The organism is Franconibacter helveticus LMG 23732, assembly GCF_000463115.2.
GTDB lineage: Bacteria > Pseudomonadota > Gammaproteobacteria > Enterobacterales > Enterobacteriaceae > Franconibacter > Franconibacter helveticus.
Genome location: NZ_AWFX01000011.1, coordinates 228,824 through 286,494 on the forward strand (window position 1 = coordinate 228,824; position 57,671 = coordinate 286,494).

Sequence of the window (57,671 nt, forward strand, 5' to 3'; positions counted from 1 at the left end):
AAGGGGCGTTACCAGGAGGAAATGCCTGTTTTATCGAGCGTGGCAAGAACGTCCGCCAGCGGAACGTTGTCCGGGAAACGCAGCGAAGGGGCAATCTCGCTCAACGGCAGCAGCATAAAAGCGCGGTTCTTCATGTCGTAATGAGGAACGGTCAGGCGCGGCGTATTTATGACTTCATTGCCAAACAGCATGATGTCGAGATCGAGCGTGCGTGGCCCCCAGCGTTCGGCTTTGCGCTCGCGGCCCTGTTCAAGCTCAATGCGCTGCGTATGGTCGAGCAGCGTTTCAGGGGCGAGGGTGGTTTCCAGCGCTACGGCGGCGTTCAGGTAGTCCGGCTGGTCCTGCGGACCGAGCGGGGGAGTGCGGTAAAAAGAAGAGTGCGTCAGCAACCGGGTCTGAGGTATGGCGGCCAGCGCGGCTATCGCCGCGTTGACCTGATCGAGCGGCGACGCCAGGTTGCTGCCTATCGCAATATAAGCGACGGTCATGCATTGCCTTCGCGGCGCGGCGCGCGACGGCGGGGACGGCGGTTGCGGCGGCGCGCTTCCGGCTCATCGCCCAAATCGTTAAGCATATCTTTTTGCAGCGGCGGCGCGGCGGACTGGAACTCGCCCCACCAGCGGGAGAGACGTTGCAGTTCGGCATTGCTTTCCGCTTCGGCGCGCAGCGCCAGCAGATCGTAAGCGGCGCGGAATTTCGGATGCTCCATCAGCTTCCACGCGCGTTTGCCCTGGCGGCGCGACAGACGCAGCTGCAATTGCCAGATATCGCGAACCAGCGTGGTGATGCGTTTTGGAATGGCGAGCGAGCGGCAGGCTTCGTCCAGCACGTCGTTCATCGCCAGCGCGAAGGCGTCATAGTAGGCAAGCCCGCTCTCCTGGGCGATTTTTTGCGCCGTTTCGAGCTGCGGATACCAGAACATCGCGGCGAACAAAAATGCCGGGTTAACGCGCATATCGTTATGAATGCGGTTATCGGTGTTCTTCAGCACCTGAGCGATGATGCGCTCCATCGGGCTGTCGCCCTGCTCGGTAAAGAAGCGATTGATAACCGGGAAGAGCGGCTGGAACAGGTTATATTCGCAAAGCAGCTTGTAGGTGTCGAACCCATAGCCCGCCTGAAGCAGCTTCAGCGACTCTTCGAACAGACGCGCTGGCGGCACATCGTTTAACAGCGTGGCGAGGCGCGGGATAGGTTCGGCGGTTTCAGCGCTGATGCGCATATTGAGCTTGGCGGCGAAGCGCACCGCGCGCAGCATGCGCACCGGGTCTTCGCGATAGCGCGTCTCCGGGTCGCCAATCAGGCGAATAACGCCTTCCTGTAAGTCGCGCAGGCCGCCTACATAATCGCGCACCGTGAAATCGGCCACGCTGTAATAAAGGCTGTTGATGGTGAAATCACGGCGCTGGGCGTCTTCTTCAATCGAGCCGAAGATATTATCGCGCAGCAGCATGCCGTTCTGGCCGCGCTGAGAAATAGCGCGGTCGCTCTGGCTCTCTTCGTGATGGCCGCGGAAGGTGGCGACTTCAATGATTTCCGGCCCGAACATAACGTGGGCGAGGCGGAAACGGCGTCCTACCAGCCGGCAGTTACGAAACAGTTTACGTACCTGATCGGGCGTGGCGTTGGTCGTGACGTCAAAATCTTTTGGTTTTTTGCCAAGCAGCAGATCGCGCACGCCGCCGCCGACGAGGTAGGCTTCATAGCCTGCCTTATTCAGACGGTAGAGCACCTTGAGGGCATTTTCACTGATATCTTTGCGGGAAATAGCGTGCTGTTCACGCGGGATAGTCGTCATGGCTGGTTGCACGGCGGCCTCTTCAACCACGCTCTCCTCGCGGTTTAACACCTTGCGGCAAAAATTAGCGACTCGGGTAAAAATAGTACACCTCGTAGTGAGACTCTGGACAAAAAACAGCGGCTAATATAGCTCAGTGCGGCGCGTTTGAGAATGCCGGATTCACCGCCGCCGCCGCAGGGACCGTCGACAGCGTCCAGTTTCGCACCGCTTCGCTAAGCAAAGCCTCAAGACTGAGCGTCTCCATGCCTTGCGTGACCGGTTGATTCAGGAAACGTAACGCCGCCAGCAAAACCGGACGCGGGTCGCCATGGCTCAGCGCTGGCGCATGGTTTTGCTTCGACAATTTATTGCCCTGGTCGTTAAGCGCCAGCGGCAGATGCACATAGTCCGGCACCGGCCAGCCAAACTGTTGATAGAGCGAAATTTGCCGCACCGTGGGTTCGATAAGATCGGCGCCCCGTACGATTTCCGTTACGCCCTGGAAATGATCGTCCACCACCACCGCCAGGTTATAGGCAAAAAGCCCGTCGCGGCGATGAATAATAAAATCTTCCCGCGCCAGCGCCGCGTTAGCGGTGATACGCCCTCGCAGACGGTCGTCAAATGCCAGCACCGGGTGATGCTGTATCAGGCGCGTGGCGGCATTTTCCGGGCCGTGATGCAGCGTACGGCAGTGGCCGTCATAAATGCCGCCGATGTGCTGAATGCGGCTGCGGGGGCAGGTGCAGTAATAGCTAAGCCCCCGTTCGCGCAAAAACGCCAGCGCTTCGCGATAAGCCTCATGGCGCGCCGACTGGTAAAGCACGTCGCCGTCCCAGTGCAGGCCGTAATGTTCCAGCTGGCGCAAAATTGTCTGCGCGGCGCCGGGCACTTCGCGGGGCGGATCGATATCTTCAATGCGCACCAGCCAGCGACCCTGCTGCGAGCGGGCTTGCAGGTAGCTGCCAAGCGCGGCGATAAGCGAGCCAAAATGGAGTTCGCCGGAAGGCGAAGGGGCGAAACGGCCGATATAGGGTTGCGCAGACATGATTTACATAAGACAGAAAAAAACAAGGCGGGAGAGTCTCCCGCCAGTGATCAGTTCAGATAACCGTAAGCTGTTAGCCAGCCATCTGTTTTTCGCGGATTTCCGCCAGCGTTTTGCAGTCGATGCACAGATCGGCTGTCGGACGCGCTTCCAGGCGACGAATGCCGATTTCCACACCGCAGGATTCGCAGTAACCGAAATCTTCGTCTTCCACTTTTTTCAGGGTTTTTTCGATCTTTTTGATCAGCTTGCGCTCGCGGTCACGGTTGCGCAGTTCGAGGCTGAATTCCTCTTCCTGAGCGGCTCTGTCTACCGGATCAGGGAAGTTAGCAGCTTCGTCCTGCATATGCGTAACGGTGCGATCGACTTCATCCCTGAGTTGATTACGCCACGCTTCAAGAATCTGCTTGAAGTGCGTCAGCTGGGCTTCGTTCATATACTCTTCGCCCGGTTTCTCTTGATACGGCTCCACCCCAGCGATGGCGAGAATACTCAGGGACGATGTTTTACGGTTTTGCCCTTCTTGCATGTTGCTTCTCCTTAACACGCACTATCGATCCCCTTGTCGGGGGAAAAATCAGGCCGCTATAAATAGCAGAAGCTTTTCCGGATAGCAATTATCTAAACGTTACACTTGACAACCCTGTGAGGAAAAGCGTATTCGCATACGCGACCCGAACAGTTAAACGACATTTTTTATCAAAAGTTTATAAGTTAACCGCTAACGGCGACGTTAACGTCATCGCGGCTGCCGAAAGCGAAGCCTTCCACGCCATAATCTCCACCCCCTTGCGCTGCGCTTCTTCCAGAAGCCCGGCGTAATGAGGGTCGATATGGCGCGCGGGAGCGACCTGATCGATGGCCGAGTGCAGCACGGCAAATAACAAAACGGCGCGTTCGCCGCCAGCCGCCACGCTCATAAGCTCCCGTAAATGCTTCTGTCCCCGTACCGTTACCGCGTCAGGAAAGTAGCCCGATCCCGGTTCCGATAGCGTTACGGATTTCACCTCAATATAGCAGTTAACCCTGTAATCCGCCTGCAACATAAAGTCGATGCGGCTGCGCTCCGCGCCATACTTTACCTCGCTCTGAAGCGAGGTATACCCGGCCAGTTCCGGCAGCCGGTTTTCCGCCAGCGCTTCCTTCACCAGCGCGTTGGCCCGTAGAGTATTAACGCAGATAAGCGAACCGGTTTGGGTTTCGGTCAATTCCCATGTATGTGGATATTTTCTCGTCAGGTTCGACGAAGTGGAGTACCACACGGTGTCGCCAGGCGTGGCGCAGCCGGTCATCGCGCCGGTATTAGGGCAATGCAGCGTCAGCGTTTCGCCTTGCGGCGTCACCACATCCGCCAGAAAACGTTTGTAACGCTTAATCAGCGTGGCGGATTGCAGGGCAGGGGTAAATTCCATGTCGCTTCCTTTATTTAAGCTGCCAGCGATCGACTGGCCTGTAACGCGTACGTCCCTGGTCAAACAGCGACTCATACAGCACGAAGTCTTCGACAGGAAATTCCCAGCCAAAGCCCGGCGGCGGCAGCGCAACCCGGGGCTGAGCGTTACGCAGTAATGTGACATGCGGATGAAAGGGCTGTGGCGACTGCGCGCAACCGCTGCGCGCGGCCTGGGCGCGCAGCAGGTTGGCCAGTTGCAGCAACCCGCGCGGCGCCTGGCGCGGGCCAAGCCAGACGACCCGCGAGCGCGGCCAGTGGCCAGCGTCGTCGAGGCAAAGCGTAAAACCCGGCTGCGTGATACGGCTCGCCTGCGCGGCCAGTATCCGCTGCTTCTCCTCGCTCACCTCGCCCAGGAATGCGAGGGTGATATGCAGATTAGCAGCCGCTATCGGGCGGCCCGCTTCGTAAGGAAACTGTTCGGCGCGCCAGCGCACAATGCGTTGCTGAACGGCTTTGGGAAGCTCCAGCGCGAAAAACAGGCGTTTTGACTGTGGCATAGCGTGACTCGGTGAATGAAGAGGCGAGATGCTACAATGCTCTCCTCATTATGTTAACCCGCTGGAGCCTTTTGTGTCGTCATTGCCGGTCGCCGCCGTATTGCCTGAACTTCTTACCGCCCTGCAACACGCCCCGCAGACCCTGCTTATCGCGCCTACCGGCGCCGGAAAATCGACCTGGCTGCCGCTGCAAATACTGCAACAGGGCGAGTTATCCGGGCGCATTCTGCTGCTGGAGCCGCGCAGGCTGGCGGCGCGCAACGTGGCGCAGCGGCTCGCCGAACTCCTTGGCGAAGCCTGCGGCGAAACGGTGGGCTATCGCATGCGCGCGGAAACCTGTGTAGGGCCGAATACCCGTCTGGAAGTGGTGACGGAAGGCATTCTTACCCGGCTTATTCAGCGCGACCCGGAGCTTTCGGGCATTTCGCTGGTGATCCTGGACGAATTTCATGAGCGAAGCCTCCAGGCGGATCTCGCGCTGGCGCTGCTGCTGGATGTGCAGCAAGGGCTGCGCGACGATCTTAAGCTGCTGATTATGTCGGCGACGCTGGATAATGAGCGGCTGCAAACGTTATTGCCGCAAGCGCCGGTGGTGGTTTCACAAGGGCGCGCCTTTCCGGTCGAGCGCCGTTACCATGGGCTCAGCGCCCATCAGCGTTTTGACGACGCGGTGGCGCAGGCGGTCAGCGGCTTGCTGCGCGAGGAGCCAGGTTCGCTGTTGCTCTTTCTGCCAGGCGTCGGCGAAATTCAGCGGGTGCAGGAGCAGCTTGCCGAACGCGTGGCCTCCGACGTCATGCTTTGCCCGCTTTACGGCGCGCTCTCCCTTAGCGAACAGCGTAAAGCGATACTGCCGGCGCCGTCGGGGTTTCGCAAAGTGGTGCTGGCGACCAATATCGCCGAAACCAGCCTGACGATTGAAGGCATCCGGCTGGTGGTGGACAGCGCCCAGGAGCGCGTGGCGCGCTTCGACGCCCGCACCGGCTTAACCCGCCTGGTGACGCAGCGAGTCAGCCAGGCTTCCATGACCCAACGCGCAGGCCGCGCCGGACGACTGGAGCCCGGCATCTGCCTGCATCTTGTCGGCAAGGAACAGGCGGAACGCGCGGCGGCGCAAGCAGAGCCGGAGATCCTGCAAAGCGATCTCAGCGGCCTGCTGCTGGAGCTGCTGCAATGGGGCTGTCGGGATATCGGCGAGCTTAGCTGGCTTGACAAGCCGCCCGCCGTTAACCTTCAGGCGGCGCGGGCGCTGTTAAGCCAGCTCGGCGCGCTGGAAAACGGCACGCTGACGGCGCGCGGGCGGCAGATGGCGCAGCTCGGCAACGATCCGCGTCTTGCCGCGATGCTGGTTGCCGCCAACAATGCTGACGAACAGGCCACCGCCGCCCGCCTGGCGGCGCTGCTGGAGGAGCCGCCGCGCGGCCGCGAGAGCGACCTGCGCAGCGCCTTTTCCCGCAGCCAGGGCAACTGGCAGGCGCGAAGCGGCCAATTGCTCAAGCGACTAAAATCCTCTGGCGGCAGAAGCGATATTTCGCTTGCCGCCGGGCTGCTGGCGCAGGCGTTTGGCGATCGTATCGCCAGGCGTCGCGGTCTGGACGGGCGTTATCAGCTTGCCAACGGCATGGGCGCGATGCTGGATCAGGATGACGCGCTTTCCCACTACGAATGGCTTATCGCGCCGCTGTTATTGCAGGGCAGCAACACGCCGGACGCGCGTATTTTACTGGCGCTGCCGCTGGATCTTGATGCGCTTATCGCGGACTATCCGCACCTGTTGCAGCAGAGCGACTCCGTAGAGTGGGACGAAGCCCAGGGCACGCTGAAGGCGTTTCGCCGCTGGCGGCTTGGGCAACTGGTGGTGAAAACGCAGCCGCTGTCGAAGCCTTCCGAAGAGGAGCTTCACCGGGCAATGCTTAACGGGATTCGCGAAAAAGGACTTTCGGTGCTTAACTGGACGCCGGAAGCCGAACAGCTTCGCCTGCGCCTGGCCTGCGCCGCCCGCTGGCTGCCGGAGCATCCGTGGCCTGCGGTCGATGACGAGGCGCTGCTGGCGACGCTTGAGAAATGGCTGCTGCCAGAGTTAAACGGCGTGCATTCGTTGCGGGCGCTGAAAAACCTGAACCTTGCGGCGGCGCTGAACCATCTGCTGGAGTGGTCATTGCGCCAACGGCTGGATAGTGCATTGCCAACTCATTACACTGTGCCGACCGGAAGCCGGATAGCCATTCGTTACGATGCCGACAATCCGCCCGCGCTGGCGGTGCGGATGCAGGAAATGTTTGGCGAAGCCGCAACGCCGGTGATAGCGGAAGGGCGCGTGCCGCTGACGCTGGAGCTGCTTTCGCCCGCCCAGCGGCCGTTGCAAATCACCCGCGATCTGGCCGCCTTCTGGCGCGGCGCGTACCGGGAAGTACAAAAAGAGATGAAGGGACGCTACCCGAAACATGTCTGGCCGGACGATCCGGCTAACGCGCAACCCACGCGCCGCACGAAAAAATATTCGTAGCGCAGCGGGGCGTCGCCTTTGAATTGAGAGCTTTCTTCTTTCGCACGGGTGCGGAAGAAACAAGAATCAGGCCCTTGCGCCTGAATTATCTGCGGAGAAAAAGCATGGCGGGGAATGACCGCGAACCTATCGGACGCAAGGGCAGACCAGCGCGTCCGGTAAAAGAGAAAGTGAGCCGTCGTCGGCTCAGGGAAGAGGAGTATGACGACGAATATGAGGATGAAGAGCCAGCGCCGAGAAAGGCGAAGGGCAGAGGCAACGGCGGCGGCGGCAATGGACGCAAGCCAGCCAAAAAACGCCGCTGGCTGTGGCTGTTGGTAAAGCTGTTCCTCGTTCTGGTGGTGGTGATGGTCGCCTATGGCGTCTACCTCGACCAGAAGATCCGCAGCCGCATCGACGGTAAAGTCTGGCAGCTGCCAGCCGCCGTTTACGGCCGCATGGTCAACCTTGAGCCCGATTCGCTCTACAGCAAGCAAGAGATGATCAAACTGCTGGAAGCCACGCAGTATCGCCAGGTGACGAAAATGACCCGTCCCGGCGAGTTTACCGTGCAGGCTAACAGCATTGAGATGATCCGCCGCCCGTTCGACTTCCCGGACAGCAAAGAGGGGCAGGTGCGCGCGCGCCTGACCTTTAGCGGCGATCGCCTGGAGTCTATCGAGAACATGGACAGCGGCCGCCAGTTCGGCTTCTTCCGCCTCGACCCGCGGCTTATCACCATGCTCTCTTCGCCGAATGGCGAGCAGCGCCTGTTTGTGCCGCGTACCGGCTTCCCGGATCTGCTGGTGGATACGCTTATCGCCACCGAGGACCGGCATTTTTACGAGCACGACGGCATTAGCGTTTACTCCATCGGTCGCGCGGTAGTGGCGAACCTGACGGCGGGGCGGGCAGTGCAGGGCGGCAGTACGCTGACCCAGCAGCTGGTGAAAAACCTCTTCCTGACCAACAAGCGCACCCTGTGGCGTAAGGCTAACGAGGCTTACATGGCGCTCATCATGGATGCGCGCTACAGCAAAGACCGCATCCTGGAGCTTTATCTGAACGAGGTTTATCTCGGCCAGAGCGGCGACGACCAGATCCGCGGCTTCCCGCTGGCGAGCCTTTACTATTTTGGTCGCCCGGTGGAAGAGCTGAGTCTTGATCAGCAGGCCTTGCTGGTGGGGATGGTGAAAGGGGCTTCCCTCTATAACCCATGGCGTAATCCGAAGCTTGCGCTGGAGCGTCGTAACCTCGTGCTGCGTCTGTTGCAGGAGCAGCAGGTCATCGACCAGGAGCTGTATGACATGCTGAGCGCGCGTCCGCTGGGCGTGCAGCCGCGCGGCGGGGTGATTTCGCCGCAGCCTGCGTTCATGCAGATGGTGCGCCAGGAACTGCAAAGCAAGCTGGGCGATAAAGTTAAAGATCTCTCCGGCGTGAAGATCTTCACCACCTTTGACTCGGTTGCCCAGGACGCGGCGGAAAAAGCGGTAACGGAAGGCATTCCAGCGCTGATTAAACAGCGCAAGCTGAAAGATCTCGAAACCGCGATGGTGGTGGTGGATAAAACCACCGGCGAAGTGCGCGCCATGGTGGGCGGAGCGAACCCGCAGTTTGCGGGCTATAACCGCGCCATGCAGGCGCGCCGCTCGATCGGCTCGCTGGCGAAACCGGCGACTTACCTTACCGCGTTAAGCCAGCCGAACCAGTATCGCCTTAATACCTGGATTGCCGACGCGCCGATTTCGCTGCGCCAGCCGAACGGCCAGGTCTGGTCGCCGCAGAACGATGACCACCGCTACAGCGGTCAGGTGATGCTGGTAGATGCGCTGGCCCGTTCCATGAACGTGCCGACGGTTAACCTTGGCATGGCGCTGGGGCTGCCAGCCGTTACCGAGACCTGGACGAAGCTTGGCGTGCCGAAAGAGCAGCTGCATCCGGTACCGGCGATGCTGCTTGGCGCGCTTAACCTGACGCCGGTGGAAGTGGCGCAGGCGTTCCAGACCATCGCCAGCGGCGGCAACCGCGCCTCGCTGTCGGTGCTCCGCTCGGTTATCGCTGAAGACGGCACGGCGTTGTTCCAGAGCTTCCCGCAGGCGGAGCGCGCAGTGCCTGCCCAGGCCGCTTACCTGACGCTCTACACCATGCAGCAGGTAGTGCAGCGCGGCACGGGCCGGGCGCTGGCGGCAAAATTCCCGAAACTGCATCTGGCAGGGAAAACCGGCACTACCAACAACAACGTCGACACCTGGTTTGCAGGCATCGACGGGCGTGAAGTGGTGATCACCTGGGTGGGCCGCGATAATAACCAGCCGACCAAACTCTACGGCGCCAGCGGCGCGATGGCGATTTACCAGCGCTACCTGAGCAACCAGTCGCCGGTGCCGCTGGAGCTGACGCAGCCGGAAGATATTGTCGATATGGGCGTGGATGACATGGGCTACTTCCAGTGCGGCGGCGGTGTCCGCACGCTGCCGGTATGGACCACCAACCCGGATTCGCTTTGCCAGCTGAGCGCGCCGCCGCCTGCGGAAAACCCGTTTGAGCAGTCGGCGCCGACGCAGCCGCAACAGCAGCAGCCTCAGCAACAGCAGGCGCCGCAGCAGCAAGAGAAAAGCGACGGCGTCGCGGGCTGGATCAAGGACATGTTCGGCAGTAACTAACGTTTCGCGCTGACGCGTTCAGCGGCGTGAACAGCCAACGCGGCGTAAGAGGGAAACCTGTTACGCCGCGTTTTTTTATCTTCCTTATTACGCCCGGATAACCCTTCTTTAGCGACCCTTTAACGCCTTACTCTTTCGCTGGTTAATTACTATTCCCTTAGCGATCTGCGGGCCGTCTGGCGCTTGCTATATAAACAGCGTTTCGCATATTATCTTGCGTTCATAATAATAATTCTCGTTTACGTTATCATTCGTTACTTTCACTCAGAGAAAATATAATGGCGCGTTCTAACACCATTCAGCCCACCCATGCCCGGCTGCGCAAGCTGGCCGTGCTGATTGCCGCGGCAACTGGCAGCATTGCCGTTTCCGCCACCGCAGCCGAAACGGCGAAAAAAGAAGATACGATCACCGTCAGCGCCGCCGCGCCGCAGGAAAGCGCATGGGGTCCGGCGCCGACTATCGCCGCCAAACGCACCGCGACAGCGACAAAAACCGATACGCCGATTGAAAAGACGCCGCAGTCTGTTTCAGTGGTGACCAGCGAAGAGATGGAAATTCGCCAGCCTGCTTCGGTAAAAGAAGCGCTGGGCTATACGCCAGGCGTGGTCGTCAGCAATCGCGGCGCCTCTAATACCTATGACTTTGTCAGCATCCGCGGCTTTACTTCTGTGGGTCTGAGCCAGAACAACTATCTGGACGGCCTGAAGCTTCAGGGTAACTTTTATAACGACGCGGTTGTCGACCCTTACTTCCTGGAGCGCGTTGAGCTGATGCGCGGCCCGGTTTCCGTGCTTTACGGTAAGAGTAACCCCGGCGGCATTATTTCGATGGTCAGCAAACGCCCAACCACCGAGCCGCTGCACGAAATTCAATTCCAGGTCGGCACCGACAACCTGTATCAAACCGGTTTTGATTTCAGCGATTCGCTGGATGATAACGGCGAGTTTTCATACCGTCTGACCGGCCTTGCGCATTCAAGCGATGAGCAGCAGAAAGGGGCGGAGCGTCAGCGTTACGCGATTGCGCCATCCTTTACCTGGCGTCCGGACGACAAAACCAACTTCACCTTCCTTTCCTACTTCCAGAACGAGCCGGAAACCGGCTATTACGGCTGGTTGCCGAAAGAGGGCACCGTACAGCGGTTGCCGAACGGTAAACGTATCGGCAGCGACTTCAACGAAGGCGCAAGCAATAACACCTATTCCCGCAACGAGAAGATGGTGGGCTACAGCTTCGAGCACGGCTTTAACGACACGTTCACCGTGCGTCAGAACCTGCGCTTTGTCGAAATGAAAACCGCGCAGAAAAGCGTTTATGGTACGGGCATTTGCACCACGAATACCTTCAACGCCCCTTGCCAGGATGTTCCTGCTGGCGAACGCGATCACTACTTAGGTCGCGGCACGGTTGTGGATAATGAGCGCTTGCAGAATTTCAGCGTAGACACGCAGCTGCAAAGCAAATTTGCGACGGGCGAAGTGGACCACACTTTACTGACTGGTGTGGACTTCATGCGTATGCGTAACGATATCAACGCGACGTTTGGTACCGCGCCTGTTGTGGATCTTTATAATCCGCAGACGCTGGAAAACTTCGCTTTTGATGATGCCGTGCCGTATCAGCTTAACGAAACCAAACAGACCGGTATTTATGTTCAGGATCAGGCTGAGTGGGACAAGTGGGTCTTTACGCTGGGCGGCCGTTACGACTGGTCTCAGCAGGGCACGACGGTACGCGCCGACGGCGGTTCTATCGAACGTAACGATCATCAGTTCACCTGGCGCGGCGGCGTAAACTACCTGTTCGATAATGGCATTACGCCTTACGTCAGCTACAGCCAGTCCTTCGAGCCTAACGCGTTTGATCTCTACAGCGAGCCGCGCATGGCGTTCGCGCCCTCAAAAGGCGAGCAATATGAAGCGGGCGTTAAGTATGTGCCGAAAGATATGCCGATCGTCATCACCGGCGCGGTTTATCAGTTGACCAAAACCAATACGCTGACCACAAGCCCAGACGACGCAACGTTGCAGGTGCCGTCAGGCGAAGTACGCTCCCGCAGCGTTGAGCTGGAAGCCAAAGCCGCCGTTAACGCCAATATCAACCTCACGGCTTCTTATACCTATATCGACGCGGAATACACCAAAGACACTAACCTCAAAGGCAATGCCGTTGAGCAGGTGCCGCGCAATATGGGGTCTTTGTGGGGCGATTACACCTTCAACGACGGCCCGCTCTCCGGCCTGACCATCGGTACCGGCGGTCGCTTTATCGGCTCCAGCTACGGCGACCCGGCGAACACCTTCAAAGTTGGTAGTGCCGCGGTAATGGATGCTGTGGTGAAATATGACCTCGCGCGCTTTGGCCTTGCTGGCTCCAGTGTTGCGGTCAACGTAAACAACCTGCTCGACCGTGAGTATGTCTCCAGCTGCTTCCAGACCTACGGCTGCTTCTGGGGCGCGGAGCGTCAGGTTACCGCCACCGCAACATTCCGCTTCTGATCCGTTTTCGGGCACGGTTCGCCGTGCCCTTTTTACAAGTTGGCTACTATGCAGGATAAACAGACGTATCCCGATACCACCTTTTCCCTCAAGCAAGTCGCTTTTCGTGTGCCAGGCCGCACGCTGCTTCACCCGCTCTCCCTGACCTTTCCCGCTGGCAAAGTGACTGGCTTAATCGGCCATAACGGTTCTGGCAAATCCACGCTGTTAAAAATGCTGGGCCGACATCAGCCGCCTTCAGAAGGGGAGATTTTGCTGGGCGGCCAGCCGCTCGAAAACTGGGGCAGCAAAGCGTTTGCCCGTGAAGTCGCTTATCTGCCGCAGCAATTGCCCGCCGCTGAAGGAATGACGGTGCGCGAGTTAGTGGCGATTGGCCGCTACCCATGGCACGGCGCGCTTGGCCGCTTTGGCATTAACGACAGGGAAAAGGTGGAAGAGGCGATAGGGCTGGTTGGCCTTAAGCCGCTGGCGCACCGGCTGGTGGACAGCCTTTCCGGCGGTGAGCGTCAGCGCGCATGGATAGCGATGCTGGTGGCGCAAAACAGCCGCTGCCTGCTGCTTGACGAGCCGACGTCGGCGCTGGATATCGCCCACCAGGTGGAGGTGCTGGCGCTGATTCATCGCTTAAGCCAGCAGCGCGGCCTGACCGTTATCGCGGTGCTGCACGATATCAATATGGCGGCGCGCTACTGCGACCACTTAGTGGCGCTGCGCGGCGGCGAAATGATTGCCGAAGGCAGCCCCGAAACGCTGATGACCGGGGAAAACCTGGAGCAAATCTATGGCATTCCGATGGGCATTCTGCCCCATCCGGCGGGTCTGGCGCCGGTGAGCTTCGTTTACTGATGCGCGATTTCAACTTCTCTTTCCGCCGTCGCCAGGTGCTGACGGCGATGGCGCTTTCACCGCTGCTCTGGCGCATGCAAAAGGCCCGGGCGGCGGAGCCTGTGACCAGACGCGTTGTGGCGCTGGAGTGGCTGCCGGTGGAGCAACTGCTGGCGCTCGGCGTCACACCTTATGCGGTGGCCGATATTCCCAACTACACGCTGTGGGTCAATGACCCGCCGCTGCCCGCGTCTGTGATTGATGTCGGTTTGCGCACCGAACCGAATATGGAGCTGCTGACCGCCATCAAACCCACTTTGCTTATCTGGTCTTCCGGCTACGGTCCTTCGCAGGAACAGCTTTCGCGGATCGCGCCGGGAATTGGCATCGCCTTTACCGATGGCAAAGCCCCGCTGGAAATGGCGCGCAAATCGTTAATGCAGCTGGCGCAGCGGATCGACCGCGAGCAGGCGGCCCGCGATCATCTGGCGAAGTTTGATCGTTTCCTGCAAGAAATGAAGCCGCGCTTCGCCGCGCGTGGCGATCGTCCCGTGGTGCTGATGACGCTGATAGATGCTCGCCATGTGCTGCTGATTGGACAAAACAGCCTGTTCCAGCAGGCGATGAATGTGCTGGGCATGCGCAACGGCTGGACGGGCGAAACCAACTTCTGGGGCAGCGCGGTGGTGGGAATAGAGCAGCTTGCCGCGGTTAAAGACGCCGATGTGCTCTGCTTTGAACATGGCGACGACACGCTGATGCGACAGATAGCCGCCACGCCGCTGTGGCAGGCGATGCCGTTTATCCGCCAGCAACGCTTTCAGCGCGTGCCTGCGGTCTGGTTTTACGGCGCGACGATATCCACCATGCGTTTTTGCCGTATCCTGGATAACGCGCTGGGAGGCCGGGCATGAAAACACGCTACGCGCTTTTCCCTGCGCTTTTGCTCGCCGCGCTTTTTGTCGCCGCCCTTACGCTGACGTGGTTTAACCTGACTACGCAACTGCCGCGCGGCGAATGGCGACAGGCGCTCTGGCAGCCCGACGTAAACGCCCTTAACCAGATGCTGTTCCACTACAGCGCGCTGCCGCGTCTTGCGGTTTCGCTGCTGGTCGGGGCAGGGCTTGGGCTGGTGGGCGTGCTGTTCCAGCAGGTGCTGCGCAACCCGCTGGCGGAGCCGACCACGCTTGGCGTTTCGACGGGCGCGCAGCTTGGCATCACGGTCGTCACGCTCTGGTCGCTGCCGGGCGGCGTTTTCACCATGCAGTTCGCCGCGCTGGCAGGCGCCTGCGCCGTCGGCCTGCTGGTCTTCGGCGTGGCGTGGGGCAAACGCCTTTCGCCGGTCACGCTTATTCTTGCGGGCCTGGTCGTCAGCCTTTACTGCGGCGCGGTAAACCAGCTGCTGGTGATTTTCAACCACGACCAGCTGCAAAGTATGTTCCTCTGGAGCAGCGGCGCGCTGAACCAGACTGACTGGAGCATCGTTAACCGCCTGTGGCCGCAGCTGTTGGGCGGCGTGATGCTGACGCTTTTGCTGCTGCGTCCGCTGACCCTGATGGGGCTGGATGACGGCGTGGCGCGCAACCTCGGGCTGGCGCTTTCACTGGCGCGGCTGGCGGCGCTGACGCTTGCGATAGTTATCAGCGCCTTGCTGGTGAATGCCGTCGGGATTATCGGCTTTATCGGGCTGTTCGCGCCGTTGCTTGCCAAAATGCTTGGCGCCCGGCGTCTGCTTGCGCGTCTCGTGCTGGCGCCGTTGATCGGCGCGCTGATCCTCTGGCTTTCCGATCAGTTTATCGTCTGGCTGACCCGCGTCTGGATGGAGATCTCCACCGGCATGGTGACGGCGCTGATTGGCGCGCCGCTGCTGCTCTGGCTGCTGCCGCGGTTGCGCACCATGAGCGCGCCGGACATGAGCGCGGGCGACAGCGTGCCGCCTGAGCGTCAGCATCTTCTGCGCTGGGCCGTGGCGGGATTGCTGCTGCTGTTGGCAATGCTGGCGGCGGCGCTTTGTCTGGGCCGCGACGCGCAGGGATGGCAATGGGCCAGCGGCGCGTTGTTCAATGAGATGATGCCGTGGCGCTGGCCGCGGGTGCTGGCGGCGCTCAGCGCCGGCGCCATGCTGGCGGTGGCGGGTTGCATTATCCAGCGCCTCACCGGCAACCCGATGGCCAGCCCCGAAGTGCTGGGTATCAGCGCTGGCGCCGCTTTCGGCGTGGTATTAATGCTCTTCTTCGTACCGGTAGACGCCTTTGCCTGGCTGCTGCCCGCCGGCAGCCTGGGCGCGGCGGGCACGCTGCTTGTGATTCTTATCGCCGCCGGGCGCGGAGGCTTTTCGCCGCACCGTATGCTGCTGGCAGGGATGGCGTTGAGCACCGCTTTTACCATGATGCTGGTGATGCTTCAGGCGAGCGGCGACCCGCGCATGGCGCAGGTTATCACCTGGCTTTCCGGATCGACTTACAGCGTGACGCCGCAACATGCGCTGCGCTCGCTGGGCGTGATGATTGTGCTGCTGGCGGTAACGCCGTTTTGTCGCCGCTGGCTGACCATTCTCCCGCTCGGCGGCGATACCGCCCGGGCCGTTGGCATGGCGCTGACGCCAGCGCGCATCGTGCTGCTGTTGCTTGCCGCCGCGCTGACCGCCGCCGCCACGTTGACCATCGGGCCGTTGAGTTTTGTCGGGCTGATGGCGCCGCACATTACCCGGCTGATGGGCTTTCGCCGTGCGCTGCCGCAGCTGGTTATCTCTGCGCTGCTGGGCGGCATGCTGATGCTGTTTGCCGACTGGTGCGGGCGCATGATTCTCTTCCCGTATCAGATCCCGGCAGGGCTGCTGGCGACCTTTATCGGCGCGCCGTACTTTGTTTATCTGCTGAGGAAGCAAAGCCGGTAAGCGTAGCGCTGCCCGCGAGAGGCGGCGCGAAGGCAAATAAAAAGGCGGGGATAACCCCGCCTTTTTTCATGGCCGACGGGACAGGTTACAGCTTCGCAAACACCCGACGGGCGGCGTCAATGGTGTTGTTGATATCCTCTTCGCTATGGGCGACAGACATAAACCCTGCCTCGAAGGCGGAAGGAGCAAAGTAAACGCCTTCTTCCAGCATCAGATGGAAGAAACGCTTGAAGCGTTCAACGTCGCAGGCGAGCACATCTTTGTAGCACGTTACGCTTTGCGCGCGGGTGAAGAAAAGGCCGAACATGCCGCCTACGTGGTTGACCACCAGCGGGATGCCCGCTTCTGAAGCCGCTTCGCGCAGCCCTTCGGCCAGGCGAGTCGTGAGGTCATTCAGGGTGGCATGTATGCCCGGCTGGGCCACTTCGCTCAGGCAGGCGTAACCCGCCGCCATGGCAATCGGGTTGCCGGAGAGCGTGCCCGCCTGGTAGACCGGCCCGGTCGGCGCCAGCGCTTGCATAATTTCGCGACGTCCGCCGAAGGCGCCTACCGGCATGCCGCCGCCGATGATTTTGCCAAGGCAGGTGAGGTCCGGCTCAACATGGTAATGCGCCTGCGCCCCTGCCAGCGCTACGCGAAAACCGGTCATGACTTCATCGATAATCAGCAGCGCGCCGAACTCATCGCACAAGGCGCGCAGGCCCGGCAGAAAATCGGGCTGCGGCGGAATACAGTTCATATTGCCTGCCACCGGCTCGACGATAATACAGGCGATATCCTGCGGATACAGCTCGAAAGCCTCACGTACGGAGGCAAGATCGTTGTAAGTGCAGGTAAGCGTGTGCTTCGCGAAATCCGCCGGTACGCCAGGCGAATTGGGCTGGCCGAGGGTCAGCGCGCCGGAGCCCGCTTTCACCAGCAGGTGATCGGCGTGACCGTGGTAGCAGCCTTCAAACTTGATGATTTTGTCGCGGCCGGTAAAACCGCGCGCCAGGCGGATGGCGCTCATGGTCGCTTCGGTGCCGGAGTTTACCATGCGCACCATATCCATCGTCGGCACCAGCTCGGTGACGAGCTGCGCCATTTTCACTTCCATCTCGGTAGGCGCGCCAAAGCTCAGGCCGCGCTGCGCCGCTTCAATCACCGCATTGCGGATAGCCGGGTGGTTATGGCCAAGCACCATCGGGCCCCAGGAGCCTACATAGTCGATATAGGCTTTGCCGTCGGCGTCATACAGGTAAGCCCCGTCCGCACGCTCGATAAACAGCGGGACGCCGCCCACGCCGGTAAAGGCGCGTACCGGCGAGTTAACGCCGCCGGGAATAAGTTCGCGGGCGGCGGCGTAGAGGTTTTCAGACTTACTCATGAATCGGCTCCTGATTCGTGGGAAAAGAGATAACGGGCTATTCTAAGTCATCCCGTCCAGGTTATGAAAGTTTTGCCCGATTGAACCACCACAATCTTAAGGGATTATTCATGCGACGCAGCGGCGAGCGGCAGGTAAAATAGCGTGCGCATTCTGTTTTACCCACAAATGATGATGGCATGAAACCACAAACTTCCACTTTCAGAGCACAACAGCGGCTCCGCTTACGCCGCCTGATGATGATTCGCCACCTGATCCGCCGCGACAAAACCCCTCTGGCCATTTTGTTAATGGCGGCAGTCGTCGGCACGCTGGCGGGACTGGCCGGGGTTGCGTTTGAGCGCGCCGTGACCTGGGTGCAGCAAAACCGCATCGGCATGCTGGCGCAGGTGGCCGATCGCGCCTGGTTGGTCTGGCCGCTGGCGTTTATTGTCTCCGCGCTGCTGGCGATGGTGGGCTACTGGCTGGTGCGCCGCTTCGCGCCGGAAGCGGGCGGCTCCGGCATCCCGGAAATAGAAGGGGCGCTGGAAGAGTTGCGCCCGGTGCGCTGGTGGCGGGTATTGCCGGTGAAGTTTATCGGCGGCATGGGCACCCTCGGCGCAGGCATGGTGCTGGGGCGCGAAGGGCCGACGGTGCAGATTGGCGGCAATGTCGGTCGCATGGTGTTGGATATTTTTCGCATGCGCGGCGCGGAAGCGCGCCATACGCTGCTGGCGACCGGGGCGGCTTCGGGGCTGTCGGCAGCGTTTAACGCGCCGCTGGCGGGCATCCTGTTCATCATTGAGGAGATGCGCCCGCAGTTTCGCTACAACCTTATCTCTATTAAAGCGGTTTTTACCGGCGTGATTATGTCGAGCATCGTCTTTCGCATTTTCAACGGCGAAAACGCGGTAATCGAAGTGGGAAAACTCAGCAACGCGCCGGTGAACACCCTCTGGCTCTATCTGATGCTCGGCATCGTTTTCGGCGCGGTGGGGCCGCTGTTTAACCATCTGGTGTTTCGCGCCCAGGATATGTTCCAGCGTATTCACGGCGGCAATATCACGAAGTGGGTGCTGGTAGGCGGCGCGCTGGGCGGGCTGTGCGGCGTGCTGGCGCTGATTGAGCCTGCGGCGGCGGGCGGCGGCTTTAATCTTATCCCCATCGCGGCGGCGGGCAACTTTAGCGTCGGCATGCTGCTGTTTATTTTTATCGCCAGGGTCATCACCACGCTTTTATGCTTCGCCTCGGGCGCGCCGGGCGGCATTTTCGCGCCGATGCTGGCGCTCGGCACGCTGCTTGGCACCGCGTTCGGCATGGCTTGCGCCGCCTGGTTTCCGGCCTATCATCTTGATGTCGGCACCTTCGCCATTGCCGGCATGGGCGCGCTGTTCGCCGCCTCCGTACGGGCGCCGCTGACCGGCATCGTGCTGGTGCTGGAGATGACCGATAATTACCAGCTCATTCTGCCAATGATCATCACCTGTCTTGGCGCTACGCTGCTGGCGCAATTCCTTGGCGGCAAACCGCTTTATTCCTCTATCCTCGCCCGTACCCTGGCAAAACAGCAGGCGGAACAGCAGGCGCAGGCCGGGCAGAATACTTGAACGATTTACCAGGGTAATAGATAATGGCCTTAAAGATCGGGTTATTCTTTGCCCGATTGCGGTCTTCGTTGGGAGCATAAAATGAGTGATGACGTAGCGCTGCCTCTGCAATTTACCGATGCAGCAGCCAATAAAGTAAAAAGCCTGATCGCGGATGAAGAGAATCCGAACCTGAAACTGCGCGTCTACATCACCGGTGGCGGTTGCAGCGGCTTCCAGTACGGTTTTACCTTTGATGATCAGATCAACGACGGCGATATGACCATCGAAAAACAGGGCGTCGGGCTGGTTGTCGACCCGATGAGCCTGCAATATCTGGTGGGCGGCTCGGTGGATTACACCGAAGGGCTGGAAGGTTCCCGTTTCGTGGTGACCAACCCGAACGCCACCAGCACCTGCGGCTGCGGTTCTTCCTTCAGCATCTAATCCCGTCAGGTAGTCAGGTAAAAGAAAAGCCGTGTTGTGAGACACGGCTTTTTTGTTTATGCATGATCGTCCAGCGCGAAGGTGGGCAGCTTAAGGTGCCAGCGAATAGCGGCGAGGCGAATGGCGAGCGTGACCGCCATGCCGATCATACTGGCCTGTTCCAGCGGCACGTTAAATGTATAAAAGGCAGTGGCATGAACAATGCCGCCAGCGATGCAGGCGGTCGCGTAAATTTCAGTTCGCAGGATCATGGGAATTTCGCGAGCCAGCACGTCGCGGATAATGCCGCCGCCGACGCCAGTCACCACCCCCATGCAGATAGCCACCAGCGGCCCGGTGCCGGCGAGGAACGCCTTATTAACGCCGATGCCGACGAACACTGCCAGGCCTACGGCATCCAGCACCGGCAGGATCCACTTCGGCAGGCGGCGCGGCTGGCGCACCAGGATAATGGTCAGCAGACAGGTGACCATCGCCACTACCAGGTCGGTGGGATCTTTAACCCAGAAGACCGGGCCGTGATCGAGCGCCATGTCGCGGATGGTGCCGCCGCCTACCGCCGTCACTACGCCTAATACCAGTACGCCGAACGGATCCATCCGCAGCTTGCCGGCCAGTAAAACGCCAGAGATGGCGAATACGGCTGTGCCTATGATATCCAGCCAATAAACCAGCATGTCCTTACCTCGTCCCTCGACTCGTTAATTCGTGGCTGCCAGCGCCTGGCAGATCTGTTTCGCGGCGAGGATAATACGCGGCCCGGCGCGCTCAAACCAGTCGTCTTTCACGGTGATAACCGGAACTTTTAGCTGCTCGTGCCAGAACTGCGTTATTTGCGGAATTTGCTGTTCATCGCCAGTGGTGATGATGAGCTGCGGCTGGCGCATCAGCACCTGTTCGCGGCTCACCTGCGGCCAGGGCGCAGGGCTGTCGGCGAAAATATTTTCACCGCCGCACACCTCCACCAGCTGGTTTTGAATGGAGCTTTTATTGGTGGTGAAAAGCGGCTGTCCGCCAAATTGCAGAAAGACGCGTTTTTTCGCTTTCCCGGCATACTGCCTTTTCAGCGTAACGAAGTCCTGCATTAGCGCGTCAGCCGCCGCCCTGGCCTTTTCCGGCGTTGGACTGAAGGGCGCAAGCCTGCGAAGCGCCTCAGCGACTTGCTCCACTGTCGCCGGATCTATCCACATAACCTGAATGCCGAGCGATTTAAGCTGGTTAACCTGTCGTTCGGCATTGCCGCCGCGCCAGGCCAGCACCAGGTCGGGCTTGAGCGCCACAATGCGCTCAAGGTTCATGCCCTGCCAGTTCGCCACCTGCTCAAGTTTTTTCGCCGCGGCGGGGTAGTCTGAGTAAGCGCTGGCCGCGATGGGCGTAATGCCCGCCGCGAAAGCGAGTTCGGTATTGGAAGGGGAGAGGGAAATCACGCGCGGCGCGGCCATCAGCCACGCCGGGAGCGAAAGAAGCAGGGCGGCGAGCGCCCTGTAAGGCAACCGCTTAGCCACGGCTTAACGAAACGAGCAGCGTTTCCACCATCAGGCTGGATTGCTTCGCCGCCACCGCGAGGAACTCCTCAAAGCTCAGATGCGACTGCTGGTCCGCCACGTCGGAAATGGCGCGCACTACCACGAACGGCACGCCAAAGTTATGGCAGACGTGGCCGATAGCGGTGGCCTCCATCTCTACCGCAATGGCCTGCGGGAAGTTCTGGCGAATACGCGCCAGCGCGTCGGCGCCGTTAATAAAGGCGTCGCCGCTGACCACCAGGCCGCGCACGGCGTGCAGGTTAAGCTCGCCGATGCAGGCCTGCGCTGCGGCAATCAGTTTTTCATCCGCTTTGAAAGCCGCCGGGCAGCCCGCCATCTGGCCATATTCGTAGCCGAAGGCGGTGACGTCGGCGTCGTGATAGCGCACTTCATCGGAAACCACGATATCGCCCACCTTAAGGGTTGGCGCAAGGCCGCCCGCCGAGCCGGTGTTGATGATGAGATCAGGCTTGCAGTGTTCATGAAGCAGCGTTGCGCCCATGGCGGCGGAGACTTTACCAATGCCGGACTTCAGCAGAGCGACTTCCACGCCGTTAAGCGTGCCGGTATAAATCTCGCAGCCCGCCAGTTTCAGCGTCTGGCGGTTTTCAATTTTGTCACGCAGCAGCGTAACTTCTTCTTCCATTGCACCAATAATGCCTGCTTTCATAGAGATACTCGCTAAATGATGGATTTACAGGGATAGTCTATCATGGCAAGCAACAAGGATTTAATTCGCGTAAGCGCGCGGCCCGGGGGAGGCTATGGCTGAGATCGATTTTCGCAATAAAATAAACTGGCGCCGTCGGTATCGCTCGCCGCAGGGCGTAAAAAGCGAGCATGAAATCTTGCGTATTTTCGAAAGCGATCGGGGGCGCGTCATTAACTCTCCCGCCATTCGCCGGTTGCAGCAAAAAACGCAGGTCTTTCCGCTTGAGCGCAACGCCGCAGTGCGCACGCGGTTGACCCATTCGCTGGAGGTGCAGCAGGTAGGGCGTTATATCGCTAAAGAGGTATTAAGCCGCCTGAAAGAGCAGGGCAAGCTCGAGCAGTATGGCCTGGCGGAGCTGACCGGGCCGTTTGAAAGCATTGTAGAAATGGCCTGCCTGATGCACGACATCGGCAATCCGCCGTTCGGCCATTTTGGCGAAGCGGCGATAAACGACTGGTTCAGCCAGCGTCTTTTTCCCATTGATGCCGCCAGCCAGCCGCTGAGCCATGACCGCTGCGCGGTTGCGGTGCTGAAGTTGCAGGAAGGCGAAGATGACCTTAATGCGCTGCGCCGCAAAATACGCCAGGATTTGTGCCATTTTGAGGGCAACGCGCAGGGGATCCGCCTTGTACATACTTTGCTGCGCATGAACCTGACCTGGGCGCAGGTGGGCTGCATTCTGAAATATACGCGCCCGGCGTGGCACGTCGGCCCGGTGCCGGAAAGCCATAGCTATTTGATGAAAAAGCCAGGTTTTTACCTGGCGGAAGAGGGATATATTTCCCGCTTACGTAAAGAGCTGTCGCTTGGCGAATATAGCCGTTTCCCGTTAACCTGGATAATGGAAGCGGCGGATGATATCTCTTATTGCGTGGCCGACCTTGAAGATGCGGTAGAAAAACGCATATTTACCGTTGAACGGCTTTATCAGCATCTGTATGAATCCTGGGGCGAACATCAGCCGGAAGATCTTTTCGCCCAGGTTGTGGAAAACGCTTATGAAAAAGCGAAAACCAATCCGTTGCAGCGAATAACGGAAGATCAGTTTTTTATGTATTTGCGCGTTAATACGCTAAATAAACTGGTGCCCTATGCCGCGCAGCGGTTTATTGAAAATTTACCCGCTGTTTTTGATGGTTCTTTTAATCAGGCTTTGCTGGAAGATGAAAGCCCTTCGAGCCGCCTGCTTGAGTTATACAAGCGGGTGGCGGTGCGGCGGGTGTTTAATCACCCGGATGTCGAGCAGCTGGAATTACAGGGCTACCGGGTCATTAGCGGTTTGCTGGATATTTATCAGCCGCTGTTAAAGCTGCCGCTGACGGATTTTCGCGAGCTGGTGGAAACCGAAGGGGTCAGGCGCTTGCCTATCGAAACGCGGTTATTTCACAAACTTTCCGGGCGGCACCGGCTGGCTTATATTGAAGCAGTGAATAACCTACATGCTGAGGCGGCCGATTATCCGCTATGGGAATATTATTACCGCTGTCGTTTGATCCAGGATTATATCAGCGGCATGACCGATTTATATGCATGGGATGAATACCGGCGCCTGATGGCGGTAGAATAAATAGTGCGACTTTTGTAAAGACGCTCAATAAATTTTTACTTTTTCAGAAACTTAACGTTGGAACTTCGCGCTATAAACTCACTCTTACTGTCACGTACACAGCAAGTAATTGACGTAACTTTTAGCTGAGATTGAAAAGATGAAAAAAACCACGTTAGCAATGAGTGCGCTGGCTCTGAGTCTGGGTTTGGCGCTGGGGCCGGTGTCTGCTTTCGCCGCCGAGACGGCATCTTCATCCGCCACCTCGCAACAAATGCCGAGCCTGGCGCCGATGCTGGAGAAAGTGATGCCATCAGTGGTGAGCATTAACGTTGAAGGCAGCACCACGGTGAATACGCCGCGCCTGCCGCGCAATTTCCAGCAATTCTTTGGTGATAATTCGCCGTTCTGCCAGGAAGGTTCACCTTTCCAGAGCTCGCCGTTCTGCCAGGGCGGCGTTGAAGACGGCGACGGCGGCCAGCAGCAGAAATTTATGGCGCTGGGTTCCGGCGTGATTATTGATGCCGCGAAAGGCTATGTGGTGACAAACAACCACGTAGTGGATAACGCCACCTCGATTAAAGTGCAACTGAGCGACGGGCGTAAGCTCGACGCGAAAATGGTCGGCAAAGATCCGCGCTCGGATATCGCGCTTATCCAGATTCAGGATCCGAAAAATCTGACGGCAATTAAAATCGCCGATTCCGATCAACTGCGCGTAGGCGACTATACCGTCGCTATCGGTAACCCGTTCGGTCTGGGGGAAACGGTGACTTCCGGTATCGTCTCGGCGCTGGGCCGCAGCGGCCTGAATGCCGAAAACTACGAGAACTTCATCCAGACCGACGCGGCTATTAACCGCGGCAACTCCGGCGGCGCGCTGGTTAACCTGAACGGCGAGCTTATCGGCATCAACACCGCTATCCTGGCGCCGGACGGCGGCAATATCGGTATCGGCTTTGCTATTCCAAGCAACATGGTAAAAAACCTCACCGCGCAGATGGTGCAATACGGTCAGGTGAAACGCGGCGAACTGGGTATTCTTGGCACCGAACTTAACTCCGAACTGGCTAAGGCGATGAAAGTCGATGCCCAGCGCGGCGCGTTCGTCAGCCAGGTTATGCCGAACTCTTCCGCTGCTAAAGCAGGTATTAAGGCAGGCGACGTGATCACCTCGCTGAACGGCAAACCGATTAACAGCTTTGCGGCGCTGCGTGCGCAGGTCGGCACGATGCCGGTGGGCAGCAAGCTGACGCTTGGCCTGCTGCGTGAAGGCAAAGAGGTGAACGTGAATCTGGAGCTGCAACAGAGCAGCCAGACGCAGGTCGAGTCCTCCACTGTCTTTAACGGCATTGAAGGGGCGGAGATGAGCAACCGTACCGGCAAAGACCAGGGCGTTATCGTCAATAACGTGAAGGCTAACTCACAGGCCGCTCGCATCGGGCTTAAGAAAGGCGACATTATTGTTGGGGCGAACCAGCAGCCGGTAAATAACATCGCCGAACTGCGCAAAATCCTCGACAGCAAACCGTCGGTGCTGGCGCTGAACATTCAGCGCGGCGACAGCTCTATTTACTTACTGATGCAGTAAAACGCGTTGTGCTAACAAGGCCGCCCCGGGCGGCCTTTTTTATGGCTTCCGGTTTGTACAGGCAAAGAAGGGGAGCGTGATGCGGCTTCGGAGCAGGAAATAAAACGGGCTGGCGCGCCAGCCCCGGGGAATTATTTATTGCGGGTGAGCTTTTCGAGATCGGATTCGATTTCGCTGATCTTGTTGGCGACCACGCTTTCTAAATGGCGCAGATCGTCGAGGATTTTACGTTTGAGATCCACTTCAGTGCGGTCGCGCTGGCAGATCTGGTCTAGCTCATCAATCACGTAACGCAGGTTAGGGCTTATCTCCTGCACTTCTTTAAAGCCTTGCCCTACGCCGTCGGCCACCACCGTTTTGCGCTGGCGCGGATATTTAAACTTCACGCTTTTGGCGAAGAACTCGCCTTTGTCTTTCTGAAAATAGATTTTCAGAATGTCGTTGTTCGCTTCCTGGCGAAGACTGTAACGGTCGATTTCATCAGGATTGGTTATGCCAAGACTCTTCAGATTATCGTACATAAGCGGGCCCCCTGGGGAATCATTAACCTATAGATAATTCACGAAAATATCCTTTTCCGCCACCATCAGAGAGCAAAAAGGCGGGCTATGCCCGCCTTTTTTACCGCTGTCAGTCGATAGTGCGCAGCAATTCGTTGATGCCAACCTTACCGCGGGTTTTCGCATCCACTTTTTTCACGATAACGGCGCAGTAAAGGCTGTAAGAGCCATCTTTCGACGGCAGGTTGCCGGAAACCACTACCGAGCCTGCCGGAACGCGGCCGTAGTGGACTTCGCCCGTTTCGCGGTCGTAAATTTTGGTGCTCTGGCCGATGTAGACACCCATAGAGATAACCGCGCCTTCTTCGACGATTACGCCTTCCACGATTTCAGAACGCGCGCCGATGAAGCAGTTATCTTCGATGATGGTCGGGTTAGCCTGCAACGGCTCCAGCACGCCGCCGATGCCCACGCCGCCGGAGAGGTGGACGTTTTTGCCAATCTGCGCGCAGGAGCCGACGGTTGCCCAGGTATCGACCATGGTGCCTTCATCAACGAACGCGCCGATGTTCACGTAAGAAGGCATCAGCACGGTGTTGCGCGCGATAAACGCCCCCTGACGGACGGCCGCTGGCGGCACGACGCGGAAACCTTCTTTCTGGAAACGCGCTTCGTCATAGTTGGCGAATTTCATCGGCACTTTATCGAAATAGCGGCTTTCCGCGCCTTCGATGACCTGATTGTCGTTAATGCGGAAGGAGAGCAGAACCGCTTTCTTCAGCCACTGGTGGGTGACCCACTGGCCGTCGATTTTCTCTGCCACGCGCAGTTCGCCGCGATCCAGCAGGGCGATAACCTGGTTCACCGCTTCACGGGTAACGGTATCTACGTTAGCCGGGGTGATCTCTGCGCGACGTTCAAAGGCGGTTTCAATAACATTTTGTAGCTGATGCATTATTTGCTCTTTCCTGATGGTTCACTTAACGATGTAAAAATGGGTTTACCCTTTATCGTTTGGATTGAGGGCCGCTGTCAACCGTTGTTGTACCTCTTGTTGCAGCACATTATTAAGGGCGCGCCGGTCCGCTGTCGCGATTATAAATAAATCTTCTACTCGCTCCCCGATTGTGGTGATTCTGGCGCCATGCAGCGAAATCCCAAGGTCGGCGAACACCTGGCCGACGCGGGCCAGAAGCCCTGGCTGGTCGAGGGCGATAAGCTCAAGAAACGACCGCCTTTCGGTATGCGTCGGCAGGAAATTGACTTCCGTTTCCACGGTAAAATGACGCAGTTTGGCTGGCTGTCGGCGCGGCTGCGGCGGCTGCCACGTCCGCTGAGTAATCGCCTGCTCAAGCCCATGGCGAATCGCTTCGTGCCGGTCGGCGGAAAGCGGGCTGCCGTCCGGCTCCAGCACGATGAAGGTATCCATCGCCATGCCGTCCCGGGTCGTGAAGATTTGCGCGTCGTGAACGCTTAAGTTACGCCGATCCAGTTCGGCGCAGACGGCGGCGAAAAGATAAGGGCGGTCCGGGCTCCAGATAAAAATTTCCGTGCCGCCGCGCGTGGCCTGCGGGCTTAATAAAATCAGCGGCTGGCTTAGGTCGTGTTTCAGCAGATGGCGGGCATGCCAGGCGAGCTGGTTTGGGCTATGGCGAACAAAGTAGTTGGCCCGGCAGCGCGCCCAGATATGATGCAGCGCCTCTTCGTTGATATTTTCCATGCGCAGCAGCGCCAGCGCCTGTACCTGATGGTGGCGCACCCGTTCGCGCATATCCGGTGTGTTCTGCATACCGCGGCGCAGCTGTTTTTCGGTCGCGAAGTAAAGCTCGCGCAGCAGGCTCTGCTTCCAGCTGTTCCAGAGCGTTTCGTTGGTGGCGCAAATGTCCGCCACCGTCAGGCAGACCAGGAAGCGCAGGCGGTTTTCCGTCTGCACCTCTTCGGCGAACTGCTTGATCACTTCCGGATCCTGGATATCACGCCTTTGGGCGGTGACCGACATCAGCAGGTGCTGGCGCACGAGCCAGGCGACCAGCTGCGTTTCCCGGGAGTTCAGACCGTGCAGCTCAGCGAATTTCAGTACGTCCTGCGCGCCGAGGATGGAATGGTCTCCGCCGCGCCCTTTGGCGATGTCATGGAACAAGGCGGCAATCAGAATAAGCTCGGGGTGCGACAGACGCGGCCACAAATCGACGCACAGCGGGTGTTTCGCACGCGTCTCTTCATGCGCAAAGCTTTCCAGCTTTTGCAACACGCGGATGGTGTGCTCGTCAACGGTATAGGCGTGGAAAAGGTCGAACTGCATCTGGCCGACGATATGCGACCACTGCGGCATATAGGCCCATAGCACGCTGTGACGGTGCATCGGCACCAGCCCGCGGCTGACTGCGCCTGGATGGCGCAGCATGGTTAAGAACAGCGAGCGCGCCTCCGGGATAAAGCACAATGGCTGTTTGAGGTGACGGCGGGCGTGGCGCAAATGCCGCAGGGTGGTGGAATAGATGCCGGTGATGTCCCGGTTGCGCACCATAGCGTAGAACATTCGTAGTATCGCCTGCGGCTCGCGGATGAAAAGCGTTTCGTCGCGCAGGTCGATAAGCGTGCCGCGCAGCTGGAAATCATCGTCCAGCGGACGGGGTTTTTCATCGGTGGAGAGCGCCAGTATCGCTTCGTCGAAGAGTTGCAGCAGCATCTGATTCAGCTCGCTTACCCGGCGGGTGACGCGATAAAAATCTTTCATCATCTGCTCGACCGGCTCGTTGCCTTCGCCCTGATAGTTCAGGCGCTGGGCGACGCTAAGCTGGCGATCGAACAGCAGACGGTTGTCATAGCGGTTCAGCTCCAGATGCAGGGCGAAGCGGATGCGCCACAACAAGTGCTGGCATTCATCAAGCTCGTTGCGCTCCGCTTCCGTCAGAAAGCCAAACCCCACCATCTCACGCAGCGACGTGGCGCCGAAGTGGCGGCGGGCGACCCATTGCAAGGTATGGATATCGCGCAGGCCGCCAGGGCTGCTTTTAATGTCCGGTTCAAGATTGTAACTGGTGCCATGGTAGCGCTGGTGGCGCTCGTGCTGCTCTTGCACTTTTGCCGGGAAAAACTTTTCAGAAGGCCAAAAGCCGTCGCTGAAAATGTGCTTTTGCAGTTCCAGAAACAGCGCGACGTCGCCAATCAGCAGCCGGGATTCAATGAGGTTAGTGGCGACGGTTAAATCGGAAAGCCCTTCAAGCAGGCACTCTTCAAGCGTGCGCACGCTGTGGCCCACTTCAAGCTTCACATCCCAGAGCAGGGTTAACAGCTCGCCCACTTTTTGCGCCTGCGCCTCGGTCAACCGCTTGCGGCTAAGCACCAGGAGATCGATATCCGAGAGCGGATGCAGCTCGCCGCGTCCGTAGCCGCCGACGGCGACCAGCGCCGCTTCTTCCACGTCGCCAAAGCCGTATTGCAGCCAGAGGCGCTGCAAAAGCTGGTCGATAAATTCCGTGCGCGCTTCAACGAGATCTTCAGCGCTGACGCCGCTGTCAAACGCGATGCCCAGCCAGCGCTGGAAGTCGTCAAGGCGCTGTTTTATCGCCGCGCAGTGTAAGGCTTCTTGCGGCCATGCGGCAGGGGAGGGTGGCACATCCGTCAAAGAGGCAAGAGCCGTGTTCGCATACTGCTCGGGTAAACTATTACTCATCATGCGCCGCCCATAAAAAAGCCGGCTAGCGCCGGCTTCTTATTAATCGTTATGCGAAATGATGTTGGGGATCGTGTCGTCCTTACGCAACGTCAAAATTTCGCAGCCGTTTTCCGTCACCACAATAGTATGCTCGTACTGAGCAGACAAGCTGCGGTCTTTGGTTTTCACCGTCCAGCCGTCTTTCATGGTGCGGATACGGTAATCGCCGGCGTTCACCATCGGCTCTACGGTAAAGGTCATGCCCGCTTGCAGCACCACGCCGCCATCATCTGCATCATAGTGCAGCACCTGCGGCTCTTCGTGGAAGCCGCGGCCAATGCCGTGGCCGCAATATTCGCGCACGACGGAAAACCCTTCCGCCTCAACAAATTTTTGGATGGCGGCGCCAAGGCTGCGCAGGCGAATGCCCGGTTTTACCATGCGCAACGCGACATAGAGACTTTCCTGCGTGATGCGGCACAGACGCTCGCCAAGAATAGTCGGCTTGCCGACGATAAACATTTTCGACGTGTCGCCATGATATTCATCTTTAATAACAGTCACATCGATGTTGACGATATCGCCGTCTTTTAAAATTTTGTCATCGTCCGGAATGCCGTGGCAAACCACTTCGTTGACGGAGATGCAAACAGATTTCGGGAAGCCGTGGTAGTTAAGGCTTGCTGAGATAGCGTGCTGATGTTGAGTGATGTAGTCGTGGCAGATACGGTCCAGCTCGCCGGTGCTGACGCCGGGCTTGACGTGCGCTTCGATCATCTCCAGCACCTCGGCGGCAAGCTTACCGGCGACGCGCATTTTTTCGATTTCTTCTGGGGTCTTAATTGAAATAGCCATATTCAGGTCCGCTGTTGCCGGATTCCCGACAAATAAGAGTGAAAGTGAAAACAATGTTATCAGGGCGCGGCCAGGGGTGCCAAATTGAGATTAATGAAGCGCAGGGGATATGAACAACTATTGGAGTTGAGGCCGGTTTTGTGATATAAAGCGCGCCGGACTTCTGTACCAAAAACAGGCGCAGAAGTTATTACTCTCACTTTGTGTAACAACACACACGTATCGGCACATATTCCGGGGTGCCCTTCGGGGTCGGCAATATGGGATACGTGGAGGCATAACCCCATACTTTTATATAGAGGTTTTAAACATGGCAACTGTTTCCATGCGCGATATGCTCAAGGCTGGTGTTCACTTTGGTCACCAGACCCGTTACTGGAACCCGAAAATGAAGCCGTTCATCTTCGGTGCGCGTAACAAAGTTCACATCATCAACCTTGAGAAAACCGTACCGATGTTCAACGAAGCCCTGGCTGAGCTGAGCAAAATTTCTTCCCGTAAAGGCAAGATCCTGTTCGTCGGTACCAAACGCGCTGCTAGCGAAGCGGTAAAAGAAGCGGCTCTGAGCTGCGATCAGTTCTTCGTGAACCATCGCTGGCTGGGCGGCATGCTGACCAACTGGAAAACCGTTCGTCAGTCCATCAAGCGTCTGAAAGACCTGGAAACTCAGTCTCAGGACGGCACTTTCGACAAGCTGACCAAGAAAGAAGCGCTGATGCGTACTCGTGAACTGGACAAGCTGGAAAACAGCCTGGGCGGTATCAAAGACATGGGCGGCCTGCCGGACGCACTGTTTGTTATCGACGCCGATCACGAACACATCGCTATCAAAGAAGCAAACAACCTGGGCATCCCGGTATTTGCTATCGTTGATACCAACTCCGATCCGGACGGCGTTGACTTCGTTATCCCGGGTAACGACGACGCAATCCGTGCTGTTAGCCTGTACCTGAACGCTGTTGCTGCAACCGTACGCGAAGGCCGTTCTCAGGACCTGGCTTCTCAGGCGGAAGAAAGCTTCGTAGAAGCTGAATAATAAGGTTCGCTCGTACTGAGCCCTTATTAACCAGGTAGTAACAAGTTTGGTTAGGGGGCCTGTCTTCAGGCCCCTTTTTTGTTTGAGTCTGGCTTGTCAGACACCGTTCAGGCACGCCAGGCCTATACCCGCCTGCATTTATGGTACGGCACAGACTGTAACCTGAAGCCGGTAGGGTATATCTCCCCAAATGAGATAACCGAGGATTATAGAATGGCTGAAATTACCGCTTCCCTGGTAAAAGAGCTGCGCGAACGTACTGGCGCTGGCATGATGGATTGCAAAAAAGCGCTGACTGAAGCCAATGGCGACATCGAGCTGGCAATCGAGAACATGCGTAAGTCTGGTGCGATTAAAGCTGCGAAAAAAGCAGGCAACGTAGCTGCTGACGGCGTGATCAAAACCAAAATCGAAGGCGACTACGGTGTGATTCTGGAAGTTAACTGCCAGACCGACTTCGTTGCTAAAGACGGCGGTTTCCAGGCGTTTGCTGACAAAGTGCTGAATGCCGCTGTTGCTGGCAAAATCACTGACGTTGAAGTGCTGAAAGCGCAGTTCGAAGAAGAGCGCGTGGCGCTGGTTGCGAAAATTGGTGAGAACATCAACATTCGCCGCGTTGCCGCCCTTGAAGGCGCGGAGCTTGGCAGCTACCTGCACGGCGCGCGCATCGGCGTTCTGATCTCCGCTAAAGGCGCTGACGAAGAGCTGATCAAGCAGCTGGCTATGCACGTTGCTGCAAGCAAGCCGGAATTCGTTAAGCCGGAAGACGTATCTGCTGAAGTGGTTGAGAAAGAGTACCAGGTTCAGCTGGACATCGCCATGCAGTCTGGCAAGCCGAAAGAAATCGCAGAGAAAATGGTTGAAGGCCGCATGAAGAAATTCACCGGCGAAGTTTCTCTGACCGGTCAGCCTTTCGTTGTTGATCCGAGCAAAACCGTTGGCCAGCTGCTGAAAGAGCACAACGCTGACGTTATCAACTTCATCCGCTTCGAAGTAGGTGAAGGCATCGAGAAAGTTGAGACTGACTTCGCAGCAGAAGTTGCTGCCATGTCTAAACAGTCTTAATGCTGTAAGCGAGCCGCCTGAGGGCGGCTCCTTTTTATCTGCCTTACAAATTCAGCCTGCTCTTATACAGCAAAGGCGCTAACGCGACGCAAGATGTCGCCAGTAATCATCCCATTCGTTGACAGTTCCAGGAAAGAAACATGGCTACCAATGCAAAACCCGTTTATAAACGCATTCTGCTCAAGCTGAGTGGCGAAGCGCTGCAAGGTGCAGAAGGCTTCGGTATTGATGCGAGCATACTGGATCGCATGGCGCAGGAAATTAAAGAACTGGTTGAACTGGGTATCCAGGTCGGGGTGGTCATCGGCGGCGGCAATTTGTTCCGCGGCGCAGGCCTTGCGAAAGCGGGTATGAATCGCGTTGTGGGCGACCACATGGGCATGCTTGCCACCGTGATGAACGGTCTGGCGATGCGCGACGCGCTTCACCGCGCCTATGTGAACGCTCGACTGATGTCCGCCATTCCGCTTAACGGCGTGTGCGACAACTACAGCTGGGCAGAGGCTATCAGTCTGCTGCGCAATAACCGCGTAGTGATCCTCTCTGCCGGCACGGGCAACCCGTTCTTCACCACCGACTCCGCAGCTTGCCTGCGCGGCATTGAAATTGAAGCCGACGTCGTGTTGAAAGCGACGAAAGTCGACGGCGTTTATTCCGCCGATCCGATGAAAGATCCGGCCGCTACGCTCTATGAGCAGCTGACGTATCAGGAAGTGCTCGAAAAAGAGCTGAAAGTCATGGATCTTGCCGCCTTTACCCTGGCGCGTGACCACAGCTTGCCGATCCGCGTGTTCAACATGAACAAGCCGGGCGCGCTGCGTCGCGTAGTGATGGGCGAAAAAGAAGGCACTTTGATCACGGATTAATTTCCGTGAGCCCGAAATACGGGTAAGATTCCGCTCTAAAAGTCGGTTTCGATGATGGGTAACGCCAGGTTGCCATGAATTAAACGGGTCTATACTTATCCTCACCGCGTATTACGCCGTGACGCGAACGTAGATGGCCTGCCTAAAACCAGTTTTCAAGGATTCGTAACGTGATTAGCGATATCAGAAAAGATGCCGAAGTGCGTATGGAAAAATGCGTTGAGGCTTTCAAAACTCAGATCAGCAAAATTCGTACTGGCCGCGCCTCTCCGAGCCTGCTGGACGGGATCGTCGTAGAATATTACGGCACCCCGACGCCGCTGCGCCAGCTTGCTAACGTAACGGTAGAAGATACCCGTACGCTGAAAATCAACGTCTTCGATCGTTCAATGGGTCCGGCTGTTGAAAAAGCGATTATGGCTTCCGATCTGGGTCTGAACCCAAGCTCTGCGGGCAGCGATATCCGCGTTCCGCTGCCGCCGCTGACGGAAGAGCGTCGTAAAGACCTTATCAAAGTTGTCCGTGGCGAGGCTGAACAGGCTCGCGTTGCCGTACGTAACGTACGCCGCGATGCTAACGATAAAGTTAAAGCGCTGCTGAAAGACAAAGAAATCAGTGAAGATGACGATCGTCGTTCCCAGGAAGACGTTCAGAAACTGACTGATGCTGCTATCAAAAAAGTGGATGCGGCTCTGGCCGATAAAGAAACTGAACTGATGCAGTTCTGATTTCTCGCTGATGGTAAATAACGCCGTACAGCAAAGCCGCGATCTGTGGTTTTGGCTGGCGGCGTTTTGCATTGGGCTGCGCGTCCGATGACGCGGATTTTCTCCTTCCCCTGTTGAGCGTCTCATGAAGCATTTGACCATTCTCGGCTCTACCGGCTCCATTGGTGGCAGTACCCTTGATGTTGTTCGTCATAATCCAGACTCCTTTACCGTAACCGCGCTGGTCGCCGGCAAAAACGTGGCGCGCATGATTGAGGATTGTCTGGAATTTCATCCTCGCTACGCTGTGATGGAAGATGAGGCAAGCGCCAGTGCGGTACGACACGCGCTTCGCGAGCAGGGGAGCCGCACCGAGGTGCTGTCGGGGCGTCAGGCCGCCTGTGAAATGGCCTCGCTTGATGAGGTAGATCAAGTCATGGCGGCCATTGTAGGCGCGGCGGGGTTACTGCCGACGCTTGCAGCTATCGGCGCGGGGAAGACGGTTTTACTGGCTAATAAAGAGTCGCTTGTGACCTGCGGCCGTCTTTTTATGGACGCGGTTAAGCAAAACGGCGCTCAACTGTTGCCTGTTGATAGCGAGCATAACGCGATTTTTCAGAGTTTACCGGGAACAATTCAACATAACCTGGGGTACGCTAAGTTAGAAGATAATGGCGTTTCGTCAATTATCCTCACAGGGTCTGGTGGCCCGTTTCGGGAAACGGCATTGACTGAGCTTGCGGGTATGACACCCGATCAAGCCTGCCGTCATCCGAACTGGTCAATGGGGCGTAAAATCTCCGTTGATTCCGCCACCATGATGAATAAAGGTCTGGAATATATTGAAGCCCGTTGGCTGTTCAACGCTCGCGCCGACCAGATGGAGGTGCTTATCCATCCGCAGTCGGTGATCCACTCGATGGTGCGTTACACCGATGGCAGCGTACTGGCGCAATTAGGCGAACCGGATATGCGCACCCCCATCGCGCATACGATGGCATGGCCTTCGCGAGTCCGCTCCGGCGTAAATCCGCTTGATTTTCGCACTATCGGAACATTGAGTTTTTGCGAGCCAGACTACCAGCGTTACCCCTGCCTGAAACTGGCTATAGACGCCTTTGAACAAGGGCAGGCGGCAACGACGGCGTTGAACGCGGCGAATGAGATCACGGTGGCGGCTTTCCTGGCGCACTCGATACGCTTTATTGATATCGCCGCGCTTAACCAGGCCGTTCTTGATGAGATGGATCTCCACGAACCGGAAAGCGTGGAGCAGGTGTTGCAGGTTGATGCAAAAGCACGTGAAGCAGCGAACAAACTCGTGACTCGCTTCGCAAGCTGATGATCATTTACACAGGGGCAGCGACGTTATTTGTTAGCGTTGTGCTTCAGTGATATAGTCTGCGCCACCTGATCGCAGGTGAATGTGCCATTCCGGTCGGGTCAGCCGTGTTTGTCACGGCTTTTTTGTGTATACGAGGCTTCAAGATTCCTGAGCACCGCTTAATCCTTATCAGGGAATAAATACGCGTTATGTTGTCTGCTAATCAACCCTTAAGCGAGAGCTTTCCCGCGCATGGCGCGCGCCATGTTGCCATTATTATGGACGGCAATGGTCGCTGGGCGAAAAGACAAGGGAAAATCCGAGCCTTTGGTCACAAAGCGGGAGCGAAATCCGTTCGCCGCGCGGTTTCTTTTGCGGCGAATAATGGTATTGACGCTCTGACGCTCTATGCTTTCAGCAGCGAAAACTGGAATCGACCAGCGCAGGAAGTGAGCGCGCTGATGGAACTGTTTGTCTGGGCGCTGGATAGCGAAGTAAAAAGCTTGCATCGCCACAATGTGCGCTTGCGCGTTATTGGCGATATTAGCCGTTTTAATACCCGACTACAGGACCGTATCCACAAGGCCGAAGCGTTAACCAGCCAGAACACCGGTTTAACGCTGAATATCGCCGCCAACTATGGCGGGCGTTGGGATATTATCCAGGGAGTCAGACGCCTGGCTGAACAGGTTCAGGAAGGGCAACTGCACCCTGATCAAATTGATGAAGAGCTGCTTAATCAGCAGGTCTGCATGCATGAACTGGCTCCCGTGGATTTAGTAATTAGGACAGGCGGAGAGCATCGAATCAGTAACTTTTTGCTGTGGCAAATCGCTTATGCTGAGCTTTATTTTACCGATGTTCTCTGGCCTGATTTCGATGAACAAGACTTTGAAGGTGCATTGAATGCCTTTGCCAATCGCGAACGTCGTTTTGGCGGTACTGCACCAGGTGGCATTGATGCCTGATGGGGGTAGCTTTTGCTGAAGTATCGCCTGCTTTCTGCGTTTGTATTAATACCTGTTGTTATCGCCGCGCTATTCTGGCTGCCGCCGATGGGCTTCGCTATCGCGACTCTTGTAGTTTGCATGTTAGCAGCCTGGGAATGGGGCCAACTGTGCGGCTTATCTTCACACGTGCAACGGGTTGGACTGGCGGTGCTTTGCGGCTTGCTGCTCGCGCTCATGTTGTTCATTTTGCCGGACTCTCAACACACTGTTGAATTACCCATGGTGCGAATAGCGCTATGGGCCTCGCTTGTGTGGTGGTGTGCGGCATTGATATTGGTGCTGTTTTACCCGGCTTCCGCCAATTTTTGGCGTCGTTCGCGCCTGTTGCGCCTGATTTTTGGCGTTTTGACTATCGTTCCTTTTTTCTGGGGAATGGTAGCGCTGCGTTCCTGGCATTATGAATCAAGCCAGTACAGCGGGTCTCTCTGGCTGCTTTACGTCATGTTCCTGGTATGGGGCGCAGACTCCGGCGCGTATGTTTTCGGAAAAATGTTTGGTAAACATAAGCTTGCGCCAAAAGTTTCTCCGGGCAAAACCTGGCAGGGTTTTATCGGCGGGTTATTGACCTCGGCTGTTATCGCCTGGCTGTTCGGCGTTTGGGCTGATTTGAACGTTACGCCTGGCGTTCTGCTGGCTTGTTCGATTGTCGCCGCGCTCGCTTCGGTACTTGGCGACTTAACGGAAAGCATGTTCAAGCGCGAAGCGGGGATTAAAGACAGCGGCCACTTGATTCCCGGCCACGGCGGTGTTCTGGATCGCATTGATAGCCTGACGGCGGCTGTGCCTGTCTTTGCATGTTTGCTGCTGTTAGTCTTCAGGATCCTCTGACGGAAATCTTTATGTTGAGCTTACTCTGGAATCTGGCGGCGTTTATCGTTGCACTGGGCGTCCTTATCACCGTGCATGAATTTGGCCATTTCTGGGTAGCCCGAAAATGTGGCGTACGGGTCGAGCGTTTCTCCATTGGTTTTGGTAAAGCGCTCTGGCGTCGTACCGATCGTCAGGGCACGGAATATGTCATCGCTCTGATCCCGCTTGGCGGCTATGTCAAAATGCTTGATGAACGCGTTGAACCGGTTATGCCGGAGATACGTCACCAGGCTTTTAATAATAAAACTGTCGCTCAGCGCGCCGCTATTATTGCGGCAGGCCCGATAGCCAATTTCCTCTTTGCCGTTTTCGCCTACTGGCTCGTTTTTGTTATTGGCATCCCCAGTTTTAAACCCGTAATTGGCGAAATAACGCCCAACTCCATCGCCGCGCAGGCACAAATCGCTCCGGGCACGGAACTAAAAGCTATTGATGGCATCGAAACGCCAGATTGGGACGCCGTTCGCCTGGCGCTGGTCGCCAAAATTGGCGACGAAAGCACAACGCTAAGCGTTGCGCCTTTCGGCAGCGATGCGCGTACAGAAAAAACGCTTGATTTGCGTAACTGGCAGTTTGAACCAGATAAGGAAGACCCGGTATCATCGCTTGGCATACATCCGCGCGTTCCGAAAATAGAACCGGTGCTCGCAGAGGTGCAGCCCCAGTCGGCAGCCAGTAAAGCGGGTTTGCAAGCCGGGGACAGGATCGTTAAAGTCGAAGGGCAGCCGCTGACAGAGTGGATGACATTTGTCACCCTGGTGCGGGATAACCCCTCGCGGCCGCTCTCGATTGAGATAGAAAGACAGGGGATCCCCTTGTCTTTAACGCTGATACCGGATACAAAACCCGGTAATGAAAAGGCTGAGGGATTCGCAGGCGTCGTGCCGACGATAACCTCACTGCCTGATGAATACAAAACAGTGCGCCAGTATGGGCCATTCGCGGCTATCGCTGAGGCTACGGACAAAACGTGGCAACTGATGAAGCTGACCGTGACCATGCTGGGAAAATTGATAACCGGTGACGTTAAACTGAATAACCTCAGTGGGCCTATCTCCATCGCCCAGGGGGCAGGGATGTCGGCGGAGTATGGGTTGGTTTATTACCTGATGTTCCTTGCGCTGATAAGCGTGAACTTAGGGATTATCAACCTGTTCCCGCTGCCCGTGCTTGACGGGGGACACCTGCTTTTCCTGGCGATAGAAAAGCTTAAAGGCGGGCCGGTTTCCGAGCGGGTTCAAGACTTTAGTTATCGCATTGGCTCGATTTTGCTGGTGTTGTTAATGGGGCTTGCACTTTTCAATGATTTCTCTCGGTTATAAAGAGAGCCAGGTTAGGAAGAACGCATAACAACGATGGCGATGAAAAAGTTGCTCATAGCGTCGCTGCTGTTCAGCAGCGCCACCGTATACGGTGCAGACGGGTTCGTGGTGAAGGACATTCATTTCGAAGGCCTGCAGCGAGTCGCCGTTGGTGCGGCCCTCCTCAGTATGCCAGTTCGTCCAGGCGATACGGTTAACGACGAGGATATCAGTAATACGATCCGCGCTCTTTTTGCCACCGGCAACTTTGAGGACGTGAGAGTATTGCGCGACGGCGATAACCTGTTGGTACAGGTTAAAGAACGCCCGACAATTGCCAGCATTACTTTCTCCGGTAACAAGTCGGTGAAAGACGACATGCTTAAGCAAAACCTTGAAGCTTCCGGCGTTCGGGTTGGGGAGTCGCTTGACCGCACAACGCTGGCTGATATCGAAAAAGGTCTGGAAGATTTTTACTACAGCGTAGGTAAATACAGCGCCAGCGTAAAAGCTGTCGTGACGCCGCTGCCGCGTAACCGCGTCGACCTGAAACTCGTTTTCCAGGAAGGGGTTTCGGCCAAAATCCAACAGATTAACATCGTCGGCAACCATGCTTTCAGCACAGAAGAGCTGATTTCTAATTTCCAGCTGCGTGACGAAGTGCCGTGGTGGAACGTGGTAGGCGATCGCAAATACCAGAAGCAGAAATTACAGGGCGACCTCGAAACGCTGCGCAGCTACTATCTGGATCGCGGTTACGCACGTTTCAATATCGACTCCACGCAGGTAAGCCTGACGCCGGATAAAAAAGGCATCTACATCACCGTAAACGTGACCGAAGGCGATCAGTACAAGATTGCTGGCGTTGAGGTGAACGGTAACCTTGCTGGTCACTCTGCTGAAATTGAAAGCCTGACCAAAATGGAGCCGGGCGAACTTTATAACGGCACGAAAGTGACCAAAATGGAAGACGACATCAAGAAGCTGTTGGGTCGTTATGGTTACGCATATCCGCGCGTACAAACGCAACCGGAAATCAACGATGCGGATAAGACGGTGAAACTGCATGTGAATGTGGATTCCGGCAACCGCTTCTATGTGCGTAAAATCCGTTTTGAAGGCAACGACACCTCTAAAGACGCCGTACTGCGCCGTGAAATGCGTCAGATGGAAGGGGCCTGGCTTGGCAGCAACCTGGTTGACCAGGGTAAAGAGCGTCTCAACCGCCTTGGCTACTTTGAAACCGTAGACGTTGACACCCAGCGCGTTCCTGGCAGCCCGGATCAGGTCGATGTGGTTTACAAAGTCAAAGAACGCAATACCGGTAGCTTCAACTTCGGCGTTGGCTATGGTACGGAAAGCGGCGTCAGCTTCCAGGTGGGCGTTCAGCAGGATAACTGGTTAGGCACCGGTTACTCTGTCGGCATTAACGGCACCAAAAACGACTACCAGACTTATTCTGAACTTTCAGTCACCAACCCTTACTTTACGGTTGATGGTGTAAGCCTCGGCGGACGTATTTTCTATAACGACTTCCAGGCGGATGACGCGGACCTCTCCTCTTATACCAACAAAAGTTATGGTTTGGACGGGACGCTGGGCTTCCCGATCAACGAATACAATACGTTGCGTTTGGGCTTAGGCTACGTGCATAACGACCTTTCCAACATGCAGCCGCAAGTGTCCATGTGGCGCTATCTGGATTCTATCGGTCAGAACACCTCCACATCTTCAGATGACAACGGCTTCTCGGCCGATGATTTCACGCTGAACTATGGCTGGACTTACAACAAGCTTGACCGCGGTTTCTTCCCGACAGAAGGCTCACGCGTTAGCCTGAACGGTAAAGTCACGATCCCGGGCTCTGATAACGAGTTCTACAAAGTGACTCTCGATACCGCCTCTTATTTCCCGATCGATGAAGATCATAAGTGGGTGGTGCTGGGACGTACCCGTTGGGGCTATGGTGACGGTTTAGGCGGCAAAGAAATGCCGTTCTATGAAAACTTCTATGCTGGCGGCTCCAGCACTGTGCGTGGCTTCCAGTCTAACAACATTGGTCCGAAAGCGGTCTACTACGGTGGCCCGGGCCTGGATAACTGCGATACTACCGACACCAGCCGGGTATGTGATTCCGATGACGCTGTCGGCGGTAATGCGATGGGCGTAGCAAGCCTTGAGTTTATTACTCCTACGCCGTTCCTGAGCGAGAAGTACGCTAACTCAGTACGCACCTCACTGTTCGTTGACGCAGGTTCAGTCTGGGATACCAACTGGGAAAACACGGCGGCCATGCGTGCGGCGGGCGTTCCGGATTACAGCGATCCGAGCAATATCCGTATGTCTGCTGGTTTAGCTTTACAATGGATGTCCCCATTGGGACCGCTGGTGTTCTCCTATGCCCAGCCGTTTAAGAAATACGATGGAGACAAAGCAGAGCAGTTCCAGTTTAACATCGGTAAGACCTGGTAACTGTTCGCAGCAAAGGAATGCATGTGCAGTGTAGCGATGATATCTGGCGAGTCTTTACTCGCCAGAGCCACGCAAATAGAGGTGCCTTCGGGCACAAATGGGATGGTAAGGAGTTTATTGTGAAAAAGTGGTTAATTGCTGCTGGTCTCGGTCTGACAATGGCGGCTTCTGCTCAAGCTGCGGATAAAGTAGCTGTTGTTAACATGGGAAGCCTGTTTCAGCAGGTTGCTCAGAAGACTGGCGTTTCCAAAACGCTGGAAAATGAGTTTAAAGGCCGCGCAAGCGAACTGCAGCGCATGGAAACAGACCTGCAATCCAAAATGCAACGTCTGCAGCGCGACGGCTCTACAATGAAAGCCAGCGACCGCAGCAAACTGGAAAAAGACGTGATGTCAGGTCGTCAGGACTTCTCCAGCAAAGCGCAGCAGTTCGAACAGGATCGTGCTCGTCGTTCTAATGAAGAACGCGGCAAACTGGTTACCCGTATCCAGAGCGCAGTGAAGAGCGTTGCTGCCGATCAGGACATCGATCTGGTGCTGGACGCTAACACCGTTGCTTATGCAGGCAGCGATGTTAAAGACATCACCGCTGATGTACTGAAACAGGTTAAATAAGTAATGCCTTCAATTCGACTGGCTGATTTAGCCCGGCAGTTGGATGCGGAATTACACGGTGATGGCGATATTGCCATCACCGGTGTGGCGTCCATGCAGTCTGCAAAAGCCGGACAAATTACTTTCATGGTAAATCCTCGTTACCGTGAGCACCTGGCCGCTTGCCAGGCCTCTGCCGTCGTTATGACGCAGGATGACCTTCCCTTTGCCAAAAGCGCGGCGCTGGTAGTAAAAAATCCCTACCTCACTTACGCCCGTATGGCTCAAATTCTGGATACCACGCCGCAGCCAGCTCAGAATATCGCGCCCAGCGCGGTAATTGATGCAAGCGCACGGTTGGGTGAAAACGTAGCCGTTGGCGCCAATGCGGTTATCGAGTCAGGCGTCGAGTTGGGCGATAACGTCGTTATCGGCGCAGGCTGCTTTGTTGGAAAAAATACCAAAATCGGTGCCGGCACGCGTCTTTGGGCGAATGTGACCATTTATCATGAGATTGAAATCGGCGAACAGTGCCTGATTCAGTCCAGCACGGTGATCGGCGCAGACGGTTTTGGTTACGCGAACGATCGTGGCAATTGGGTGAAGATCCCGCAGTTAGGCCGCGTTATTATTGGCGATCGCGTCGAGATCGGCGCTTGTACCACCATTGACCGCGGCGCGCTGGATGACACGATTATCGGCAACGGCGTGATCATTGATAATCAGTGCCAGATTGCACATAACGTCGTGATTGGCGACAATACGGCGGTTGCAGGTGGCGTCATCATGGCAGGCAGCCTGAAAATCGGCCGTTACTGCATGATTGGCGGTGCCAGCGTTATCAACGGGCATATGGAAATCTGCGATAAGGTCACAGTGACAGGAATGGGCATGGTTATGCGTCCCATCACTGAACCTGGCGTGTATTCTTCAGGTATCCCGCTGCAACCGAACAAAGTGTGGCGTAAAACCGCAGCGCTGGTGATGAATATTGATGATATGAGCAAGCGCTTAAAAGCGGTTGAGCGTAAAGTTAATCAACAAGACTAAATCATCTGCATTACGCTTTTGCGCATACCAGATTCGCGGCCTGCCAGCGATCAAACGATCGCCGCAGGCCGTGTTATTATTGCCTTTTCAGTATATTTAGACAGGAAGAGTATTTTGACTACTGACACTCATACTCTGCACATTGAAGAGATTTTAGAACTGCTGCCGCACCGCTACCCGTTTTTGCTGGTAGATCGCGTACTGGACTTCGAAGAAGGCCGTTTTCTGCGCGCGGTGAAAAATGTCTCTGTCAATGAGCCGTTTTTCCAGGGCCACTTCCCTGGTAAGCCGATTTTTCCGGGTGTTTTGATTTTAGAAGCGATGGCGCAAGCCACCGGGATTCTGGCGTTTAAAAGCGTAGGCAAGCTGGAGCCGGGTGAACTTTACTATTTCGCTGGTATAGATGAAGCGCGCTTTAAGCGTCCTGTTGTGCCAGGTGATCAGATGGTGATGGAAGTCACCTTTGAAAAAACCCGCCGTGGCCTGACCCGCTTTAAGGGCGTGGCGATGGTCGACGGCAAAGTGGTTTGCGAAGCTACCATGATGTGTGCGCGCAGCCGGGAGGCCTGATACGTGATTGATAAATCCGCCTTTATTCATCCCACCGCCATTGTAGAAGAAGGCGCCGTGATTGGCGCTAATGTCCACATTGGCCCGTTTTGTATTGTCGGTCCGGATGTTGAGATCGGTGAAGGAACGGTGCTGAAATCTCATGTCGTCGTGAATGGTCATACTAAAATCGGCCGCGATAACGAGATTTATCAGTTCGCATCCATTGGGGAAGTAAACCAGGATCTGAAATATGCTGGCGAACCTACCCGCGTGGAAATCGGCGATCGCAACCGCATTCGCGAGAGCGTGACGATTCATCGAGGAACCGTACAAGGCGGTGGCTTGACGAAGGTGGGCAGCGATAACCTGCTGATGATCAACGCGCACGTCGCGCATGATTGTACGGTAGGTAGCCGCTGCATCCTGGCTAACAACGCAACGTTAGCCGGTCACGTATCGGTGGACGACTTCGCCATTATTGGCGGCATGACTGCTGTTCATCAGTTCTGCATCATTGGTGCGCACGTGATGGTTGGCGGCTGCTCCGGCGTGGCGCAAGATGTACCGCCTTATGTTATCGCACAGGGCAACCACGCGACGCCGTTTGGCGTCAACCTCGAAGGCTTAAAGCGTCGCGGCTTTAGCAAAGAGGCGCTGCACGCTATTCGTAATGCCTACAAGCTGCTTTATCGCAGTGGTAAAACGCTGGATGAAGTGAAGCCGGAGATTGCCGAGCTGGCGGCGCAGCATCCTGAAGTCCAGGCATTCTCGGATTTCTTCGAGCGTTCTACTCGCGGTTTGATTCGTTAATGAGCGCAGCGCGTCCACTTACGATTGCCCTGGTCGCCGGAGAAACCTCCGGCGATATTCTTGGTGCCGGCCTCATTCGCGCTTTGAAAGCAAAAATGCCCGACGCTCGCTTTGTCGGTGTGGCTGGCCCGCGCATGCAAGAACAAGGGTGTGAAGCCTGGTACGACATGGAAGAGCTTGCGGTAATGGGTATTGTGGAGGTGCTGGGCCGTTTGCGCCGGCTACTGCATATTCGCGCCGACCTCACGCGACGTTTCACCGAGCTGAAGCCGGATGTTTTTGTCGGCATCGACGCGCCAGACTTCAACATCACGCTTGAAGGCAACCTCAAGAAGCAAGGCATTCGCACCATTCATTATGTCAGCCCTTCCGTCTGGGCCTGGCGACAAAAACGCGTTTTCAAAATCGGCAGAGCCACCGATCTGGTGCTGGCGTTTCTGCCTTTCGAAAAAGCGTTTTACGACAGATTTAACGTACCGTGCCGCTTTATCGGTCACACCATGGCGGATGCAATGCCGCTCGACCCGGATAAAAATGCGGCGCGAGAGACATTAGGCATTGCCCGAGAAGCCCGCTGTCTTGCGCTTCTCCCCGGCAGCCGCAGCGCCGAAGTGGAAATGCTCAGCGCCGATTTTCTGAAAACCGCGCAGCTGCTGCGCAAGGTTTATCCGGAACTGGAAGTGGTGGTGCCGCTGGTAAACGCAAAGCGACGCGAGCAGTTTGAGCGGATTAAAGCGGAAGTTGCGCCAGATTTACCGGCGCATCTGCTGGACGGTCACGCGCGTGAAGCGATGATAGCGAGCGACGCCGCGCTGCTTGCTTCCGGCACTGCCGCGCTGGAGTGCATGCTGGCCAAGTGCCCGATGGTTGTCGGGTATCGCATGAAGCCCTTTACCTTCTGGCTGGCGAAGCGGCTGGTAAAAACGGAATTTGTCTCCCTGCCGAACTTACTGGCGGGAAGAGAGCTGGTTAAAGAGCTGTTGCAGGAAGAGTGCGAGCCGCAAAAACTTGCCGCTGCGCTGCAACCGCTGCTGGCAGATGGCAAACAGAGCCATGAAATGCACGACACTTTCCGAAAACTGCACGAGCAGATCCGCTGTAACGCTGATGAGCAGGCAGCGCTCGCCGTGCTGGAGCTTGCACGATGATGGAATTTATCTACCCGCATACGCAGCTGGTGGCGGGCGTGGATGAAGTCGGGCGCGGCCCGCTGGTTGGCGCCGTGGTGACTGCGGCGGTGATTCTGGATCCGGCCCGTCCTGTAGTCGGCCTGGCCGACTCCAAAAAACTTTCCGAAAAACGCCGCCTGGCGCTTTTTGATGAGATCCGTGAAAAGGCGCTGGCCTGGAGCATCGGTCGCGCCGAGCCGCATGAAATCGATGAACTGAATATTCTGCACGCCACTATGCTCGCCATGCAGCGCGCCGTGGCCGGACTCGCTATCGTACCGGAATATGTATTAATTGACGGCAATCGCTGTCCGAAACTGCCAGTTCCTGCGATGGCTGTCGTAAAAGGCGACAGCAGGGTTGCAGAAATCAGCGCCGCGTCGATACTTGCCAAAGTCACGCGCGATGCGGAAATGGCTGAGCTGGATCTAAGCTTTCCTCAATATGGTTTCGCCCAACATAAGGGCTATCCTACCGCTTTCCATCTTGAACGGCTGGCTGAGCATGGCGCGACGATACATCACCGGCGCAGTTTCGCACCGGTTAAGCGCGCGCTGGGCCTGACGTCTTAAGATAATCTGATACAACGAACCGGAAACAGAGATGGCTGAACCTCGTTTTGTGCACCTGCGGGTGCACAGTGACTATTCCATGATCGACGGACTGGCAAAGACGGGGCCGCTGGTGAAAAAGGCGGCCGCACTCGGCATGCCTGCGCTGGCTATAACTGACTTCACTAACCTTTGCGGGCTGGTGAAATTTTATGGCGGCGCGCACGGCGCAGGGATGAAACCGATAATCGGCGCGGATTTTAACGTCCAGAGCGAGTTGCTGGGCGATGAATTCACCCACATCACCGTCCTTGCCGCAAACAACACCGGTTACCAGAACCTGACGCTGCTTATCTCAAAAGCCTATCAGCGCGGGTATGGCGCCGCTGGCCCGTGGATTGACCGCGAATGGCTGGCTGAGCTTAATGAAGGGTTAATCCTGCTTTCCGGCGGCAGAATGGGCGACGTGGGTAAAAGTCTGCTGCGCGGCAACAGCGCGCTGGTGGATCAGTGCGTAGAGTTTTATCAGCGCTATTTTGCCGATCGCTATTATCTGGAGCTGGTGCGCACGGGGCGCGCCGATGAAGAAACCTATCTGCATGCCGCCGTAAGGCTGGCGGAAGAGAAGGGGTTGCCGGTCGTTGCCACCAACGATGTGCGCTTTATCGATCCTTCAGACTTCGACGCCCACGAAATTCGCGTCGCCATTCATGATGGCTTTACGCTCGACGATCCTAAACGCCCGCGCTTCTACTCCACGCAGCAGTACATGCGTACCGAAGAGGAGATGTGCGAGCTTTTCTCCGACCTGCCGGAAGCGCTGGAAAACAGTGTAGAGATTGCCCGCCGTTGTAACGTAACTGTGCGTCTTGGCGAATATTTCTTGCCGCAGTTCCCGACCGGCAATATGACCACCGAAGATTTCCTGGTGGCGAAGTCGAAAGAAGGGCTGGAAGAGCGCCTGGAATTTCTGTTCCCCGACCCGGCGGTTCGCGCCGAAAAACGTCCTGAATATGATGAACGCCTCGATATCGAGTTGCAGGTTATTAACCAGATGGGGTTTCCTGGTTACTTCCTTATCGTTATGGAGTTTATCCAGTGGTCGAAGGACAACGGCATTCCGGTGGGGCCGGGCCGTGGTTCCGGCGCCGGGTCGCTTGTGGCGTACGCGCTAAAAATTACCGATCTCGATCCGCTGGAATTTGACCTGCTGTTCGAACGTTTCCTCAACCCGGAGCGTGTCTCCATGCCCGACTTCGACGTCGACTTCTGCATGGAAAAACGTGACCAGGTTATTGAGCACGTGGCGGATATGTATGGCCGTGATGCGGTATCGCAAATCATCACCTTCGGCACCATGGCGGCGAAAGCGGTTATCCGCGACGTAGGGCGAGTGCTGGGGCATCCGTATGGTTTTGTCGACCGCATCTCCAAGCTTATCCCGCCAGACCCAGGCATGACGCTCGCCAAAGCGTTTGAAGCGGAGCCGCAGCTGCCAGAAATTTATGAGGCCGATGAAGAGGTCAAAGCCCTCATCGACATGGCGCGCAAGCTTGAAGGGGTAACGCGAAACGCTGGCAAGCACGCCGGCGGCGTGGTTATCGCGCCGACCAAAATTACTGATTTCGCGCCGCTGTATTGCGACGAAATGGGGCATCACCCCGTCACCCAGTTTGACAAAAACGACGTGGAATACGCGGGCCTGGTGAAGTTCGACTTCCTTGGGCTGCGCACGCTTACCATCATTAACTGGGCGCTTGAGATGATCAACGCCCGCCGCGCGAAGCAGGGTCTTGAGCCCATTGATATCGCCGCCATTCCGCTGGACGATAAAAAAAGCTTCGATATGTTGCAGCGCTCGGAAACCACCGCGGTATTCCAGCTTGAATCGCGCGGCATGAAGGATCTGATCAAGCGCCTGCAACCTGACTGCTTCGAAGATATGATCGCGCTTGTGGCGCTGTTCCGTCCGGGGCCGCTGCAATCCGGCATGGTGGACAACTTTATCGACCGTAAGCACGGGCGCGAAGCTATCTCTTATCCGGATGTGCAATGGCAGCATGAAAGCCTGAAGCCTGTACTGGAGCCGACCTACGGCATCATTCTGTACCAGGAACAGGTAATGCAGATTGCCCAGGTGCTCTCAGGCTATACGCTGGGCGGCGCAGACATGCTGCGTCGTGCGATGGGTAAGAAAAAGCCCGAAGAGATGGCCAAACAGCGTTCTGTCTTTGAAGAGGGTGCGAAGAAGAACGGCGTCGACGGCGAACTGGCGATGAAAATCTTTGACCTGGTGGAAAAATTCGCCGGTTACGGATTTAACAAATCGCACTCCGCCGCTTACGCGCTGGTTTCTTACCAGACGCTGTGGCTGAAAGCGCACTACCCGGCGGAATTTATGGCGGCGGTGATGACTGCCGATATGGACAACACCGATAAAGTGGTGGGCCTGGTGGACGAATGCTGGCGTATGGGGCTGAAAGTGCTGCCGCCAGACATTAACTCCGGCTTGTACCAGTTCCATGTGAACGATGACGGTGAAATCGTCTACGGCATCGGCGCCATTAAAGGCGTGGGCGAAGGCCCGATTGAAGCGATTCTGGAAGCGCGCAATAAAGACGGTTACTTCCGCGAATTGTTCGATCTTTGCGCCCGTACGGACACTAAAAAGCTCAACCGGCGCGTGCTGGAAAAGCTGATCATGTCCGGCGCGTTCGACCGTCTGGGCCCGCACCGCGCGGCGCTGATGAACGCGCTTGGCGACGCGCTGAAAGCAGCCGATCAGCATGCTAAAGCTGAGGCTATTGGACAGGCGGATATGTTCGGCGTGCTGGCGGAAGAGCCAGAGCAAATTGAGCAATCTTACGCCAGTTGCCAGCCGTGGCCGGAGCAGGTGGTGCTGGACGGCGAGCGCGAAACGCTGGGGCTCTACTTAACCGGGCACCCGATAAACCAGTATCTGAAAGAGATTGAGCGTTATGTCGGCGGCATGAGGCTTAAAGATATGCATCCGACCGAGCGTGGTAAAGTCACCACGGCGGCGGGGCTTGTGATTTCCGCGCGGGTTATGGTCACCAAGCGCGGCAATCGTATCGGCATCTGTACATTGGATGACCGCTCAGGGCGTCTGGAAGTGATGTTATTCACGGACGCGCTGGAAAAATACCAGCAGTTGCTGGAAAAAGACCGGATCCTGATCGTTAGCGGACAGGTCAGCTTTGATGACTTCAGCGGAGGGCTTAAAATGACCGCCCGCGAAGTCATGGACATTGACGAAGCCCGCGAAAAGTATGCGCGCGGGCTTGCTATCTCGCTGACGGACAGGCAAATTGATGACCAGCTTTTAAACCGTCTCCGTCAGTCTCTGGAACCCCATCGTTCGGGGACAATTCCAGTACATCTCTACTATCAGAGGGCGGACGCCCGTGCGCGGTTGCGTTTCGGCGCGACGTGGCGTGTCTCGCCAAGCGATCGTTTACTTAACGATCTGCGTGGCCTGATTGGTTCGGAGCAGGTGGAACTGGAATTTGACTGATGCGTGTGCATCCACGTTTCCCGGGTTCTGAATCACCAGGCCGGTAGCCGCATGGCTACCAGGCCCGGAGCAGGTGGAACTGGAGTTTGACTAATACAGGAATATTATGAGTCTGAATTTCCTTGATTTTGAACAGCCGATTGCAGAGCTGGAAGCGAAAATCGATTCCCTGACCGCCGTAGGCCGTCAGGATGAAAAACTGGATATTAATATCGACGAAGAGGTTCATCGCCTGCGCGAGAAGAGCGTAGAGCTGACCCGTAAAATTTTCGCCGATTTGGGTGCATGGCAGATTGCGCAACTGGCGCGTCATCCGCAGCGCCCTTATACCCTGGATTATGTCCGTCTGGCGTTTGATGAATTCGACGAGCTGGCGGGCGACCGCGCTTACGCTGATGATAAAGCTATCGTTGGCGGCATCGCGCGTCTGGAAGGGCGTCCGGTGATGATCATCGGTCACCAGAAAGGACGTGAAACCAAAGAAAAAATCCGCCGCAACTTTGGTATGCCAGCGCCGGAAGGTTATCGTAAAGCGCTGCGCCTGATGGAGATGGCGGAGCGTTTCAAAATGCCCATCATCACCTTTATCGACACCCCTGGCGCTTATCCGGGCGTGGGCGCGGAAGAGCGCGGCCAGTCTGAAGCCATTGCCCGCAACCTGCGGGAAATGTCACGCCTGAAAGTGCCGGTTATCTGCACCGTTATCGGCGAAGGCGGTTCCGGCGGCGCGCTGGCTATCGGCGTGGGCGACAAAGTCAACATGCTGCAATACAGCACCTATTCCGTTATTTCGCCGGAAGGCTGCGCCTCTATTCTGTGGAAAAGCGCGGATAAAGCGCCGCTCGCTGCGGAAGCGATGGGCATTATCGCCCCGCGCCTGAAAGAGCTGAAGCTTATCGATTCCGTCATCGGCGAACCGCTTGGCGGCGCGCACCGTAACCCGGAAACCATGGCCGCCTCGCTGAAGGCGCAACTGCTGGCGGATCTGGCGGATCTCGACGTGCTGAGCACTGAAGACCTGCTCAACCGCCGTTATCAGCGTCTGATGAGCTACGGTTACGCTTGATTCAACATCTTTTTCTTTTTTCCACTAAAGGCTGACATCTGTCAGCCTTTTTTAATCTATTTATTTTGTGATCCGCCTCAACGAGACGGCATGCGCTGTTGGTCCGCTTCGCTAGACTCCATTTATTTGCGACGTCTGTTGCAGAACGGTGAAATTGTTTCTTAAACGCCTCACCTTTTCGGAGTAATTGCTATGAGCATGAAACGAGCCGCACTCGGCGTAGTCGCGGCGGGTATTTTTCTGCATTCTCCGCCCGCCACTTCCGCCCTGCTTGAAGCCAGCAGTGAACCTTACCCCGTAAAATCCGCTGATTTACAAAAGAAAGAACAGGAACTAACCAACTTTCCGCTGATGAAATCAGTTAAAGATTCGATCAAAACCCTGGATAACGACAGCGTGGAGCAAATCGCGCCTGGAAGCGCCAGCAATCCCGATAACGTGAAAAGGGTGGAAAGCATCCTCAAAAGCACGGACTGGGATTACCTTTTTCCGCTGCGGGCCCAGGAATATACCTACGTTAATTTTCTGAAGGCTGTCGGCAAATTCCCAGCGGTATGCGGCAGCTACAGCGACGGGCGCAACAGCGAGGCTATTTGCCGTAAATCGCTGGCGACCATGTTTGCCCATTTCGCCCAGGAAACCGGCGGCCATGAAAGCTGGCGCCCTGAGCAGGAATGGCGACAGGCTTTGGTCTATCTGCGTGAAATGGGATGGAACGAGGGGCAAAAAGGCGGCTACAACGGCGAATGCAACCCGGATGTCTGGCAGGGGCAAACCTGGCCATGCGGAAAAGATAAAGACGGCGATTTCGTCAGTTATTTCGGTCGGGGCGCCAAACAACTTTCTTACAACTATAACTACGGTCCTTTTTCCGATGCCATGTTCGGCACGGTACGCACTTTGCTTGATAAACCAGAGATGGTGGCGGATACATGGCTTAATCTCGCCAGCGCCATTTTTTTCTTTGCCTACCCGCAGCCGCCTAAACCCAGCATGATGCATGTTATCGACGGTACCTGGAAACCTAACGATCGCGACAAGGCTAACGGGCTGGTGCCAGGTTTTGGCGTCACTATTCAGATAATTAACGGCGGCGTTGAGTGCGGCGGCCTGACAGAAAACGCCCAGTCGCTTAACCGCATCGCTTATTACAAAGAGTTTGCTAAATACCTTAAAGTGGCCGTACCTGCTGATGAAGTGCTGGGTTGTAAGGGCATGAAACAGTTCGACAGCGGCGGCGCTGGCGCATTGCCTGTCTATTGGGAACAGGACTGGGGATGGAGCGCAGAAACGCCTTCCGGCCAGACCTACTCATGCCAGCTGGTGGGTTACCAGACTCCCTTCAGCGCTTTCAAAGAGGGCGATTACGCAAACTGCGTTAAACACTTCTTCAATGTGAAAGTGGTGGATGAGGCTGACGCAAATGACACGCCGCAACCCACGCCTGAACCGCAGCCCACGCCGGAACCGCAGCCCACGCCGGAACCGCAACCCACGCCTGAACCGCAGCCATCGCCTGAACCGCAGCCCACGCCGCAGCCTGAACCGCAACCCGCTGTTAATGTCGCACCGGTGGCGATGATTGCCGGCCCGGTTGGCGCCGTGGAAGCGGGCAGTAAAGTTTCACTGAGCGCGGAAGGTTCAACCGATGAAAACGGCGATGCGTTGACCTATAAATGGATGGCGCAGGATGGCCAGACCGTGAGCGGCAAAGACAAATCGGTCATTGTTTTTGACGCGCCGGAAAAAACGGAAGATGCGCAATATGTTATCAGCCTGACGGTGGACGACGGTAGCCTGAGCAGCACTGCGTCCTATACGCTTAACGTAAAAGCGAAAGCTTCCACGCCTTCGGGCGGCGATTCGACGAGCTATCCGGCATGGAGCAGCACGCAAAAATGGAACTCCGGGGATATTGTCATTAACCACGGCAAACTCTTCCAGTGCAAACCCTTCCCCTATGGCGGATGGTGTAATACCGCTCCGGCTTATTACGAGCCTGGCGCGGGACTTGCCTGGCAGGATGCCTGGACTGCTCTGTAAACGCATAACGCCAGCGCTCGTCGCTGGCGTTAACAACTATGCTTACCAGACGCTTTTTTGCCAGGAGGTAAGCAGTGAACATTATCGCCATCATGGGGCCGCACGGCGCATTTTATAAAGACGAGCCGATCGAGGAGCTCCAGGCCGCGCTCCAGCGTCAGGGTTTTCAGGTTATCTGGCCGAAAAACAGCACCGACCTGCTGAAGTTTATTGAACATAACCCGCGCATCTGCGGCGTGATTTTTGACTGGGACGAATACAGTCTCGATCTCTGTAGCGAAATCAACCGCCTCAACGAGTATCTGCCGCTCTACGCGTTTATCAATACGCACTCTTCTCTGGATGTTAGCGTTAATGAAATGCGCATGGCGCTGTGGTTTTTTGAATATGCCCTCGGCGCGGCGGAAGATATCGCCACGCGCATCCGGCAATACACTAACGAGTACCTCGATAACATTACGCCGCCCTTTACCAGAGCGCTGTTTACCTATGTGAAAGAGGGAAAATATACCTTCTGCACGCCCGGGCATATGGCGGGCACCGCCTATCAGAAAAGCCCGGTTGGCTGCCTGTTTTATGATTTCTTTGGCGGCAATACGCTGAAAGCGGATGTCTCTATTTCGGTTACCGAACTGGGTTCGCTGCTGGATCATACCGGCCCGCATCTGGAGGCGGAGGAGTACATCGCCCGCACCTTCGGCGCTGAGCAAAGTTATATGGTGACCAACGGCACGTCCACCTCGAACAAAATCGTCGGCATGTACGCCGCGCCAGCGGGCAGCACCCTGCTGGTTGACCGCAACTGCCATAAGTCGCTCACGCATTTATTGATGATGAGCGACATTGTGCCGCTGTGGCTAAAGCCCACCCGCAATGCGCTCGGCATTCTCGGCGGCATTCCGAAGCGGGAGTTTAACCGGGCGACAATTGAAGCAAAGATCGCCCAGACGAAAAACGCCAGTTGGCCGGTTCATGCGGTTATCACTAACTCCACTTACGACGGTTTGCTTTACAACACTAACTGGATCAAGCACGCCCTCGATGTGCCTTCCATTCATTTTGATTCCGCCTGGGTGCCTTATACCCATTTTCACCCTATCTACCAGGGAAAAAGCGGCATGAGCGGCGAGCGCATTCCGGGTAAGGTTTTCTTTGAAACGCAATCCACCCACAAAATGCTGGCCGCCTTTTCTCAGGCTTCGCTGATACACATCAAAGGCGATTACGACGAAGAAACGTTCAACGAAGCCTACATGATGCATACCACCACCTCGCCAAGCTATCCGCTGGTGGCGTCTATCGAAACCGCGGCGGCAATGCTGCGCGGCAACCCGGGACGCAGGCTGATTAACCGTTCCGTCGAGCGCGCTCTGCATTTCCGTAAAGAGGTGCAGCGGCTGCGTGAAGAGTCGGACAGCTGGTTTTTCGATATCTGGCAGCCTGAAGAGATCGATGAGGCGGACTGCTGGCCTATCGCGCCGGGTGAAACCTGGCACGGCTTTAACGATGCCGACGACGATCACATGTATCTCGACCCGGTAAAAGTCACCATTCTTACGCCAGGCATGGACGAGCAAGGGAATATGGCGGAGCAGGGGATCCCGGCGGCGCTGGTGGCGAAATTTCTCGACGAGCGCGGCGTGGTGGTCGAGAAAACCGGCCCCTACAACCTGCTCTTTTTGTTCAGCATTGGCATCGACAAAACCCGCGCGATGAGCCTGCTGCGCGGCCTGACCGAGTTCAAGCGCGCCTATGACCTTAACCTGCGGGTAAAAAACATGCTGCCGGACCTTTATGCCGAAGACCCAGACTTCTACCGCAACATGCGCATACAGACGCTGGCGCAGGGCATTCACGATCTCATCAAGCAACATGATATGGCGAGCCTGATGCTGCGTGCTTTCGATGTGTTGCCGGAGATGAAGCTCACGCCGCATGAAATGTATCAGCAGCAGGTAAAAGGCAATGTAGAGACAGTGGAGATAGAGAAGCTTATCAACCGTGTCTCTGCGAATATGATCCTGCCTTATCCGCCTGGCGTGCCGCTGGTGATGCCCGGAGAGAGGATCACCGAAGAGAGCCGCGCAGTGCTCGACTTCCTGCTGATGCTCTGTTCCATCGGCAGACATTATCCAGGTTTTGAAACGGATATTCATGGCGCGAAGCTTGGGGAAGATGGCGTTTATCGCGTACGTGTCTTAAAAAATAGTTGACCCCTTGTTTTGCCGTTACCGTCTGGTTAACGTGCAAAAAAAGCAAAAGGAGAGAGCATGCTGGGTTTAAAACAGATTCACCATATCGCCATCATCGCAACGGATTATGAAAAGAGTAAGGCCTTTTACTGCGATATCCTCGGCTTCACGCTGATGTCGGAAGTGTATCGCGAAGCGCGGGATTCCTGGAAAGGGGATCTGGCGCTGAACGGCCAGTACGTGATTGAGCTTTTTTCTTTTCCGTTTCCGCCCGCTCGCCCCAGCCGCCCGGAAGCCTGCGGCCTGCGCCATCTCGCGTTTAGCGTGGACGATGTCGATCAGGCGGCGTCTTACCTGGAAAGCCGCGGCGTAAAATGCGAGGCAGTACGCATTGATGAGCTGACCGGCAAGCGTTTTACCTTCTTTAACGATCCGGACGGCCTGCCACTGGAGCTTTATCAGCAGTAAGACTTGCCCGAACCCGCAATGCCCGGTAACGTGCCGGGCAACTTCTTCATTGAACGCTGCGTTATGACCACTCTTTCACTCACTTCGCTGCATAACTTTCGCCGTTTGCTGGTGGCGTTCAGCGGCGGGCTGGATTCCTCCGTGCTGCTGCATGCGCTTGCGCATTTGCGTGAAGCTGATCCTTCGCTCGACCTGCGCGCTATTCACGTTCATCACGGCATTAGTTTGCATGCCGATAGCTGGGCGGCGCATTGTGAGCGCGTTTGCGAAACGCTGAATGTGCCGCTGACGGTTCGGCGCGTGCAACTCGCGCAGGAAGGGCTGGGGCTGGAAGGGCAGGCGCGCAAGGCGAGATACGCCGCTTTCGCCGATGCTTTGCGGCCCGATGAGGCGCTGGTTACGGCACAGCATCAGGACGACCAGTGCGAAACCGTATTGCTGGCGCTCAAGCGCGGCAGCGGCCCGGCAGGCCTGGCGGCGATGCCGGAAAAACTCGCTTTCGCCGGCACGTTTATTTTGCGCCCGCTGCTTCATCTCTCCCGCGCTCAGCTGGAACAGTATGCGCAGGCGCAACATCTTGCGTGGATTGAAGACGAGAGCAATCAGGACGACAGCTATGACCGTAACTTCCTGCGCTTACGGGTGCTGCCGCAGCTGACGTCGCGCTGGCCTCACTTTGCCGAAGCGGCGGCGCGCAGCGCGCAGCTTTGCGGTGAACAGGAGCAGTTGCTGGATGAATTGCTGAACGAAGAACTGACATCATTAACCGGCGAACAGGGCGAGCTTCGTCTTGCCCCGCTTTCGGAAATGAGCGACAACCGGCGCGGGGCTTTGCTTCGGCGCTGGCTTGCCTCGCACGGCGCGCAAATGCCTTCCCGCGCCGCGTTGCAGCGTCTGTGGAGCGAGGTGGCGCAAAGCCGCGAAGATGCCTGCCCGCGCCTGCGTTTTGGCGACCATGAAGCGCGCCGTTATCAGGAGGCGTTGTGGTGGGTACGGCTGTGCCCGGGGCAAGGCGACCGCGTTATTTTCTGGGAAAACCTGGCTAAACCGCTTGCGTTGCCGGACGGGCTGGGGCAACTGATAGTGGGCGAGCAGGGCGCGCGCGTGCGAATGCCCGCGGCTGATGAACGCGTTACGGTGCGCTTTCGCGCCCAGGGCCTTTTGCATATTGTCGGACGGGAGCGGGGCCGCAGCCTGAAAAAACTCTGGCAGGAGTTGCGCATCCCACCCTGGCGGCGCGACACTACCCCCTTAATTTTTTATGGTGAGCAACTTATCTGCGCTCCGGGCATTTTCGTGACCCGTGAGGGTATGGCGCAGGGGGAAACAGGCTGGCATATAGACTGGCGAAAGGAGCAAAACGAATGAAAAAATGGGTAATGCTGGCGGGGCTGACGCTGTGCAGCATGTCGGCGCTGGCGAAAGGCGATCTAAAAGCTGGCGAAGAAAAAGCGGTAATGTGCGTGGCCTGCCATGGCGCGACCGGCAAGGTCTCTGTGCCGCTCTATCCTAATCTGGCCGGGCAGAACGAAGAGTACCTCGCCCACGCGTTGCATGCTTATAAAAAAGGCGAGCGCAGCGGCGGTCAGGCGGAAATCATGAAAGCGTACGTTAGCGGTCTGTCTGATAGCGACATTGACAACCTTGCGGCGTGGTACGCCAGCCAGAAGCCATAAAAAAGGGCAGCCGTTGGCTGCCCTTGTTGTCTGGTGTGGCTCAGGATTCGCTGACCACGACGGTGCCAATTTCAGGATGGCTGAAGCTGGCGATTTTATCGAGACGAACTTCCCGCGTTGCCCCGGCTTCATCGACAACCAAATATTCGACGTTTTTACGAGAAACCAGGTCGTTAGCTTGCGCCTTAAAAACTTCACCGTTCTTCAGTTCCAGCGTCAGTAACAAGTGATGCTGGCAGGCGAGTTCGAGATTGTCATAATCGTCACAGTTGATGGGTTGATAGGCATCATTCATTGACATAATCGCTCACCAGTAAGTTCGCGGCAGCATACGCCGCCTTTTCCCTGACCGACTCTGAAAGCGCATCGTTGGAAGCGACCTCATTCAGAACCTTTAACACGCAGCCTAACGCATCGGGAATATACCCCAGATCGCCGCTGGCGATTTCTGCATAGCGCTTGCGTATTAATTCACAATAACTTTCCACATGCCCTCCTGTCAGAGTCCTGACTGCTGACTTCGTTGTGGGATGCAAGTCTAAGCCTACGAAGATAAACTCTGTTTAGCAAGGTGACTATACCATAGTCGCCTGAACGATATTAACGGATAACGGGGCCAAAGCAGGGAATTCTACGGCAGGTCGCCGCTACTGCGTTACAATAGCGTCCAGCATAATGTGGGGGACGTGATGGCATTAAAAGCAACGATTTACAAAGCGGCGGTTAACGTAGCGGATCTGGACCGTCAGCAATTTCTGGAAACCAGCCTGACGCTTGCCCGTCATCCATCCGAAACGCAGGAGCGCATGATGCTGCGTCTGCTGGCATGGATAATCAACGCCGACGAACGGCTGCAATTTACGCGCGGTCTGTGCGCTGATGATGAGCCGGAAATCTGGCTGCGTAACGATCACATGGGCATTGAGCTTTGGGTCGAATTGGGGCTGCCCGACGAGCGTCGGCTGCGCAAGGCGGTGAATCAATCTAAAGCGGTAGTGCTCTTTACCTATAACGATCGCGCCGCTCAGGTCTGGTGGCAGCAAAATCAGGATAAGCTGCGCCAGTATAAAAACCTCGCTATCTGGTACATCAATGATGAGCAGTTGGCGAAGGTGAGCGCCCTTGCGGATCGCACGATGTCTTTGCAGGCGACATTGCAGGAAGGGATCATCTGGCTTTCCGACGCGCGCCAGAACCTGGAGCTTCAGTTAACGCCGTGGCAGCAGGCCTCATGATCGAAATTTCGCGCAGCGTCGCTATTCCCGATGAAGAAGTCACGATTACCGCTATTCGGGCGCAGGGCGCGGGCGGCCAGCATGTCAATAAAACCTCGACGGCTATCCATCTGCGGTTTGATATCAAAACCTCAAGCCTGCCGGAAGAGTATAAAAACCGGCTGCTGGC

General features: G+C 56.6%; 50 protein-coding genes (1 of these 50 cut by a window edge). 34 read left to right on the forward strand and 16 right to left on the reverse strand.

Annotation, left to right across the window (positions count from 1 at the left end; all coding sequences use genetic code 11):
• Window positions 1-8 precede the first annotated feature (8 nt).
• From folK to thpR, 6 genes are all read right to left on the reverse strand, one after another.
• Complete coding sequence (folK, locus tag DW56_RS05135) at window positions 9-488, reverse strand: 2-amino-4-hydroxy-6-hydroxymethyldihydropteridine diphosphokinase (protein WP_024552180.1); 480 nt, start codon at window positions 486-488, stop codon at window positions 9-11.
• Window positions 485-1,882, reverse strand: a complete 1,398-nt coding sequence (gene pcnB / locus DW56_RS05140; RefSeq protein WP_071789735.1) for a polynucleotide adenylyltransferase PcnB — start codon at window positions 1,880-1,882, stop codon at window positions 485-487. Before pcnB ends, folK begins: the two co-directional genes overlap by 4 nt.
• A 49-nt stretch (window positions 1,883-1,931) precedes the next feature.
• Window positions 1,932-2,828 carry a tRNA glutamyl-Q(34) synthetase GluQRS gene (gene gluQRS, locus DW56_RS05145; RefSeq protein WP_024561977.1) on the reverse strand — a complete coding sequence of 299 codons (897 nt, stop codon included), beginning with the start codon at window positions 2,826-2,828 and terminating at the stop codon, window positions 1,932-1,934.
• Window positions 2,829-2,901: 73 nt separating this feature from the next.
• Window positions 2,902-3,357: an RNA polymerase-binding protein DksA gene (gene dksA, locus DW56_RS05150; RefSeq protein ID WP_024555190.1), complete on the reverse strand. Its 456-nt coding sequence runs from the start codon at window positions 3,355-3,357 to the stop codon at window positions 2,902-2,904.
• 178 nt (window positions 3,358-3,535) lie between these two features.
• Window positions 3,536-4,240 carry a DNA/RNA nuclease SfsA gene (gene sfsA / locus DW56_RS05155; RefSeq protein ID WP_024555189.1) on the reverse strand — a complete coding sequence of 235 codons (705 nt, stop codon included), beginning with the start codon at window positions 4,238-4,240 and terminating at the stop codon, window positions 3,536-3,538.
• A 10-nt stretch (window positions 4,241-4,250) separates the two neighbouring features.
• Entirely contained in the window at window positions 4,251-4,778 is a 528-nt protein-coding gene (gene thpR / locus DW56_RS05160) for an RNA 2',3'-cyclic phosphodiesterase (RefSeq protein ID WP_024555188.1), read from the reverse strand.
• Window positions 4,779-4,851: 73 nt separating this feature from the next.
• Between thpR and hrpB the strand changes: the two genes are divergently transcribed.
• The 6 genes from hrpB to fhuB all read left to right on the forward strand — a co-directional run bounded on the left by hrpB (window position 4,852) and on the right by fhuB (window position 16,145).
• Window positions 4,852-7,281, forward strand: coding sequence for an ATP-dependent helicase HrpB (gene hrpB / locus DW56_RS05165; protein ID WP_024555187.1), 2,430 nt, complete (start codon window positions 4,852-4,854; stop codon window positions 7,279-7,281).
• A 104-nt stretch (window positions 7,282-7,385) separates the two neighbouring features.
• Complete coding sequence (mrcB, locus tag DW56_RS05170; protein WP_024561978.1) at window positions 7,386-9,923, forward strand: bifunctional glycosyl transferase/transpeptidase; 2,538 nt, start codon at window positions 7,386-7,388, stop codon at window positions 9,921-9,923.
• A gap of 278 nt (window positions 9,924-10,201) precedes the next feature.
• Window positions 10,202-12,424 (forward strand): ferrichrome porin FhuA, encoded by a 2,223-nt coding sequence (fhuA, locus tag DW56_RS05175; protein ID WP_029589737.1) that lies wholly within the window; start codon window positions 10,202-10,204, stop codon window positions 12,422-12,424.
• Between the two features lie 48 nt (window positions 12,425-12,472).
• Window positions 12,473-13,270: a Fe3+-hydroxamate ABC transporter ATP-binding protein FhuC gene (fhuC, locus tag DW56_RS05180; protein ID WP_024554328.1), complete on the forward strand. Its 798-nt coding sequence runs from the start codon at window positions 12,473-12,475 to the stop codon at window positions 13,268-13,270.
• Window positions 13,270-14,163, forward strand: coding sequence for a Fe(3+)-hydroxamate ABC transporter substrate-binding protein FhuD (fhuD, locus tag DW56_RS05185; protein ID WP_024554329.1), 894 nt, complete (start codon window positions 13,270-13,272; stop codon window positions 14,161-14,163). The genes fhuC and fhuD overlap by 1 nt, the downstream gene beginning before the upstream one ends.
• Entirely contained in the window at window positions 14,160-16,145 is a 1,986-nt protein-coding gene (gene fhuB / locus DW56_RS05190) for a Fe(3+)-hydroxamate ABC transporter permease FhuB (protein WP_024561979.1), read from the forward strand. Before fhuD ends, fhuB begins: the two co-directional genes overlap by 4 nt.
• Before the next feature lie 85 nt (window positions 16,146-16,230).
• Here the strand turns inward: fhuB and hemL are convergent, their stop codons facing one another.
• Window positions 16,231-17,511: a glutamate-1-semialdehyde 2,1-aminomutase gene (gene hemL, locus DW56_RS05195; protein WP_024552934.1), complete on the reverse strand. Its 1,281-nt coding sequence runs from the start codon at window positions 17,509-17,511 to the stop codon at window positions 16,231-16,233.
• Window positions 17,512-17,690: 179 nt separating this feature from the next.
• Between hemL and clcA the strand changes: the two genes are divergently transcribed.
• Together clcA and erpA are read left to right on the forward strand one after the other, a co-directional pair.
• On the forward strand, window positions 17,691-19,097 hold the full coding sequence (gene clcA, locus DW56_RS05200; protein WP_024552935.1) for a H(+)/Cl(-) exchange transporter ClcA: 1,407 nt from the start codon (window positions 17,691-17,693) through the stop codon (window positions 19,095-19,097).
• Window positions 19,098-19,178: 81 nt separating this feature from the next.
• Window positions 19,179-19,523 carry an iron-sulfur cluster insertion protein ErpA gene (erpA, locus tag DW56_RS05205; RefSeq protein WP_023480429.1) on the forward strand — a complete coding sequence of 115 codons (345 nt, stop codon included), beginning with the start codon at window positions 19,179-19,181 and terminating at the stop codon, window positions 19,521-19,523.
• A gap of 56 nt (window positions 19,524-19,579) precedes the next feature.
• Here erpA and DW56_RS05210 read toward each other — a convergent pair whose 3' ends face one another.
• Genes DW56_RS05210 through mtnN form a run of 3 tightly spaced genes read right to left on the reverse strand, consistent with a single transcriptional unit; the run spans window position 19,580 to window position 21,719 of the window.
• The gene (locus DW56_RS05210; protein WP_024552936.1) at window positions 19,580-20,200 is read right to left on the reverse strand and encodes a TRIC cation channel family protein; all 621 of its coding nucleotides are present in this window, start codon (window positions 20,198-20,200) and stop codon (window positions 19,580-19,582) included.
• Window positions 20,201-20,224: 24 nt separating this feature from the next.
• Entirely contained in the window at window positions 20,225-21,028 is an 804-nt protein-coding gene (btuF, locus tag DW56_RS05215; RefSeq protein WP_024552937.1) for a vitamin B12 ABC transporter substrate-binding protein BtuF, read from the reverse strand.
• The gene (gene mtnN, locus DW56_RS05220; protein WP_024552938.1) at window positions 21,021-21,719 is read right to left on the reverse strand and encodes a 5'-methylthioadenosine/S-adenosylhomocysteine nucleosidase; all 699 of its coding nucleotides are present in this window, start codon (window positions 21,717-21,719) and stop codon (window positions 21,021-21,023) included. The genes btuF and mtnN overlap by 8 nt, the downstream gene beginning before the upstream one ends.
• A gap of 94 nt (window positions 21,720-21,813) precedes the next feature.
• On the opposite strand from mtnN, the gene dgt reads away from it, so the two are divergent.
• Window positions 21,814-23,328, forward strand: a complete 1,515-nt coding sequence (gene dgt / locus DW56_RS05225; protein ID WP_024552939.1) for a dGTPase — start codon at window positions 21,814-21,816, stop codon at window positions 23,326-23,328.
• A 139-nt stretch (window positions 23,329-23,467) separates the two neighbouring features.
• Window positions 23,468-24,898, forward strand: coding sequence for a serine endoprotease DegP (gene degP, locus DW56_RS05230; RefSeq protein ID WP_024552940.1), 1,431 nt, complete (start codon window positions 23,468-23,470; stop codon window positions 24,896-24,898).
• Window positions 24,899-25,029: 131 nt separating this feature from the next.
• Here degP and DW56_RS05235 read toward each other — a convergent pair whose 3' ends face one another.
• From DW56_RS05235 to map, 4 genes are all read right to left on the reverse strand, one after another.
• Window positions 25,030-25,419, reverse strand: coding sequence for a DUF3461 family protein (locus DW56_RS05235; RefSeq protein ID WP_024552941.1), 390 nt, complete (start codon window positions 25,417-25,419; stop codon window positions 25,030-25,032).
• A 109-nt stretch (window positions 25,420-25,528) separates the two neighbouring features.
• Window positions 25,529-26,353, reverse strand: coding sequence for a 2,3,4,5-tetrahydropyridine-2,6-dicarboxylate N-succinyltransferase (gene dapD, locus DW56_RS05240; protein WP_024552942.1), 825 nt, complete (start codon window positions 26,351-26,353; stop codon window positions 25,529-25,531).
• Window positions 26,354-26,398: 45 nt separating this feature from the next.
• Window positions 26,399-29,074 (reverse strand): bifunctional uridylyltransferase/uridylyl-removing protein GlnD, encoded by a 2,676-nt coding sequence (gene glnD, locus DW56_RS05245; protein WP_024552943.1) that lies wholly within the window; start codon window positions 29,072-29,074, stop codon window positions 26,399-26,401.
• Window positions 29,075-29,116: 42 nt separating this feature from the next.
• Entirely contained in the window at window positions 29,117-29,911 is a 795-nt protein-coding gene (map, locus tag DW56_RS05250; RefSeq protein ID WP_024552944.1) for a type I methionyl aminopeptidase, read from the reverse strand.
• Between the two features lie 310 nt (window positions 29,912-30,221).
• Between map and rpsB the strand changes: the two genes are divergently transcribed.
• The 22 genes from rpsB to DW56_RS05360 all read left to right on the forward strand — a co-directional run bounded on the left by rpsB (window position 30,222) and on the right by DW56_RS05360 (window position 56,267).
• Window positions 30,222-30,947 (forward strand): 30S ribosomal protein S2, encoded by a 726-nt coding sequence (gene rpsB, locus DW56_RS05255; protein ID WP_024552945.1) that lies wholly within the window; start codon window positions 30,222-30,224, stop codon window positions 30,945-30,947.
• Between the two features lie 213 nt (window positions 30,948-31,160).
• Window positions 31,161-32,012 carry a translation elongation factor Ts gene (gene tsf / locus DW56_RS05260; RefSeq protein ID WP_024552946.1) on the forward strand — a complete coding sequence of 284 codons (852 nt, stop codon included), beginning with the start codon at window positions 31,161-31,163 and terminating at the stop codon, window positions 32,010-32,012.
• 140 nt (window positions 32,013-32,152) lie between these two features.
• The gene (pyrH, locus tag DW56_RS05265) at window positions 32,153-32,878 is read left to right on the forward strand and encodes a UMP kinase (protein WP_029697223.1); all 726 of its coding nucleotides are present in this window, start codon (window positions 32,153-32,155) and stop codon (window positions 32,876-32,878) included.
• Window positions 32,879-33,048: 170 nt separating this feature from the next.
• Window positions 33,049-33,606 (forward strand): ribosome recycling factor, encoded by a 558-nt coding sequence (gene frr / locus DW56_RS05270; RefSeq protein WP_024552948.1) that lies wholly within the window; start codon window positions 33,049-33,051, stop codon window positions 33,604-33,606.
• A 124-nt stretch (window positions 33,607-33,730) separates the two neighbouring features.
• On the forward strand, window positions 33,731-34,927 hold the full coding sequence (ispC, locus tag DW56_RS05275; protein WP_024552949.1) for a 1-deoxy-D-xylulose-5-phosphate reductoisomerase: 1,197 nt from the start codon (window positions 33,731-33,733) through the stop codon (window positions 34,925-34,927).
• Window positions 34,928-35,118: 191 nt separating this feature from the next.
• Complete coding sequence (gene ispU, locus DW56_RS05280) at window positions 35,119-35,877, forward strand: (2E,6E)-farnesyl-diphosphate-specific ditrans,polycis-undecaprenyl-diphosphate synthase (RefSeq protein WP_024552950.1); 759 nt, start codon at window positions 35,119-35,121, stop codon at window positions 35,875-35,877.
• Between the two features lie 12 nt (window positions 35,878-35,889).
• Window positions 35,890-36,747, forward strand: a complete 858-nt coding sequence (gene cdsA, locus DW56_RS05285) for a phosphatidate cytidylyltransferase (protein ID WP_035889532.1) — start codon at window positions 35,890-35,892, stop codon at window positions 36,745-36,747.
• A gap of 11 nt (window positions 36,748-36,758) precedes the next feature.
• The gene (gene rseP, locus DW56_RS05290; RefSeq protein ID WP_024552952.1) at window positions 36,759-38,111 is read left to right on the forward strand and encodes a sigma E protease regulator RseP; all 1,353 of its coding nucleotides are present in this window, start codon (window positions 36,759-36,761) and stop codon (window positions 38,109-38,111) included.
• Window positions 38,112-38,144: 33 nt separating this feature from the next.
• Window positions 38,145-40,562 (forward strand): outer membrane protein assembly factor BamA, encoded by a 2,418-nt coding sequence (gene bamA / locus DW56_RS05295; protein WP_024552953.1) that lies wholly within the window; start codon window positions 38,145-38,147, stop codon window positions 40,560-40,562.
• Between the two features lie 119 nt (window positions 40,563-40,681).
• Complete coding sequence (gene skp / locus DW56_RS05300) at window positions 40,682-41,176, forward strand: molecular chaperone Skp (RefSeq protein WP_024552954.1); 495 nt, start codon at window positions 40,682-40,684, stop codon at window positions 41,174-41,176.
• Window positions 41,177-41,179: 3 nt separating this feature from the next.
• Window positions 41,180-42,205 carry a UDP-3-O-(3-hydroxymyristoyl)glucosamine N-acyltransferase gene (lpxD, locus tag DW56_RS05305; protein ID WP_024552955.1) on the forward strand — a complete coding sequence of 342 codons (1,026 nt, stop codon included), beginning with the start codon at window positions 41,180-41,182 and terminating at the stop codon, window positions 42,203-42,205.
• Window positions 42,206-42,319: 114 nt separating this feature from the next.
• A complete protein-coding gene (fabZ, locus tag DW56_RS05310) occupies window positions 42,320-42,775 on the forward strand; it encodes a 3-hydroxyacyl-ACP dehydratase FabZ (protein WP_024552956.1) in 456 nt (151 codons plus the stop codon).
• 3 nt (window positions 42,776-42,778) lie between these two features.
• Window positions 42,779-43,567, forward strand: a complete 789-nt coding sequence (lpxA, locus tag DW56_RS05315; RefSeq protein ID WP_024552957.1) for an acyl-ACP--UDP-N-acetylglucosamine O-acyltransferase — start codon at window positions 42,779-42,781, stop codon at window positions 43,565-43,567.
• Entirely contained in the window at window positions 43,567-44,715 is a 1,149-nt protein-coding gene (gene lpxB / locus DW56_RS05320; protein WP_024552958.1) for a lipid-A-disaccharide synthase, read from the forward strand. The genes lpxA and lpxB overlap by 1 nt, the downstream gene beginning before the upstream one ends.
• On the forward strand, window positions 44,712-45,308 hold the full coding sequence (gene rnhB / locus DW56_RS05325) for a ribonuclease HII (RefSeq protein WP_024552959.1): 597 nt from the start codon (window positions 44,712-44,714) through the stop codon (window positions 45,306-45,308). Before lpxB ends, rnhB begins: the two co-directional genes overlap by 4 nt.
• A gap of 31 nt (window positions 45,309-45,339) precedes the next feature.
• A complete protein-coding gene (dnaE, locus tag DW56_RS05330; RefSeq protein ID WP_024552960.1) occupies window positions 45,340-48,822 on the forward strand; it encodes a DNA polymerase III subunit alpha in 3,483 nt (1,160 codons plus the stop codon).
• A 106-nt stretch (window positions 48,823-48,928) separates the two neighbouring features.
• Window positions 48,929-49,888: an acetyl-CoA carboxylase carboxyl transferase subunit alpha gene (gene accA / locus DW56_RS05335; RefSeq protein ID WP_024552961.1), complete on the forward strand. Its 960-nt coding sequence runs from the start codon at window positions 48,929-48,931 to the stop codon at window positions 49,886-49,888.
• Between the two features lie 192 nt (window positions 49,889-50,080).
• Window positions 50,081-51,931: a chitinase gene (locus DW56_RS05340; protein WP_412093696.1), complete on the forward strand. Its 1,851-nt coding sequence runs from the start codon at window positions 50,081-50,083 to the stop codon at window positions 51,929-51,931.
• A 74-nt stretch (window positions 51,932-52,005) separates the two neighbouring features.
• Complete coding sequence (locus tag DW56_RS05345) at window positions 52,006-54,144, forward strand: lysine decarboxylase LdcC (RefSeq protein ID WP_024551439.1); 2,139 nt, start codon at window positions 52,006-52,008, stop codon at window positions 54,142-54,144.
• Between the two features lie 57 nt (window positions 54,145-54,201).
• On the forward strand, window positions 54,202-54,591 hold the full coding sequence (locus DW56_RS05350; RefSeq protein WP_024551438.1) for a VOC family protein: 390 nt from the start codon (window positions 54,202-54,204) through the stop codon (window positions 54,589-54,591).
• A gap of 63 nt (window positions 54,592-54,654) precedes the next feature.
• A complete protein-coding gene (gene tilS / locus DW56_RS05355; RefSeq protein ID WP_024562250.1) occupies window positions 54,655-55,959 on the forward strand; it encodes a tRNA lysidine(34) synthetase TilS in 1,305 nt (434 codons plus the stop codon).
• A complete protein-coding gene (locus DW56_RS05360; RefSeq protein ID WP_024553921.1) occupies window positions 55,956-56,267 on the forward strand; it encodes a c-type cytochrome in 312 nt (103 codons plus the stop codon). The genes tilS and DW56_RS05360 overlap by 4 nt, the downstream gene beginning before the upstream one ends.
• 40 nt (window positions 56,268-56,307) lie before the next feature.
• Here DW56_RS05360 and rof read toward each other — a convergent pair whose 3' ends face one another.
• Both rof and DW56_RS05370 read right to left on the reverse strand, forming a co-directional pair.
• Window positions 56,308-56,568 (reverse strand): Rho-binding antiterminator, encoded by a 261-nt coding sequence (gene rof, locus DW56_RS05365; RefSeq protein ID WP_024553920.1) that lies wholly within the window; start codon window positions 56,566-56,568, stop codon window positions 56,308-56,310.
• Window positions 56,555-56,755: a YaeP family protein gene (locus DW56_RS05370; protein ID WP_024553919.1), complete on the reverse strand. Its 201-nt coding sequence runs from the start codon at window positions 56,753-56,755 to the stop codon at window positions 56,555-56,557. The genes rof and DW56_RS05370 overlap by 14 nt, the downstream gene beginning before the upstream one ends.
• 201 nt (window positions 56,756-56,956) lie before the next feature.
• On the opposite strand from DW56_RS05370, the gene DW56_RS05375 reads away from it, so the two are divergent.
• A complete protein-coding gene (locus tag DW56_RS05375; protein ID WP_024553918.1) occupies window positions 56,957-57,502 on the forward strand; it encodes a YaeQ family protein in 546 nt (181 codons plus the stop codon).
• A protein-coding gene (gene arfB / locus DW56_RS05380; protein ID WP_024553917.1) for an alternative ribosome rescue aminoacyl-tRNA hydrolase ArfB crosses the window boundary here: on the forward strand, window positions 57,499-57,671 show its start. 244 nt of this gene lie beyond the right edge of the window; the window shows 173 of its 417 coding nt (coding positions 1-173); it begins with the start codon at window positions 57,499-57,501; its stop codon lies off the right edge, out of view. Before DW56_RS05375 ends, arfB begins: the two co-directional genes overlap by 4 nt.

Coding starts and splice junctions, on each gene's coding strand:
- thpR (WP_024555188.1), bottom strand. CDS start 4,778: ATGCCACAGTCAAAACGCCTGTTTTTCGCGCTGGAGCTTCCCAAAGCC.
- dgt (WP_024552939.1), top strand. CDS start 21,814: ATGGCTGAGATCGATTTTCGCAATAAAATAAACTGGCGCCGTCGGTAT.
- DW56_RS05340 (WP_412093696.1), top strand. CDS start 50,081: ATGAGCATGAAACGAGCCGCACTCGGCGTAGTCGCGGCGGGTATTTTT.
- clcA (WP_024552935.1), top strand. CDS start 17,691: ATGAAACCACAAACTTCCACTTTCAGAGCACAACAGCGGCTCCGCTTA.
- DW56_RS05210 (WP_024552936.1), bottom strand. CDS start 20,200: ATGCTGGTTTATTGGCTGGATATCATAGGCACAGCCGTATTCGCCATC.
- fhuC (WP_024554328.1), top strand. CDS start 12,473: ATGCAGGATAAACAGACGTATCCCGATACCACCTTTTCCCTCAAGCAA.
- rnhB (WP_024552959.1), top strand. CDS start 44,712: ATGATGGAATTTATCTACCCGCATACGCAGCTGGTGGCGGGCGTGGAT.
- lpxD (WP_024552955.1), top strand. CDS start 41,180: ATGCCTTCAATTCGACTGGCTGATTTAGCCCGGCAGTTGGATGCGGAA.
- ispU (WP_024552950.1), top strand. CDS start 35,119: ATGTTGTCTGCTAATCAACCCTTAAGCGAGAGCTTTCCCGCGCATGGC.
- tsf (WP_024552946.1), top strand. CDS start 31,161: ATGGCTGAAATTACCGCTTCCCTGGTAAAAGAGCTGCGCGAACGTACT.
- mtnN (WP_024552938.1), bottom strand. CDS start 21,719: ATGAAAGCAGGCATTATTGGTGCAATGGAAGAAGAAGTTACGCTGCTG.
- DW56_RS05350 (WP_024551438.1), top strand. CDS start 54,202: ATGCTGGGTTTAAAACAGATTCACCATATCGCCATCATCGCAACGGAT.
- erpA (WP_023480429.1), top strand. CDS start 19,179: ATGAGTGATGACGTAGCGCTGCCTCTGCAATTTACCGATGCAGCAGCC.
- DW56_RS05235 (WP_024552941.1), bottom strand. CDS start 25,419: ATGTACGATAATCTGAAGAGTCTTGGCATAACCAATCCTGATGAAATC.
- hemL (WP_024552934.1), bottom strand. CDS start 17,511: ATGAGTAAGTCTGAAAACCTCTACGCCGCCGCCCGCGAACTTATTCCC.
- degP (WP_024552940.1), top strand. CDS start 23,468: ATGAAAAAAACCACGTTAGCAATGAGTGCGCTGGCTCTGAGTCTGGGT.
- tilS (WP_024562250.1), top strand. CDS start 54,655: ATGACCACTCTTTCACTCACTTCGCTGCATAACTTTCGCCGTTTGCTG.
- DW56_RS05360 (WP_024553921.1), top strand. CDS start 55,956: ATGAAAAAATGGGTAATGCTGGCGGGGCTGACGCTGTGCAGCATGTCG.
- glnD (WP_024552943.1), bottom strand. CDS start 29,074: ATGAGTAATAGTTTACCCGAGCAGTATGCGAACACGGCTCTTGCCTCT.
- pyrH (WP_029697223.1), top strand. CDS start 32,153: ATGGCTACCAATGCAAAACCCGTTTATAAACGCATTCTGCTCAAGCTG.
- dapD (WP_024552942.1), bottom strand. CDS start 26,353: ATGCATCAGCTACAAAATGTTATTGAAACCGCCTTTGAACGTCGCGCA.
- bamA (WP_024552953.1), top strand. CDS start 38,145: ATGGCGATGAAAAAGTTGCTCATAGCGTCGCTGCTGTTCAGCAGCGCC.
- rseP (WP_024552952.1), top strand. CDS start 36,759: ATGTTGAGCTTACTCTGGAATCTGGCGGCGTTTATCGTTGCACTGGGC.
- map (WP_024552944.1), bottom strand. CDS start 29,911: ATGGCTATTTCAATTAAGACCCCAGAAGAAATCGAAAAAATGCGCGTC.
- accA (WP_024552961.1), top strand. CDS start 48,929: ATGAGTCTGAATTTCCTTGATTTTGAACAGCCGATTGCAGAGCTGGAA.
- folK (WP_024552180.1), bottom strand. CDS start 488: ATGACCGTCGCTTATATTGCGATAGGCAGCAACCTGGCGTCGCCGCTC.
- rof (WP_024553920.1), bottom strand. CDS start 56,568: ATGTCAATGAATGATGCCTATCAACCCATCAACTGTGACGATTATGAC.
- fhuD (WP_024554329.1), top strand. CDS start 13,270: ATGCGCGATTTCAACTTCTCTTTCCGCCGTCGCCAGGTGCTGACGGCG.
- dksA (WP_024555190.1), bottom strand. CDS start 3,357: ATGCAAGAAGGGCAAAACCGTAAAACATCGTCCCTGAGTATTCTCGCC.
- fhuB (WP_024561979.1), top strand. CDS start 14,160: ATGAAAACACGCTACGCGCTTTTCCCTGCGCTTTTGCTCGCCGCGCTT.
- lpxB (WP_024552958.1), top strand. CDS start 43,567: ATGAGCGCAGCGCGTCCACTTACGATTGCCCTGGTCGCCGGAGAAACC.
- fhuA (WP_029589737.1), top strand. CDS start 10,202: ATGGCGCGTTCTAACACCATTCAGCCCACCCATGCCCGGCTGCGCAAG.
- rpsB (WP_024552945.1), top strand. CDS start 30,222: ATGGCAACTGTTTCCATGCGCGATATGCTCAAGGCTGGTGTTCACTTT.
- mrcB (WP_024561978.1), top strand. CDS start 7,386: ATGGCGGGGAATGACCGCGAACCTATCGGACGCAAGGGCAGACCAGCG.
- DW56_RS05375 (WP_024553918.1), top strand. CDS start 56,957: ATGGCATTAAAAGCAACGATTTACAAAGCGGCGGTTAACGTAGCGGAT.
- sfsA (WP_024555189.1), bottom strand. CDS start 4,240: ATGGAATTTACCCCTGCCCTGCAATCCGCCACGCTGATTAAGCGTTAC.
- ispC (WP_024552949.1), top strand. CDS start 33,731: ATGAAGCATTTGACCATTCTCGGCTCTACCGGCTCCATTGGTGGCAGT.
- dnaE (WP_024552960.1), top strand. CDS start 45,340: ATGGCTGAACCTCGTTTTGTGCACCTGCGGGTGCACAGTGACTATTCC.
- gluQRS (WP_024561977.1), bottom strand. CDS start 2,828: ATGTCTGCGCAACCCTATATCGGCCGTTTCGCCCCTTCGCCTTCCGGC.